Origin of the sequence: Pseudarthrobacter sp. CC4 (assembly GCF_048957775.1) — a bacterium.
GTDB lineage: Bacteria > Actinomycetota > Actinomycetes > Actinomycetales > Micrococcaceae > Arthrobacter.
Map to the genome: position 1 here is coordinate 228,781 of NZ_JARCCZ010000002.1, position 57,397 is coordinate 286,177.

51 protein-coding genes and 1 pseudogene (2 of these 52 running past the window's edge) are annotated in these 57,397 nt (G+C 65.9%); 19 read left to right on the plus strand and 33 right to left on the minus strand.

What is annotated here, in order from left to right:
* Together PV768_RS02260 and PV768_RS02265 are read right to left on the minus strand one after the other, a co-directional pair.
* Positions 1-852: the 5' portion of a glycosidase gene (locus PV768_RS02260; RefSeq protein ID WP_321215465.1), read on the minus strand. 78 nt of this gene lie to the left of the window's left edge; 852 of the gene's 930 nt are visible here — the first part of the coding sequence; the start codon lies at positions 850-852; its stop codon lies beyond the left edge, outside the window.
* 254 nt (positions 853-1,106) lie between these two features.
* Positions 1,107-2,171: an adenosine deaminase gene (locus tag PV768_RS02265; protein ID WP_321215464.1), complete on the minus strand. Its 1,065-nt coding sequence runs from the start codon at positions 2,169-2,171 to the stop codon at positions 1,107-1,109.
* 48 nt (positions 2,172-2,219) lie between these two features.
* On the opposite strand from PV768_RS02265, the gene PV768_RS02270 reads away from it, so the two are divergent.
* Together PV768_RS02270 and PV768_RS02275 are read left to right on the plus strand one after the other, a co-directional pair.
* On the plus strand, positions 2,220-4,796 hold the full coding sequence (locus PV768_RS02270) for an ABC transporter (protein ID WP_421092171.1): 2,577 nt from the start codon (positions 2,220-2,222) through the stop codon (positions 4,794-4,796).
* Positions 4,797-4,967: 171 nt separating this feature from the next.
* Positions 4,968-5,603, plus strand: a complete 636-nt coding sequence (locus tag PV768_RS02275) for a transglycosylase family protein (protein WP_157238972.1) — start codon at positions 4,968-4,970, stop codon at positions 5,601-5,603.
* Between the two features lie 183 nt (positions 5,604-5,786).
* Here PV768_RS02275 and PV768_RS02280 read toward each other — a convergent pair whose 3' ends face one another.
* Positions 5,787-6,377 carry a hypothetical protein gene (locus PV768_RS02280; protein ID WP_157238973.1) on the minus strand — a complete coding sequence of 197 codons (591 nt, stop codon included), beginning with the start codon at positions 6,375-6,377 and terminating at the stop codon, positions 5,787-5,789.
* 156 nt (positions 6,378-6,533) lie between these two features.
* Here PV768_RS02280 and PV768_RS02285 point away from each other — a divergent pair, with 156 nt between their 5' ends.
* The 4 genes from PV768_RS02285 (at position 6,534) to PV768_RS02300 (ending at position 9,601) form a co-directional block, all read left to right on the plus strand.
* Positions 6,534-7,454, plus strand: coding sequence for an MSMEG_6728 family protein (locus PV768_RS02285; RefSeq protein ID WP_157238974.1), 921 nt, complete (start codon positions 6,534-6,536; stop codon positions 7,452-7,454).
* 3 nt (positions 7,455-7,457) lie between these two features.
* Positions 7,458-8,318 carry an SDR family oxidoreductase gene (locus tag PV768_RS02290; RefSeq protein WP_321215461.1) on the plus strand — a complete coding sequence of 287 codons (861 nt, stop codon included), beginning with the start codon at positions 7,458-7,460 and terminating at the stop codon, positions 8,316-8,318.
* Positions 8,319-8,389: 71 nt separating this feature from the next.
* Positions 8,390-8,785, plus strand: a complete 396-nt coding sequence (locus PV768_RS02295; RefSeq protein ID WP_321215460.1) for a DUF1622 domain-containing protein — start codon at positions 8,390-8,392, stop codon at positions 8,783-8,785.
* A gap of 108 nt (positions 8,786-8,893) precedes the next feature.
* A complete protein-coding gene (locus PV768_RS02300; RefSeq protein WP_421092226.1) occupies positions 8,894-9,601 on the plus strand; it encodes a YqjF family protein in 708 nt (235 codons plus the stop codon).
* Here PV768_RS02300 and PV768_RS02305 read toward each other — a convergent pair.
* Both PV768_RS02305 and PV768_RS02310 read right to left on the minus strand, forming a co-directional pair.
* On the minus strand, positions 9,598-9,918 hold the full coding sequence (locus PV768_RS02305; protein WP_157238977.1) for a hypothetical protein: 321 nt from the start codon (positions 9,916-9,918) through the stop codon (positions 9,598-9,600). The genes PV768_RS02300 and PV768_RS02305 overlap by 4 nt on opposite strands.
* 115 nt (positions 9,919-10,033) lie before the next feature.
* Positions 10,034-12,445: a Tex family protein gene (locus PV768_RS02310; RefSeq protein WP_421092172.1), complete on the minus strand. Its 2,412-nt coding sequence runs from the start codon at positions 12,443-12,445 to the stop codon at positions 10,034-10,036.
* Positions 12,446-12,576: 131 nt separating this feature from the next.
* On the opposite strand from PV768_RS02310, the gene PV768_RS02315 reads away from it, so the two are divergent.
* Entirely contained in the window at positions 12,577-12,894 is a 318-nt protein-coding gene (locus PV768_RS02315) for a hypothetical protein (RefSeq protein ID WP_157238978.1), read from the plus strand.
* Between the two features lie 217 nt (positions 12,895-13,111).
* Here PV768_RS02315 and PV768_RS02320 read toward each other — a convergent pair whose 3' ends face one another.
* The 4 genes from PV768_RS02320 to PV768_RS02335 form a co-directional block, all read right to left on the minus strand.
* A complete protein-coding gene (locus PV768_RS02320; protein WP_421092173.1) occupies positions 13,112-14,182 on the minus strand; it encodes an alkene reductase in 1,071 nt (356 codons plus the stop codon).
* Positions 14,183-14,303: 121 nt separating this feature from the next.
* On the minus strand, positions 14,304-14,816 hold the full coding sequence (locus PV768_RS02325; RefSeq protein WP_421092174.1) for a hypothetical protein: 513 nt from the start codon (positions 14,814-14,816) through the stop codon (positions 14,304-14,306).
* 431 nt (positions 14,817-15,247) lie between these two features.
* Positions 15,248-15,712 (minus strand): DUF6318 family protein, encoded by a 465-nt coding sequence (locus PV768_RS02330; protein WP_421092175.1) that lies wholly within the window; start codon positions 15,710-15,712, stop codon positions 15,248-15,250.
* Between the two features lie 382 nt (positions 15,713-16,094).
* Positions 16,095-17,822, minus strand: coding sequence for a purine-cytosine permease family protein (locus PV768_RS02335; RefSeq protein WP_421092176.1), 1,728 nt, complete (start codon positions 17,820-17,822; stop codon positions 16,095-16,097).
* 214 nt (positions 17,823-18,036) lie between these two features.
* Between PV768_RS02335 and bioB the strand changes: the two genes are divergently transcribed.
* The 4 genes from bioB (at position 18,037) to PV768_RS02355 (ending at position 20,931) form a co-directional block, all read left to right on the plus strand.
* Positions 18,037-19,053 carry a biotin synthase BioB gene (bioB, locus tag PV768_RS02340; protein WP_421092177.1) on the plus strand — a complete coding sequence of 339 codons (1,017 nt, stop codon included), beginning with the start codon at positions 18,037-18,039 and terminating at the stop codon, positions 19,051-19,053.
* 313 nt (positions 19,054-19,366) lie between these two features.
* Entirely contained in the window at positions 19,367-19,801 is a 435-nt protein-coding gene (locus PV768_RS02345; protein WP_157238983.1) for a pyridoxamine 5'-phosphate oxidase family protein, read from the plus strand.
* Positions 19,802-19,820: 19 nt separating this feature from the next.
* Complete coding sequence (locus PV768_RS02350; protein WP_104996940.1) at positions 19,821-20,249, plus strand: very short patch repair endonuclease; 429 nt, start codon at positions 19,821-19,823, stop codon at positions 20,247-20,249.
* A 271-nt stretch (positions 20,250-20,520) separates the two neighbouring features.
* Positions 20,521-20,931: an Hpt domain-containing protein gene (locus tag PV768_RS02355; RefSeq protein ID WP_421092178.1), complete on the plus strand. Its 411-nt coding sequence runs from the start codon at positions 20,521-20,523 to the stop codon at positions 20,929-20,931.
* Here PV768_RS02355 and PV768_RS02360 read toward each other — a convergent pair.
* On the minus strand, positions 20,904-21,671 hold the full coding sequence (locus PV768_RS02360) for a response regulator transcription factor (RefSeq protein WP_157238985.1): 768 nt from the start codon (positions 21,669-21,671) through the stop codon (positions 20,904-20,906). The genes PV768_RS02355 and PV768_RS02360 overlap by 28 nt on opposite strands.
* A 95-nt stretch (positions 21,672-21,766) precedes the next feature.
* Between PV768_RS02360 and PV768_RS02365 the strand changes: the two genes are divergently transcribed.
* Positions 21,767-23,422 (plus strand): sensor histidine kinase, encoded by a 1,656-nt coding sequence (locus PV768_RS02365; RefSeq protein WP_421092179.1) that lies wholly within the window; start codon positions 21,767-21,769, stop codon positions 23,420-23,422.
* On the opposite strand, the gene PV768_RS02370 is transcribed toward PV768_RS02365, so the two are convergent.
* The 11 genes from PV768_RS02370 to PV768_RS02420 form a co-directional block, all read right to left on the minus strand.
* Positions 23,400-24,662, minus strand: coding sequence for a 5-methylcytosine restriction system specificity protein McrC (locus tag PV768_RS02370; protein ID WP_421092180.1), 1,263 nt, complete (start codon positions 24,660-24,662; stop codon positions 23,400-23,402). The two genes, PV768_RS02365 and PV768_RS02370, sit on opposite strands and share 23 nt — an antisense overlap.
* On the minus strand, positions 24,649-26,880 hold the full coding sequence (locus PV768_RS02375; protein WP_421092181.1) for an McrB family protein: 2,232 nt from the start codon (positions 26,878-26,880) through the stop codon (positions 24,649-24,651). Before PV768_RS02375 ends, PV768_RS02370 begins: the two co-directional genes overlap by 14 nt.
* Before the next feature lie 71 nt (positions 26,881-26,951).
* Positions 26,952-27,185 (minus strand): PLDc N-terminal domain-containing protein, encoded by a 234-nt coding sequence (locus PV768_RS02380; protein WP_157238988.1) that lies wholly within the window; start codon positions 27,183-27,185, stop codon positions 26,952-26,954.
* Positions 27,186-27,274: 89 nt separating this feature from the next.
* Complete coding sequence (locus tag PV768_RS02385; protein WP_157242675.1) at positions 27,275-27,691, minus strand: acyl-CoA thioesterase; 417 nt, start codon at positions 27,689-27,691, stop codon at positions 27,275-27,277.
* Positions 27,692-27,774: 83 nt separating this feature from the next.
* A complete protein-coding gene (locus PV768_RS02390) occupies positions 27,775-29,850 on the minus strand; it encodes an ABC transporter ATP-binding protein (RefSeq protein ID WP_421092182.1) in 2,076 nt (691 codons plus the stop codon).
* A complete protein-coding gene (locus PV768_RS02395; protein ID WP_421092183.1) occupies positions 29,847-31,580 on the minus strand; it encodes an ABC transporter ATP-binding protein in 1,734 nt (577 codons plus the stop codon). The genes PV768_RS02390 and PV768_RS02395 overlap by 4 nt, the downstream gene beginning before the upstream one ends.
* Before the next feature lie 162 nt (positions 31,581-31,742).
* Positions 31,743-33,362 (minus strand): MFS transporter, encoded by a 1,620-nt coding sequence (locus PV768_RS02400; RefSeq protein WP_421092184.1) that lies wholly within the window; start codon positions 33,360-33,362, stop codon positions 31,743-31,745.
* Between the two features lie 10 nt (positions 33,363-33,372).
* Positions 33,373-33,843 carry a MarR family winged helix-turn-helix transcriptional regulator gene (locus tag PV768_RS02405; RefSeq protein ID WP_321215445.1) on the minus strand — a complete coding sequence of 157 codons (471 nt, stop codon included), beginning with the start codon at positions 33,841-33,843 and terminating at the stop codon, positions 33,373-33,375.
* Positions 33,844-33,994: 151 nt separating this feature from the next.
* The gene (locus PV768_RS02410; protein ID WP_421092185.1) at positions 33,995-35,704 is read right to left on the minus strand and encodes a thiamine pyrophosphate-binding protein; all 1,710 of its coding nucleotides are present in this window, start codon (positions 35,702-35,704) and stop codon (positions 33,995-33,997) included.
* Positions 35,705-35,709: 5 nt separating this feature from the next.
* Entirely contained in the window at positions 35,710-36,774 is a 1,065-nt protein-coding gene (gene speB, locus PV768_RS02415; protein ID WP_321215443.1) for an agmatinase, read from the minus strand.
* Positions 36,775-36,936: 162 nt separating this feature from the next.
* Positions 36,937-37,512 carry a helix-turn-helix domain-containing protein gene (locus PV768_RS02420; RefSeq protein WP_323056447.1) on the minus strand — a complete coding sequence of 192 codons (576 nt, stop codon included), beginning with the start codon at positions 37,510-37,512 and terminating at the stop codon, positions 36,937-36,939.
* A 262-nt stretch (positions 37,513-37,774) separates the two neighbouring features.
* Between PV768_RS02420 and PV768_RS02425 the strand changes: the two are divergent.
* Positions 37,775-39,291 (plus strand): annotated as a pseudogene (locus tag PV768_RS02425) (sodium:solute symporter).
* Between the two features lie 109 nt (positions 39,292-39,400).
* Here PV768_RS02425 and PV768_RS02430 read toward each other — a convergent pair.
* Positions 39,401-39,628 carry a hypothetical protein gene (locus PV768_RS02430; protein WP_421092186.1) on the minus strand — a complete coding sequence of 76 codons (228 nt, stop codon included), beginning with the start codon at positions 39,626-39,628 and terminating at the stop codon, positions 39,401-39,403.
* Positions 39,629-39,884: 256 nt separating this feature from the next.
* Here PV768_RS02430 and PV768_RS02435 point away from each other — a divergent pair, with 256 nt between their 5' ends.
* A complete protein-coding gene (locus PV768_RS02435) occupies positions 39,885-41,057 on the plus strand; it encodes a VIT1/CCC1 transporter family protein (RefSeq protein WP_421092187.1) in 1,173 nt (390 codons plus the stop codon).
* Positions 41,058-41,099: 42 nt separating this feature from the next.
* Positions 41,100-42,029 (plus strand): matrixin family metalloprotease, encoded by a 930-nt coding sequence (locus tag PV768_RS02440; protein WP_421092188.1) that lies wholly within the window; start codon positions 41,100-41,102, stop codon positions 42,027-42,029.
* A gap of 28 nt (positions 42,030-42,057) precedes the next feature.
* On the opposite strand, the gene PV768_RS02445 is transcribed toward PV768_RS02440, so the two are convergent.
* A complete protein-coding gene (locus PV768_RS02445) occupies positions 42,058-43,215 on the minus strand; it encodes an LOG family protein (RefSeq protein ID WP_421092189.1) in 1,158 nt (385 codons plus the stop codon).
* An 87-nt stretch (positions 43,216-43,302) separates the two neighbouring features.
* A complete protein-coding gene (locus PV768_RS02450) occupies positions 43,303-44,718 on the minus strand; it encodes a sugar porter family MFS transporter (protein WP_421092190.1) in 1,416 nt (471 codons plus the stop codon).
* 294 nt (positions 44,719-45,012) lie between these two features.
* Between PV768_RS02450 and PV768_RS02455 the strand changes: the two genes are divergently transcribed.
* Genes PV768_RS02455 through PV768_RS02465 form a run of 3 tightly spaced genes read left to right on the plus strand, consistent with a single transcriptional unit; the run spans position 45,013 to position 47,725 of the window.
* Positions 45,013-45,753, plus strand: coding sequence for a GntR family transcriptional regulator (locus tag PV768_RS02455; RefSeq protein ID WP_321215437.1), 741 nt, complete (start codon positions 45,013-45,015; stop codon positions 45,751-45,753).
* 17 nt (positions 45,754-45,770) lie between these two features.
* Positions 45,771-46,664, plus strand: coding sequence for a 5-deoxy-glucuronate isomerase (iolB, locus tag PV768_RS02460; RefSeq protein WP_421092191.1), 894 nt, complete (start codon positions 45,771-45,773; stop codon positions 46,662-46,664).
* A 41-nt stretch (positions 46,665-46,705) separates the two neighbouring features.
* Positions 46,706-47,725: a LacI family DNA-binding transcriptional regulator gene (locus PV768_RS02465; RefSeq protein WP_421092192.1), complete on the plus strand. Its 1,020-nt coding sequence runs from the start codon at positions 46,706-46,708 to the stop codon at positions 47,723-47,725.
* Positions 47,726-47,756: 31 nt separating this feature from the next.
* Here PV768_RS02465 and PV768_RS02470 read toward each other — a convergent pair whose 3' ends face one another.
* The 9 genes from PV768_RS02470 to PV768_RS02510 form a co-directional block, all read right to left on the minus strand.
* Positions 47,757-48,797, minus strand: a complete 1,041-nt coding sequence (locus PV768_RS02470) for a Gfo/Idh/MocA family oxidoreductase (protein ID WP_421092193.1) — start codon at positions 48,795-48,797, stop codon at positions 47,757-47,759.
* The gene (locus tag PV768_RS02475) at positions 48,794-49,579 is read right to left on the minus strand and encodes a TIM barrel protein (RefSeq protein ID WP_321215434.1); all 786 of its coding nucleotides are present in this window, start codon (positions 49,577-49,579) and stop codon (positions 48,794-48,796) included. Before PV768_RS02475 ends, PV768_RS02470 begins: the two co-directional genes overlap by 4 nt.
* The gene (locus tag PV768_RS02480) at positions 49,579-50,670 is read right to left on the minus strand and encodes a Gfo/Idh/MocA family oxidoreductase (RefSeq protein ID WP_323056455.1); all 1,092 of its coding nucleotides are present in this window, start codon (positions 50,668-50,670) and stop codon (positions 49,579-49,581) included. Before PV768_RS02480 ends, PV768_RS02475 begins: the two co-directional genes overlap by 1 nt.
* A gap of 44 nt (positions 50,671-50,714) precedes the next feature.
* A complete protein-coding gene (locus tag PV768_RS02485; protein WP_421092194.1) occupies positions 50,715-51,743 on the minus strand; it encodes a Gfo/Idh/MocA family protein in 1,029 nt (342 codons plus the stop codon).
* Positions 51,743-52,738, minus strand: a complete 996-nt coding sequence (locus PV768_RS02490) for a Gfo/Idh/MocA family oxidoreductase (protein ID WP_421092195.1) — start codon at positions 52,736-52,738, stop codon at positions 51,743-51,745. The genes PV768_RS02485 and PV768_RS02490 overlap by 1 nt, the downstream gene beginning before the upstream one ends.
* Positions 52,739-52,826: 88 nt before the next feature.
* Positions 52,827-53,762 carry an ATP-binding cassette domain-containing protein gene (locus tag PV768_RS02495; RefSeq protein WP_421092196.1) on the minus strand — a complete coding sequence of 312 codons (936 nt, stop codon included), beginning with the start codon at positions 53,760-53,762 and terminating at the stop codon, positions 52,827-52,829.
* 12 nt (positions 53,763-53,774) lie between these two features.
* Positions 53,775-54,842: an ABC transporter permease gene (locus tag PV768_RS02500; protein ID WP_157239007.1), complete on the minus strand. Its 1,068-nt coding sequence runs from the start codon at positions 54,840-54,842 to the stop codon at positions 53,775-53,777.
* A gap of 64 nt (positions 54,843-54,906) precedes the next feature.
* Positions 54,907-55,902, minus strand: coding sequence for a substrate-binding domain-containing protein (locus PV768_RS02505; protein ID WP_321215430.1), 996 nt, complete (start codon positions 55,900-55,902; stop codon positions 54,907-54,909).
* 122 nt (positions 55,903-56,024) lie between these two features.
* Positions 56,025-57,065, minus strand: coding sequence for a LacI family DNA-binding transcriptional regulator (locus tag PV768_RS02510; RefSeq protein ID WP_421092197.1), 1,041 nt, complete (start codon positions 57,063-57,065; stop codon positions 56,025-56,027).
* Positions 57,066-57,216: 151 nt separating this feature from the next.
* Here PV768_RS02510 and PV768_RS02515 point away from each other — a divergent pair, with 151 nt between their 5' ends.
* On the plus strand, positions 57,217-57,397 hold the 5' end (the start) of the coding sequence (locus PV768_RS02515; protein ID WP_157239009.1) for a Gfo/Idh/MocA family protein. 998 nt of this gene lie beyond the right edge of the window; only the first 181 of its 1,179 coding nucleotides appear in the window; its start codon is at positions 57,217-57,219; the stop codon falls past the right edge of the window.

Here is a 57,397-nt window from a genome sequence, read left to right on the forward strand (position 1 = left end):
GGGGCCGTCGAACACGCCGAACGCGCCGTAGTTCTCATCCCAGGACCGGTTGAGGGCGATCTTGAAGGTGTAGAAGCCGGCGGGCAGTTCGGTGCTCTTCTTCCAGAGCTGGTCCAGGAAGTCGAACTCCATCTGGGCTTCGTCGTACTGCGGTGCCCAGTTCTCCGGAGCACCCAGGATGGTGTTGAAGTCGCCGGCTACAGCCACCGCTTCGGGCTGCGGGTGCGTCTCAACATCCGCGTCCTCGAACGGCTCCGCTGCCACGGGTGCAGCGGTTTCAGTTGCCTTGGCCGGCGCCTTGCGGGTGCGCACGGCCTTGACCACGGGCTCGACGGCGTCCTCGAGCACCTTGGCTGCCTTGCCCACGGCGGCGGCGGCCTTCTTTGCCGGGGTCTTCTTGGCGGGAGCCTTCTTGGCGTCGGCGGCCACGGCTGCCGGGGCTGCCGTTTCGGGGACCGCGGTGGTCCTGCGCACGAAGCCCTCGGGAGCAGTGGGAACCTGGACATCGGCCGGCACTGGAGTGCCGGCGTCGAGCGCGGTGGCAAAGGACACGGCGTCCGGGAAGGCAACCGTTGCGCGCATGCCTTCGTCAGTGATGGTCCAGCCGGAGCGGCCCTTGACCAGCCAGCCGGCCTTGACCAGCTTTGCGGTGGCCGAGGTGAGCGTCTTGTGGCCGCGGGGAATCCCGCCGCTGAGCAGTTCGGCCTCGTGCTCGTTGAACGGCACGCGTGCCGTAGCCTCCGCGAGGACTTGCCCCGCGTTCAGTGCATCGCCTGACCACACGCCTTCGGTCAGGACATCCAGCACGGTCTTGAGGCGAAGGAAGGTGTTTTCTGCGGTGGACTTGGCCATGGTTCCCCTTTATAAAAGCGATCGGTCATAGGCATCTTGCCAATTGCCGGTTAAATCGCGCGACTTGAAATGGTTAACAATGCGTGTCGTGACCGACTATTAAGCGGACATCCCAACAAATGAGGCTGAGGTCTCGGGAAACGGGCTGACTGCACAACCCTTGAGCGCTGACATGGGTGCGACATTGCACTTCCCAGACACGCCTGCGGCACCTATATTAGCCGGATTAGCCAGCGGCTGTTGCCTGGGACACGTTAGGCGCCCGCCACTTCGCCGCTGTTCAGTTCCTCCAGCAGTTCCGCCTTCCGTTCCTCGGAGGCGAAGGACGAATGGATCGAGTTCGCTGCCAGCCGGGCCTTGTCGAAGTCGGACAGCTCAAACACCGCCCCCAACTGGGCGAAGTTGTCGTCCACGTAGCCGCCAAAGTACGCGGGATCGTCCGAGTTGACGGACACGTTCAGGCCGGCCGCGAGCATTGCGGGCAGCGGGTGCTCGGCAAGGGTGTCCACGGCCCGGAGCCGGACGTTGGACAGCGGGCAGACGGTGAGCGGAATCCGCGCATCCACCAGGCGCTCCACCAGGTCCGGATCCTCCATGCAGCGGATGCCGTGGTCAATGCGTTCCACGCCCAGGATGTCCAGGGCTTCGATGATGTACGACGGCGGCCCCTCCTCGCCGGCGTGCGCCGTCAGCCGCAGGCCTGCCTCGCGTGCCTTGTCATAGAGCCGCTCGAATTTCGACGGCGGATTGCCCACCTCGGCGGAATCCAGGCCGACGGCGGCAATGGGTGCGTTCATGGCCAGCAGGCTGTCCAGCACTTCCAGTGCCGAGTCCTCGGACAGATCGCGCAGGAACGCAGCGATCAGCAGGGTGGAAATCCCGAAGTCCTCCTGCGACGTTGCCAGTACGGAAGCCACACCGTTGACGCAGGTCTGCAGGGAAATCCCGCGCGAGAGGTGGGCCTGCGGGTCCATCATGATTTCGGCGTGCCGGACTCCGGCAGCAGCAGCCCGCTCCAGGTAGGCCCGGGTCATGTCGGCGAAGTCCTGTTCGGTCTGCAGCACCGCCATGTTCGCGTAGTACAGGTCCAGGAAGGACTGCAGGTCCGTGAACTCGTACCTTTCCCGGAGTTCGTCCAGGCTTGCGTACGGCAGGGCGATGCCGTTTCTCTCTGCGAGCGCGAAGATCAGCTCGGGCTGGAGGGTTCCCTCGATGTGAAGGTGCAGCTCGGCCACCGGAAGGATCCTGGCGGGGACTTCAAGCTCTGCTGCGTCCAGTTCTGTTTCGGGCACGGCAGTGCCACCGGCAAAGTTATCCATCGGGTCAGGATAATGCCCAGCGCCGGAATCACCACTAGAGTCGAACCAATGCAGAACGCTAAGCACGCTGATGACCTGCAGTACCCGGCTCCCTCCCCTTCCGCTGACGGTTTTGTCCGGGTCCGGGGAGCCCGGGAAAACAATCTCCGGAACGTTGACGTGGACGTCCCACGCGACGCGATCGTGGCGTTCACCGGCGTCTCAGGCTCCGGCAAGTCCTCGCTGGCGTTCGGCACCATCTACGCCGAGGCCCAGCGGCGCTACTTCGAGTCCGTCGCCCCGTACGCCCGCCGCCTGATCCAGCAGGGGCACAACCCCAAGGTGGAGCTGATCAGCGGCCTGCCGCCCGCCGTCGCCCTGCAACAGCGCCGCGGCGCGCCCAGCAGCCGGTCCACGGTGGGAACCGTCACCACGCTCTCCAACTCCCTGCGCATGCTGTTCTCCCGGGCGGGCACGTACCCGGCAGGTTCCACCCAGCTGGACTCGGATGCCTTCTCCCCCAACACGGCCGCCGGCGCCTGCCGGGAATGCCACGGCCTGGGCGTCGCGCACACCGTCACCGAGTCCTCGCTGGTCCCGGACCCGTCACTCAGCATCCGCGACGGCGCCATCGCCGCCTGGCCCGGCGCCTGGCAGGGGAAAAACCTCCGGGACATCCTCACCCACCTGGGCTACGACGTCGACATCCCCTGGCGCAAGCTGCCCAGGAAACACCGCGACTGGATCCTCTTCACCGAGGAACAGCCCGTGGTGGAGGTGACTCCGCAGCGCGACCGGGTGGCCAAACCGTACAAGGGGCGGTTCTGGAGCGCCAGGAGCTACGTCCTCCATACGCTGGCCGACTCGCAGAGCGCCTCCATGCGCGACCGCGTGCTGGCCTACATGGAGTCCGGGCCGTGCCCCCGCTGTTCCGGGACGGGGCTGGTGCCGGAGGCCCTGGCCGTCACGTTTGCGGGCAGGACCATCGCGGAACTGAACGGGCTCCCCATGGTGGAGCTGGCCGAGGTTGTCCGTCCCACCGCTGGACTGGACGACGCCGGCACGGCCTCCCGCAGGCAGCTTTCCGGAGAGTCGAACGAGGTGGCGGTGGCCATCACCCGGGACCTGCTGCAGCGGATCACGGTCCTGCTGGACCTCGGGCTCGGCTACCTGGCGCTCGGCCGGGCCACCCCCACCCTGTCGCCGGGCGAGATGCAGCGGCTCAGGATCGCCACACAGCTGCGGTCGGGCCTGTTCGGTGTGATCTACGTGCTGGATGAGCCCTCCGCCGGGCTTCATCCGGCCGACGCGGAGCCGCTGCTGGAAGTGCTGGAGCAGCTGAAATCGTCCGGCAACTCGGTATTCGTGGTGGAACACAACATGGACGTGGTCCGCAGGGCCGACTGGCTGGTGGACGTGGGCCCGCGGGCCGGCGAAGGCGGCGGCGAAGTGCTGTACAGCGGACCGGTTGACGGCCTCGCCGCAATCGAGGCGTCAGTGACCAGGCCGTTCCTGTTCGACGACGGCGGCTCCGTCCCGCACGGCGGTTCCAGTTCCGGCGGGGCCAGGGAGCCGGAGGAATGGCTGGAGCTGAAGAACATCACCCGGCACAACCTGCGCGGGCTGGATGCCGAGTTCCCGCTGGGCGTGCTGACGGCAGTCACCGGGGTGTCCGGCTCCGGCAAGTCCACTCTTGTGGGCAAAGTCCTGGGCGAGGCTGTCGGCTCCGGGCTTAGGGCCCCGGTGGAGCAGGACGGGGCCGCGGAGCCCCTGGAGCTGGGAAGCGTCCTGGGCGGCCACCGCATTGACCGCCTGGTGACTGTGGACCAGAAGCCCATCGGCCGGACCCCGCGTTCCAACCTGGCCACCTACACCGGGCTTTTCGACGCCGTCCGCAAGGAATTCGCCGCCACGGAGCAGGCCAAGGCCCGCGGCTTCGGCGCCGGGAGGTTCTCCTTCAACGTGGCTGGCGGGCGCTGCGAAACCTGCCAGGGCGAGGGGTTCGTCGCCGTCGAACTGCTCTTCCTGCCCGGCAGTTACGGCCCGTGCCCGGAGTGCGCGGGGTCCCGCTACAACCCCGAAACGCTTGAGGTGCTGTACCAAGGCCTGAACGTCGCCGAGGTTCTGGCCATGACGGTGGACGCCGCCTCCGATTTCCTGGCCGGCATCCCTGCTGCCGCGAGGAGCCTCAAAAGCCTGAGGGACGTGGGCCTCGGCTATTTGCGGCTGGGGCAGCCGGCCACCGAGCTCTCCGGCGGCGAGGCGCAGCGCATCAAGCTCGCTACCGAACTGCAACGGGCACAGCGCGGCCACAGCCTCTACCTCCTCGATGAACCGACCACCGGACTGCATCCTGCCGACGTGCAGCTGCTGATGACCCAGCTCCACGGCCTGGTGGATGCCGGAAACTCGGTGGTGGTGGTCGAGCACGACATGGCAGTGGTGGCGGGGGCAGACTGGGTGATCGACCTTGGACCGTCAGGAGGGGACAAGGGCGGGCAGATCATGGCGGCCGGGACGCCTGCCGCCGTGGCGCGTTCCACCCGCAGCCGCACCGCTTCCTACCTGGCCGCCGCGCTCGGTCAGGCAACCACCAGCCAACACCCAGGAAAATCTCGATTTGATAACGCCCCGGTGATGTCCTAGCGTGAAAAGCATGCCCGCTGCTGGCGGGCCAAGGAATGCCCGGTGCTGCCTCCACCACAACTGCCCAGCAGGCAGACACCGAAAGTGACCTCTATTCGTCAGGGGCGGGCAGTGGCGCGATGATCTCCGGGGACGGAACCAGCGCAGGTGGCCTTCAGGAGCATCACCATCATGAAAAACACCAAATTCCGTACTGCCGCACGCCGCGGGGCCACTGTAGCCGCCATCTCCGCGGCAGGCCTGGCGCTCTCGGCGACGGCGGCCAACGCCACCACCAGCACCTCCACCTGGGACGCCTTGGCGCAGTGTGAGAGCGGCGGCAACTGGGCCACCAACACCGGAAACGGCTACTCCGGCGGCCTGCAGTTCAGCCCCACCACCTGGGCTGCCTACGGAGGCACCGGTTCAGCCGCGGACGCGAGCCGCGAGCAGCAGATCGCCGTAGCCGAGCAGGTCCAGGCCTCGCAGGGCTGGGGCGCCTGGCCGTCCTGCGCCGCACAGCTGGGCCTGAGCGGCGGCGCCACCGGGGCAGTCCAGGCAACGCCTGTCCAGAGCGCTCCGGTCCAGGCCGCGCAAACCGCTCCGGTCCAAAGCGCGCCCGTGGCCCAGGCGCCGGTGGCAAAGCATGCCACAACAGTGGCCCTCAGCGGCGAGACCTACACGCTGCAGGCCGGCGACACCCTGAGCATCGTGGCCCAGAAGCTTGGCGTCGAGGGCGGCTGGCAGCACCTTGCCGACGCCAACACGGACACCATTTCTGATCCCAACCTCGTATTCGAGGGGCAGGTCCTCCAGCTCCCCGCGTAGTGGCTGCATGGGCTCTGCGGCTTGTCGCCGCGGGGCCAGTCACGGCGAGGCGCCAGCCCCCAGGGGCACCCCAGACAGGTCGGCGATAGACAAATTCCGTTGACCACAAAACGACGCCGGCACGCCCCCATAAGGGACGTGCCGGCGTCGTTCTTTAATTCTTACAGGCACCGCCTGGGCAGGTCAGCTGGCGGCCGGCAGCTCCCGTACGATCCGTACCTTCCAGGCGGAGTCGTCGCTGGTGTCCAGCAGGGCGACGGTGCCGTGGGCCAGGTTGAGGGCGACGCGCTTTGCGGCGAGCAGTTCCAGGTAGAGGTGCTCGTTCATGCGCGCAGGGGTGTCGATCATGTATTTCACGGCGTCGCGCACCTTGCGGTAGTTGGCGCTGCGTTCGCGGTGCATGTGCAGCTCCAGGGCGGAGCGCTGCTTGAGCCGCGGCTCGTGGCGGTTCAGCCACGAAACAGCCGCGTGTACGGCCACCACGAGGGTGAGCGACACGGCGTAGATCCACCAGCCGCTGGAGAGCAGGAACAGCGGCAGGTTCCCGATGGCTACAATCGCGATCACCACGCGGAGGGCGGCAATCCGGCGCATGGTCCGGGCGACCGCAGCCATGCCGTCGCGGAAGCGGTGCTGCTCTTTGCGCGCTGCGGCAGGATCGATGGTGAACTCGTCGAGGACCAGGATGCCCTTTGCTTCCGGACTTAGCATCTGACCGTAGCGGGGCACGAAGGCTGGAGTGGTTCCGGTGGTTTTTTCAACTGTTGATGTCATGAGTGAGCTTCCAAAACGCTGGGGTGGTTGCGGTGATCTTAGTGCCTGGAGACCCCCGGCGTATGCATGCGTCCACGATGTGAACATCCAGGACCTCCCCATGTGGCCCGTGGCACTGCAATTGGCACATCCGCCAGGTGCCGTCAGACTGAAGAGATGCAAACCTTCCTTCCGTACCCCGATTTCCGGCAGAGCGCCGCCGCCCTGGACACCGCCAGGCTGGGCAAGCAGCGCGTCGAGGCGCTGCAGACGCTTCGATCCCTGGTGCTTCCGGGATACGGCTGGCAGACCCACCCGGCCATCCGGATGTGGATGGGCTACGTGCCGGCCCTCACCATGTACGGCCTGGCAATGGTGGATGAGTGGACCAAGCGCGGCCACCCCGACAACACCCGGGCGAACATCACCGAGTTCGCACCGCAGGCCGCCCACCCGGACTATGCGGCGAAGATTCCGATGCCGCCGTGGCTTGGGGATGCTGACTTCCACCTCAGCCACCGCTCCAAGCTGGTGCGCAAGGAACCGAAGTTCTACAGCTCAGTGTTCGCCGATGCCATCCCCGAGATGGACTACATCTGGCCGGAGCCCAAGCATGAGTTCCTGCCGCAGGAGCCCGAGGGCGACATTCTGTGGATCCTCCGTTCACCGCACCACGACGTCGACCCCCAGACGCTGAACACGGTGGCGCTTCCGCCGGTGAGCCGGAGCTCCGCGGCCGCAGCGGCGGCGGTTCTTGGCGACGATGACTACTCCCCTGTCTTCCTGGACGACGGATCCCGCCGTCCTTCCCGGCAGCCCCGGAAGGCGCCGCCCAGGCAGCTGGTCAAGAAGCCAACCCGCAAGCGCCTCGCACAGGAGGAAGCGTTCTCGACGTTGCCGGGCAAAACCCCGGTGGCCGTTCCGTTCGAGCACGGCGCGAAGTTCGCGGTCGGACAGGTGGTGGGCCGGCCCATCACGCTGGAGGACGGCCGGTTCGGCAGGAATTTCACCGTTACTGAAATCATTGACCGCACCGCCTTTGCCTACCCGGCCCTTCTCCAGGACCCGCGCGTGTTCTTCCCGGTTGAGGCGCCGTAAAGAATGACCATCCTTTTAGCCGGCTGCGGTGACCTGGGGACCGAAGCCGGGCTGCGGTTCCACGCCCTTGGCCACCGCGTTGTGGGCTGGCGCCGTTCCCCCGCCAAACTGCCGGCCGCCATCGAAGGTGTTGCGGCGGACCTGAGCGCACCCGGCCTGCCGCGCGTCCCGGCGGACACCACCGCCGTCGTCATAGCGGTAGCTGCCGACTCGCCAACAGAAGAGGCCTACCGGGCCGCCTATGTGGACGGTCTCACCCATGTGCTTGATGCCCTGGAACGCGACGGCGTGAGGCCGCAGCGGGTGCTCTTCGTTTCCTCCACGGCGGTTTACGGCGATGCCGGGGGCGGCTGGGTGGATGAAAATACGTCTCCCCGCCCCGGCGGGTTTTCCGGCCGCGTCCTGCTGGAAGCGGAGCAGCTGCTGCAGGCAGCATTCAGCGAAACGGCTACCACGGCGACGTCCCTCCGGCTGGGCGGCATTTACGGACCTGGCCGCACCCGCCTGATCGACCAAGTCCGGGGCGGCACCGCCGTGGTTCCGGAAGATAGCAGGTACACCAACCGCATCCATCGCGACGACGCTGCTGCCGCCATCGTCCACCTGGCCACCGTGCCTCCAGAACCGGCCCCAGTCTACGTCGGCGTGGACAACGACCCCGCCGATCTGGGGACGGTGCTGCGCTTCCTCGCCGCGGAGCTGGGGCTTGCGGAGCCGCCAGTGGGTGATGCCGGGCCCGCACGAGGCGGCAACAAGCGCTGCCGCAACGACCTGCTGCGCAGCACGGGGTTCGAATTCGCGTTCCCCTCTTTCCGGGAGGGCTACCGGGACATCCTCGCCGGCAACGGGGTACGCCACCCATAGATTGCGGCCGCACACCGGCGCCAGCGCTTAGGCTGGCAGCTTGGCCTCGGGCGCATAGGAAGGCATACACCATGGATTTTCGGCACATCATTGAAACGGTCGGCGAATTTGTCGATTTTGCGGGGGTGGCCGTGATGGTGGTCGGGGCGCTCATCTCCATCCCCCTCGCGCTTCGCGGCCACCAGCCCCGCAGACTGCCCGCCGGCGCCGAAAAGCTGACTCTGTACCGCTCTTACCGGCAGCTGCTGGGCAGGTCCATCCTCCTGGGCCTTGAACTGCTGGTGGCCGCCGACATCATCCGCACGGTCGCCGTCACCCCAACCTTCGAAAGTGTCGGCGTTCTCGCCGTCATCGTTCTGATCCGGACGTTCCTCAGTTTCTCGCTGGAGCTGGAAATCACCGGGCGCTGGCCGTGGCAGAAGGAGTCCCGGGAGGCCCGCTATCCTGCGGGCGCCGCCGCCGAATAAGCGCCAGCGTGAACGGCCGGCAGCCTCCGGTAGGCTTCGCACGTGGACACCCATCCAACCGCCGCCGGCCTCTGGCCCACCCCGCCTGAGCTTCCACTGCCCCGCATCATGGACCAGCGGTGGGCCGACGCCATCTTCCTTCACTGGCGCCTCCCGGAAAGCGTAGCTGCCCGATTCATGCCCCCTGGAGTGCAGCCGGACGTCTTCGACGGCAGTTCGTGGGTGGGGCTTATCGGTTTCCGCATGAAGAACGCCGGATTTGGACGCGGCCCACGGATCCCGTATCTGGGCAGCTTCAATGAAGTCAATGTGCGCCTCTACTCGCGGGAACCCGACGGAACCCGGGGCGTGGTCTTCCTGAGCTTGGACGCGGACCGGCTGCCAGTGGTTTTGGCGGCCCGGGCAGCGGGAATTCCCTACGTGTGGTCGCGGATCCGGTATTCGCAGGCGGAGCCGGACTCGCCGGGCAATGACGCCCCCGGCTTTTCTGTCAGGCGCTTCGGGCAAGGGGCACGGAGCAGTTTCGCCGTCGTACCCCAGCCCGGGGCCGCCGTCGACGACCCGTTATCGGTCTTTCTGACGGCAAGGTTTGGCATGCACGGCGTATTCGGGGGACGGAGCATCTACATTCCCAACACCCACGAGCCATGGCCGCTGTGCTCTGCCACGCTGCACCATGTGAAGGATGAACTGATTGCTTCAGCGGGTATCAGGGTGAGCGGGCCGCCTGAATCTGTCCTGTTTTCGCCTGGCGTGCGGACCCAGTTCGGACGGCCAAGGCTGGTGGGGCGCCCCGGCCAGCCTGCGGGCACTTAGGCGTCCTGCCAGCCCCGGCCTTCGCTGAACGTGGCAACGAGCGTTCCAACTCCGGCCTGCAGGGAATTGGACGGGTCAAAGTAGAGGGAACCTTCAGAAGCCCGGCTGTGCAGGATCAGCTGCTCAGCCTCAAGCTTCGCTTCGGGAACGGTGGCAGCGACGATGCCGGTCCTGGCCGGGAGTTCCGGGGCGTGCACCACCTCCGCATCGGTCTCCGACAACGGAATAGTGGTCCCGGGGTTGATCTCATCATAGGGAAACTCAAACTCGGCTTCGTCGGGCGCGGCGGGAATCGTGTACTCCAGGAAATAAGTCATGAAGCAACCTTTGCAGAAACCCCCTGCCGCCGAAAGTCGGCCGAGGCCGAGCCGCTCCGGACGTGTCTTCCCACGTCAACCGACCGCTGCCCTCGCCTGACCGTCAGGGAAGCGGCTACTTGTCCAGGCCGGCCTTCCGCAACGCCTCAGCCATGGCCGTGTTGACAGGGGCTTCCTTCCTAACAGGCGCCGGGGCCGCGGACGAGCGGGCCGGCGATGGCATATTCCGTGCGGGATTTCCGCCCTTCTCCCTGCCGCGTCCCTGGGTTCGTGAACTGTTGCCGGCGCGCCCCGAGCCCGCCCCTCCAACGGAGGGTTCGTCGTCGAGCCTCAGGGTCAGCGAAATCCGCTTCCGGTCAGGATCCGCCTCCAGCACCTTCACCCGCACCACCTGGCCGGACTTAACCACTTCCCGCGGATCGGAAACAAAGCGGTTGGCCATCGCCGAGACGTGGACCAGGCCATCCTGGTGGACGCCCACATCCACGAACGCGCCGAACGCAGCAACATTGGTCACCGTTCCTTCCAGCACCATTCCGGGCTTGAGGTCTGAGATCTTCTCGATTCCCTCGGAGAATGTCGCGGCCGCAAACGCGGGACGCGGGTCCCGGCCGGGCTTGTCCAGCTCGGACAGAATGTCCTGCACCGTGGGCAGGCCGAACGTATCGTCCACGAAGTCGCGCGGGTCCAGGGAGGAGGCCGGCGCGGAACCGGCGGCAGCCCGGATCTTACGCGCCACCGCGTAGGACTCCGGATGCACACTGGATGCGTCCAGCGGCTCCGCTCCCCCGGTGATCCGGAGGAAGCCGGCGCACTGCTCGAACGCCTTGGCACCGAGCCGCGGCACCTTTTTCAGGTCCGTGCGCTTGGCGAAGGGGCCGTGCTCGTTCCGGTAGGCCACAATGTTTTCGCTCAGCAAGGGCCCGACGCCGGCCACGCGGCTGAGCAGCGCGGGCGAGGCGGTGTTGACGTCCACGCCGACGGCGTTCACGCAGTCCTCCACCACGGCGTCCAGGCTGCGGTCCAGTTTCGAGGCCGTCACGTCATGCTGGTACTGGCCCACACCGATGGACTTCGGGTCGATTTTCACCAGCTCGGCGAGCGGGTCCTGGAGACGGCGGGCAATGGAGACCGCTCCGCGAAGGGACACGTCCATCCCCGGCAGTTCAGCAGCGGCCAGGGCCGAGGCCGAATAGACGGACGCACCCGCTTCGGACACCACCAGCTTCTGCGGCTTCCGGTCCACTTCCGGCAGCCGCTTGATCAGCTCGGCCGCGAGTTTGTCCGTTTCCCGCGACGCCGTGCCGTTGCCAATGGCGATGAGTTCGACGGCGTGCTGCCGCGCCAGCCGCACCAGGGTTGCCAATGCTTCGTCCCACTTCCGGGCGGGCGCATGCGGGTAGACGGTGTCGGTGGCCACCACCTTGCCGGTGCCGTCCACCACAGCCACTTTGACGCCGGTGCGCAGTCCCGGGTCCAGCCCGAGCGTGGCCCGGTTCCCCGCCGGGGCGGCCAGCAGCACGTCGCGCAGGTTGGCAGCGAAGACCCGGACGGCCTCATCCTCGGCGGCAGCGAACATTTTGCCGCGGAGATCCGCGGTCAGCCGGGACAGCACCCGGGACCGCCACGCCACCTGCGCAGTCTGGACCAGCCACGCGTCGGCGGGACGGCCACGGTCGGTGACCCCGAGGCACCTGGCCACCGCGGCCTCGTACCGCGAGCGCGCGGCGGCCAGGCCGTCGTCGTCCGCTGGATCTGCCTCGGCAAGGTCCAGCTCAAGGACGCCGTCCTTCTCGCCGCGGAGCAATGCAAGGACGCGGTGGGAAGGCATCCCGGCGGGCGCCTGGGCGAACTCGAAGTAGTCGGCGAACTTCTGGCCCTCGACTTCCTTCCCCTTCTTCACGCGGGACACCATGCGGCCCTGCGTCCACAGCCGCTCGCGCAGGGTGGCCGCGAGGTCAGGGTCCTGGGCCACCCTCTCAACAAGGATCGCGCCTGCCCCGGCGAGGGCCGCAGCCGCGTCGGCGATGGCGTGCTCGGAGTTGAGGTACTTGGCGGCCTCGCGTTTCGGGTCCAGGTCCGGCCGCTTGAGCAGGGCATCCGCCAGGGGCTCCAGGCCGGCTTCCCGCGCAATCTGTGCCTTCGTCCGCCGCTTGGACTTGAACGGCAGGTAAATGTCTTCCAGCCGGGACTTCGTGTCCGCGGCGAGTATGGCCTTCGCCAGCTCGGGAGTCAGCTGGCCCTGCGCTTCGATCGCGTCGAGCACCGAACGACGGCGGTCGGCAAGTTCGCGGAGGTAGCGGAGCCGTTCGTCGAGCTCGCGGAGCTGGGTATCGTCGAGCGTCCCCGTGGCCTCCTTGCGGTAGCGGGCGATGAACGGCACTGTGGATCCGCCGTCGAGCAGTTCAACAGCAGCCTTCACCTGCCAGGCCTTGACACCCAGCTCTGCGGCTATCTGCGAGTAGATGGCATCGTCCGGTTTCGTGGACGGGGAGGGAGCGGACGGGGCCTGCGGCAGTTGAGTCACCAGAACATCTTGCCTTACGGGCTTGCCCGGCTCCACTGCCGATTCAGCAGCAGGCTTACCGGCACGGCCCGCAAAGGTATTCCGCTACCGCCCGCAAAGTGCTGTAGTGGAGGTGCCGTCACAAGCGCCCAATGCTCGAGGAAGAGGCCACCATGCGGGAACTGCTTATCGTCTTTCAGGAGGGGTTCGAGGAGGCCAACATCACCGTGACGGTCAACGGCAAACAAGCACGGCGGGACCTCGGTGTGTCCACCAACCCGATTCTGGGCATTGCCAACGAGGTGTCCGTGGAGCTGCCGGCGAAGGGCGCGCAGGTGGGCGTGGAGGTGACCAACCGGGGGCTTAAGGCGATCACAAAGGTCACCGGCAAGCCTAAAAGCGTGCTGGTTTCGATCGAGGACGGCCGGCTGGTGATGAGGGAAGGAACCGGCCGGGAGGCCGTGCTCTAGCGGCATGCGCTTGCCGAAAATCAGGCCTAGCAAAAGTCCATTCGATGGAGTAGCATCTGATCACCGCCGGCATCCCTGAGGGCCCGGCGGGCCAAATTAACAGTGTGATCCGGAGGCCGTCGGATGGCCTTCGGCGCCAGCTGCCGGGACAGCACACCGCGCAGCCAGCAACGGCGGCACCCAAAGCCGGGTGCCGCCGTCGTCGTTAAGCCTTGTTCTAGTTCTGGTAGGCGGGGTAGTCCGTGTATCCCTGAGCACCGTCGGCGTAGAACGTGGACGGGTCCGGCTCGTTCAGCGGGAGGCTTTCCTTCCAGCGGCGGGCAAGGTCCGGGTTGGCGATGGCGGGGCGGCCCACCACCACGGCGTCGGCGAGACCGTCTGCCACCAGGGACGCGGCCTCATCCCGGGTGGTGATCACGCCGAATCCGGTGTTCACCAGGAAGGTCCCGCCGAAGCGGGCACGGAGATCCTGGACCAGTTCCCCGGACGGCTCGTGGTGCAGGATGCTCAGGTATGCAAGGTTGAGCGGTGCGATGCTGTCCACGAGCACCTCATACGTGGCACGAACGTCGGCGGCATCAGTTTCAGCGATGCCCTGCACGTTGTGCTCGGGGGAGATGCGGATGCCCACGCGGTTGGCGCCAACGGCGGCCACCACGGCGTTCACGGTTTCGATGACGAACCGGGCACGGTTCTCGGGCGAGCCGCCGTAGCTGTCGTCGCGAACATTGGAGTTGGGCGCCAGGAATTCGTGCAGCAGGTAGCCGTTGGCCGAGTGCAGTTCGATTCCGTCGAAGCCGGCCTCGATGGCGTTGAGCGACGCGTTCACGAACTCCTGGATCACCATGGGCAGCTCATCCGTGGTGAGCGCATGCGGCACCGGGTAGGGCTGCTTGCCAAGGGGCGTGCGGACTTCGCCTTCGATAGCGACGGCACTGGGAGCCACCAGCGCGAGCCCGCCGGTGATGTCCGGGTGCGAGACGCGGCCGCCGTGCATGATCTGTGCGAACATGCGGCCTCCTTCGGCGTGAACGGCGTCGGTGACCTTCTTCCAGCCGGCAACCTGTTCTTCGGTGACGATGCCCGGCTGGCCGGCGTAGGATCGGCCGGCGGGCGTGGGGAACGTTCCTTCGCTGACGATGAGGCCAAGGGACGCGCGCTGGCGGTAATGCTCGACGACGAGCGGGCCGGGGACGCCTTCCTCACCTGCGCGGAGCCGCGTCAGGGGCGCCATGACCAGCCGGTTGGGGAGTTCAAGTTCGCCGAGGGTGAGAGGGGAAAACAGCATGCGCAGTTCCTTTCGAAGGCTGAAGACGTACTGTCCTTGCCAACCGGGAACCACCTGCGGCTATTCCGGTTGCGATGGGAATCACAGCAGGTTCGCGGGCAACGCTTGCCTTGCTGACCCCCTACCGCGGCGCGCCCGGGCAGCCCTGGCCCTGGGGATTGGCGTTGCAGTCGTCGGCGTAGTTTCGGGTGAGCGAGCGCCACACGCTGATGGTCTGGGCAGGAGCGTTGAACTGGCCCTGGCCGGGAATCGGCAGGGGCGGCCCGGCGTTGACCGAGTACGTTCCCTGGAAGGTGGTGGTCAGCACTACCTGGAAGTCCCCCGTGGCTCCGTAGGCGTGGCTCGTCCGGGTCTTCTCACCCCAGCGGTCCTGCGGCAATGGTCCGCCCATTGACGGCTGGGGACCGAACACGGTGCCGTCCCCGTAGTTCCATGTGTACTGGACCGGGGTGGCGACAATGTGCACCTGCTGCCCGAACATGGTGACGTCAAATTGCTGTTCAGCTGCCTCCGCGTAGAAGTTGGTTTCGGCACCCCTCAGCGTGTGGGGACTCGGTTGGGCCACCACGGTCCCGGCGTTGACCGGAAGGCTTTGGAACTGCCGTTGGATGTCCGCAGCGATCCTGGGCAGCAAGTCCTCGGGTCTGGCGTCGAATAGGCACGTAGGGCCGGAGTGATGAGCCCAAACAGCGCCGGGTACACCTCGGGGCCGGGAGAGCCAGGTGACGGGAATGCCTTCCTTACCCCCGGGACCGTTTTTGCACTCAAGCTGCCTCGCGAGACAGGGCGTGTCGAAGTCTCCCCCACCGAGGTGGCATTGGAGTTCGTACTTGTACTCGTTGGGGTCCGTGTTGACACTGCCGGGTTCAGCACGACGAAATTCGCCAGTATCAGGATCAGTTATCCAAGTATCCGCCCCCATTTGAAGCCCAGTGTCTACAAAGCCTCCACCGATCCGTGGCTTTGGATCCGACCCGTCTTCCGCGTGGGCAGTCAACAAAGACGTCGTCAGAAGCAACACACAGCAGGCGAGAATTGTGAGGATCTTGCCTATGTAACCCATGGCTAACGGATCAACCCTAGGTCGTTGACCACCCATCCTTCATCGGCGTACTTCATTACTGCGACGCTTCCCGCATTCGTTGCGGGGGTCTTTTCTTGATATGGGCTCCCGTCTTGGTTGTGGATGACCAGTTCCTTCTGTAGTACTTGAAGGACCACCTGCGTAGAGCCGTCAGTGGCAGGCTTCGCGGTTGCCACCGGAATTTCTATTTGACCGCCAGAAATCCACTTGTTTTCAGCCCAAGCAGCGTCGATGTCATCCACGAGGCCCTGGCAGAATGCGCACTCAGGTTTAGAAAACTTGGATAACGCGCGAGTGTCACCCGTCTCATATGCGTAGCCCAGAATTGAGAACCAATACTTCGCAAACGCCTCAGCGCCCTCCTTCGTCTCCGTCTTTGCCACCTCGGGCAGCACGGGGACGGGGACGTTTTGGGCCGGCCCGGATGCATCAGCCGGCTTGTACACGGCGGTGGGGGTCGGGGCCGGGGTGGCCGAAGGGCTGGACGTCGGCGAGCCCGTCGGCGCGGAGGACAACGCGCCGGGGTCTGCGGGGGCGCCACCCGCGCAGCCGGCGAGTGTCAGCCCCGCTGCAACGATGAACGCGGCGGCACTGGACCGGGCTCGCCAGGACGTAGGGACGTTCGGTGATGTCATGGGCCGCTAATCCCCCAGTAGTTTCAAGACGGCTTGCTCCGGACAATGACTTAAGGGTAGCCCAGGTCACAATTCAGCGATCAAACTTATCCACAGCTGCCCCGCCACGAGTTTTACCACCACCAACGGCCCGGGGAAAAGTCATAAAGAAAGCCGGCACATAGGTACCGGCTTTCCCTATTGCAGCGAATAGCTACTTCTTTGGCGGCAGCACCAGCTCCCCTGTCTTGTCCGTGGACAACGCGAGCGAAGAAACATACTGCGGGCCGCCGTCGGCAGCGTCTTTCGCGGAACGGACCATGTCAGGGCGCTCGAACTCGATGCCGGTCACGTGGCACAGGAGCCTGGCGTCGCTCGGGTTCCCGTCGGCGTCGAACATCGGCAGGTCGATGCCGTCGTCGGTGCGGCGCAGGTAGTACCGTCCGCGGGTGGCCAGCGCCAGCACCGGCGGAAGGACCAGGGCAAGGCCTACCGCAAAGATCGGCGAAAACGGCTGGATCGCGGCGCCAAAGGCACCAAAGAACACCGCAATCGAAATTCCGGCGGAGGCGAGCATCGACACAAAGCCCACCGGATTCACGGCGTACAGCATGCCCCGCCGGAATTCGGGGACCTTGGGGGAAATCTTCAGCAGGTACTTGTTGATCGCGATGTCGGACGCCACCGTGACCACCCAGGCCATGGCGCAGTTGGCGTAAAAGCCCAGGATGGTGTTGAGGAAGTCGAACATGTTGGCTTCCATCAGGACCAGGGCAATGGCCAAGTTGACCACCACGAACACCATGCGGCCGGGGTACGTCTTGGTAATGCGGGTGAAGCTGTTGGTCCACGCCAGGGAGCCCGAATACGCGTTGGTGACATTGATCTTGATCTGGGAGATGACCACCAGCACCACGGCGAGCGTCATGGCCAGCCAGGCCGGCATCATCTCCCGGTAGACGCCCAGGAACTGGTGCACCGGCTCGTTGGCAGTCGCAGAGGCTGCGGGATCCAGCGTGGCGATGAGGTAGATGGCAATGAACAGGCCAACAATCTGCTTGACCGCCCCGAAAATCACCCAGCCCGGCCCCGCCAGGATCACGGCGCGCCACCACGCCCCCTTGTTTGCTTCAGTGCGCGGCGGCATGAATCGCAGGTAGTCGATCTGCTCGGCAATCTGCGCCATCAGGGACAGGCAGACGCCGGCAGCCAGCATGACGGACGCAAGGTTCGGACCGCCGTCGCCCGATTCCCCTGTGTAGGCGAAGAAGGTGTTGATGCTCTCCGGGTGCGAGACCAGCAGGTACCCCACCGGCACCACCATGAGGAGCAGCCACAGCGGGGTGGTCCACACCTGCAGCTTGGCCAGGGTGTTCATCCCGTAGATCACCAACGGAATAATGATCACGGTGGATGCCGCGTACCCCAGCCACTGGGGAATCCCCAGTCCCACCTCCAGGCCCTGGGCCATGATGGAGCCTTCGAGGGCGAAGAAGATGAAGGTGAACGTCGCGAAGATGACGTTGGTGACCACAGACCCGTAATAGCCGAAGCCCGAACCGCGGGTAATGAGGTCCAGGTCGATGTTGTAGCGTGCCGCGTAATAGGCCAGCGGGAAGCCCGTGGCGAAGATGATCACGGCGGCCACCAGGATGCCGAAAATGGCGTTGACGGTGCCGTACGCGATGCCGATGTTCGCGCCGATGGAGAAATCCGCCAGGTAGGCAATGCCGCCCAGCGCACTGGTGGCCACCACGCCGGCACTCCACTTCCGGTAGGAGCGCGGCGCGAACCGGAGCGTGTAGTCCTCGAGGCTTTCCTTGGTGGCGTTCAGCGCCGCAGCGTTGGCCGCCGGGCTGGCTGCCGGAGCGCTTCCGACGACGGCGGCGCCGGGCTGTGCCGGCGGTTCCAGCAGTTGCGTTGTTTCTTTGTCGTTGCTCATGATGTGCTTCGCTTTCGTTGCTAAAGGGCCTGATGCGACGCTATCCAGCAAGATCGACAGGCCGGTCACCGGATTGTTTCGGCAGCGTTAAGCATTTGACCGTGCCTGTTAACAACCTTGGCCGCCCCGCATTGTTGCCGTGCCACAAAAACGTGGAGCAGCCACCGAATTACCGTCGTCTAGGAGGCCCCGCCCAAAACAAAGGACTGCAATGATGACTCACCCATTCCACGTGGAATACCCCATCCTCGAGACCGCCCGGCGGCAGGTCCTGGAGGGCGGAACCGGCCTCTCGGAAGCGCAGCTGGTGGAGGTTCTTCGGCTTCCCGACCACGCAGTCCCGGCCGCACTGGAGCTTGCCCACCAGGTCCGTCTCCGGCACTGCGGAGAGGCGGTGGAGGTGGAAGGCATCATCTCGATCAAGACCGGCGGCTGCCCGGAGGACTGCCACTTCTGCAGCCAGTCCGGACTCTTCGACAGCCCGGTCCGCGGCGTCTGGCTGGACATCCCTGAGCTGGTCAAAGCGGCCAAGGAAACCGCGGCCACCGGGGCCACCGAGTTCTGCATCGTGGCAGCTGTCCGGGGGCCGGACATCAAGCTCATGAACCAGATCAAGTTCGCCATCGACCGCATCAACGAGGAAGTGGACATCAACATCGCCTGCTCCCTCGGCATGCTCACCCAGCGCCAGGTGGACCAGCTGGCCGGCTGGGGCGTGCACCGCTACAACCACAACCTTGAAACAGCACGCAGCTACTTCCCCCAGGTGGTCACCACCCACAGCTACGAGGAGCGGCTGGAGACGTGCGCCATGGTCAAGGACGCCGGAATGGAGCTGTGCTGCGGAGCGCTGATCGGCATGGGCGAAACACTTGAGCAGCGGGCCGAGCTGGCGGCCCAGCTGGCCGCGTTGGAGCCGCATGAGGTCCCCCTGAACTTCCTTAATCCCAGGCCCGGAACCCCTTTGGAAAACCAGCAGATCATGGACGGCAAGGACGCCCTCCGGGCCATCGCCGCTTTCCGCCTGGCCATGCCCCGCACGGTCCTGCGGTACGCCGGCGGCCGCGAGCTGACCCTCGGCGACCTGGGCACCCGCGAGGGACTCCTGGGCGGTATCAACGCGGTCATCGTCGGCAACTACCTGACCACCCTGGGCCGCCCCGCAGCCGCCGACCTCAACCTCCTGGTGGACCTCAACATGCCCATCAAGGAACTCCAGAAGACCCTATGAGCACCCGGAACGATCCTGCCGCCGCGAAGTTCTGCGCCCTCTGCGGCGGGCCCCGCAGGAAGGCAATGTCCGACGGCGGCGGCACCCCGCCGTCGGACGCCCGCCCGGGCCGCGCCCTCCACCAGGTGTGTGCCGCGCGGCTGCAGCTGGAACCGCCACGCTACTGCCCGGAGTGCGGGCGCCGCCTGAAAGTTCAGGTCTCGCCCCTTGCCTGGCGGGCAACCTGCTCCCGGCACGGAACGGCCACCTCATCACAAGGAGTAAATTCATCAAACCTCTGGAATATTTCTACATAACGTAGAAGAATGGCTGCATGATGTTTGAACATGCAGATGGACAACCCGTGCTGGAACTCGACGACGAGCAGTCCTGGCGGCTGTTGGAGGGAACCAAGCACGGACGGCTCGTGGTATCGGTTGCCGGTGAACCGGACATCTTCCCGGTCAACTACGTCACCTCCGCCCGGAAGCTTTACCTGAGGACGGCGCCGGGCAACAAACTTGCCCAGCTCACCATTAACTCCTCTGTCCTCTTCGAAACGGACGGCATCCTCTCCGAGGAGGCATGGTCCGTGGTGCTGCGCGGAAAGGCACGCGTGCTGAGCAACTCCGCGGAACTGGCGGCGGTGGAGGAACTGGGCCTGAAAACCTGGGTTCCCACGCTGAAGGACTTCTACGTGGAAATTGAACCCACGTCCGTCAGCGGCCGCCACTTCCAGTTCGGCGAACAGCCCGAACGGGAAATCTAGGAGCTCCTGGACTCAAAGCATGGCGGACAAGCTCACCCCTGAGCAACGCAGCTGGAACATGTCCCGGATCCGGGGCAAGAACACCAAGCCCGAGCTGCTGGTGCGCAGGCTCCTCCATGCCAAGGGCTACCGGTACCGGCTGCACGGCAGGTCCGGGAGCACCCGCCTGCCCGGAAACCCGGACCTGGTCTTCGCCGGCCGCCGCAAAGTCATCTTCATCAACGGCTGTTTCTGGCACTTCCATGAATGCCGGGCCGGTCAGCATGCGCCGAAGGCCAACGCGGAATTCTGGGCCGCCAAACGCACCAGGACCCGCGACCGGGATGCCAGCCAGCGCCGCCTGCTCGAGGAGGCCGGCTGGGACGTCCTAACGGTGTGGGAGTGCGAGCTCAAAGACAGTTCGGCCCTCGAGGCGGAGCTGGTGCAGTTCCTGGAAACCCGCCGCTGACCCCTCACCAGGCACCGTTGCCAGCGCCCTCCGCGCTTAGCTCCGACGCGCCAGCAGGGCAGCCCTGAAGCCGGTCCGGCCGGGCCGGAAAGGTAGGACATCAGGTCCGTGTTCCAGGCCGCTTCGGAACAACTGCAGTCCCATCAAGAAACGCACAATTCTCTTCGGGAAAACCTGCCCCGCCAAGGCAACAGACCTAACCTGATGTGACATCCGAGCCCCACTTAGACGCCACCTCCAGGAATGGACCGCACCCGCCGAAAGGACCGCCATGAGCGCCGCCGATGATGCCCCCCGGCCCTTGGTGGACCAGTCCGTTCTCGACCGGCTCCGCGAAGAACTCGAAGAGGATGAGGGATACTGCAGGGTCTTTGTGGGGAACTTTATCGAGTTCCTGCCGCAACGCATTGGGCGGCTCCGCCTTGCCCTGACCACCGGCGACCTGGAAGGTTCAGTGGACGCGGTCCTAAGCCTGAAGACCGCCAGCCAGATGGTGGGTGCGGAGCGGCTGGCCTGCCTGGCCATGGAACTGGAGGGCGAAATCCGTACCGAGGCCGGCAAGGCTGACGTGGCCGTCCTCCTGCCCCGGCTGGCCGTCGCCTTCCTGCGGCCGATCAACCATTGCAGCCGGCAGACGACGCACCGCCTTCAGGCTCAGTGCGCTTCCGGCGCGAGCCGGTAGCCAACTCCCCGGACGGTTTGCAGCCACCGCGGTTTCTGGGGCGAGTCGCCCAGCTTCTTCCGCAGGTTCCCCATGTGCACCTCGACGGACCGTTCGTCGGCCTCGCTGATGTAACTGCCGACGTCGTAATCCTCGTCCCGCAGCCGCCGCACCAGGTCCGATTTGGTCCGCACGGTCCGCCCCGCTTCCAGGAGCGCGTGCAGGAGTTCGAATTCCGTGCGGGTCAGGTTCATTTCCTTGCCGTCAACAACCACGGTCCGGGACGAGTAGCTGAGCTCCAGCCCGTTGTGGCTGAAGTTGCCGCGCTCGGGATGGGCTCCCGCATCGGCCGGGTTGTCCCCGGCCAGCGCGTCGGCAGGGTCCGGGACGGAACGGGGACGGCGCATCATCGCTGCGATGCGTGCACGCAGCTCCCTCGGCCGGAACGGTTTGGTGAGGTAATCGTCGGCCCCGGACTCCAGTCCGATCAGGGTGTCCAGTTCCTCGGTGCGGGCCGTGAGCATCACGATGTAGGCATCGGAGAATTCACGGATCTGCCGGGAAACCTCGAAGCCGTCGATGTCAGGCAACCCAAGGTCCAGGGTGATGACGTCCGGGCTGAGGTTCTTGGCGATCAGGACGCCTTCTGCCCCGCTGCTGGCAACGCTCACCTCGAAACCGGCTTGTGACAGCACCGTGCGTACCAGTTCCCGGATGTCGTGGTCATCCTCGATGACCAGTCCCACTCGTGCATCACTCATAGCGCCCCCTCAGCAGCCGACGTCAGAAGTATAGCTGGCTGCCGATATCCTGCTGGTATGGCTCCACTCACCCCGCTCCCCTACGTGTGCACGCCATGACCGCCCCGGTGGCGTGGGCTTCGGGTAAGTTGAGGTTCTTCCGGCGGCCCTTTCACGAGTACAGCCTGACCCAGCGGGTGGGGCTGAGCCAGATGCCGCTGTTCATCACCACATTGTTGACGGTGTTCCTGGTGTGGGCCTTCTTCCCGGGCACCATGGACAATCCGCTCTTTGCCGCCTTCGTGATCTCCCAGCTGGCCATCATGGGCCTTTGCTACGTGGTTCCCTGGGAGCGGCTGCCCTACACGAGCTTCCTGGCCATTCCGCTGCTGGACTTTGTTTCCATCGGGGTGGGCCGGCAGGGCGGGCAGGAAAGCCTGGCGGGCATCAGCCTGCTGGCCGTTTTCCCGGTGATTTGGCTGTGCGCGTCCGGATACCATCCCCGGGCCGCGCTGTGGCTGTCCTTCCTGGGGCCGCTGGCCATCATCTGGGTTCCGCTGCTGCTGAAGGGGGACTTTACGCCCCAGGACCTGGCCCGCTCTTTGCTGCTTCCTGTGATAGCGCTCGGAATCGGCGCGTCCGTGAGCGTCCTGACCCTCAGCATGATGCGGCAGCAGGAGGAACTTGAGGAAAAGGACGCCCAGCTGCAGGCCAACCTTCGGACCAGCCAGCGCCAGGAGGCATTGCTGAATGCCGTCCTGGAAACTGTCCACCTGGGCGTCCTCGCGGTGGATGCGGACGGGCACGATGTCCTGATGAACAGGAAGCAGCGGGCAAACCACGAACTGGCCCGGCCCAAGGACATAGCCGACCCGAACGAGTCCCAGCTGCTGGTGTTCGGGGCTGACCGGAAAACGCTGGTTCCCGTGGAGGAACGTCCGGTGCGCCGCGCCGTCCTGGGCGAGACCTTTACGGATTACCTGGTGTGGCTGGGTTCGGGCAGCGACCAGCGCGCCGTCGTGACCACCGCACGGGCCATGAAGGACGACGACGGCGCTTTCGCCGGCTCGGTGATCGCGTTCAGCGACGTGACGGACCTGGTGAACGCCCTGACGGCGAAGGACGAGTTCGTCGCCAGCGTCTCCCACGAGTTCCGGACGCCGCTGACCTCCATCCTGGGCTACGTGGAACTCCTGCTGGCTGACGAACCGGCGAAGGCGCAGCGGGAGATGCTCGAGGTCATCCGCCGGAACTCCGAGCGGCTCCTGACCCTGGTCTCGGACCTGCTGTCCAGCCGCAACGGGCAGCTGATCGTCACGCCGGAGGCCGTGAATGTCGCCGAGCTGGTGCGGTCCAGCGTCTCCTCGGCCACGCCCCGGGCGGCAGCGGCGGGAGTGGTGCTGCAGGCGCAGACCCCCGAGCGCCTTGACGCCCATGTGGACGGCGCCCGGATCTCCCAGGTCCTGGACAACCTGGTGTCCAACGCCATCAAGTACTCCCCGGACGGCGGCAGCGTGCTGGTCTCCCTGGAGCAGGAGGACGGGCACCTGGCCTGCCGGATCACCGACACCGGCATGGGCATGAGCCCCGAGGACGCCTCCGAGGTTTTCGCCAAGTTCTTCCGCTCCAGCACGGTCCGCCGGACGGCCATCCCCGGCGTCGGCCTCGGCCTCCCGATCAGCAAGGCGATCATCGAGGCCCATGGCGGAACCATCGGTGTGGACAGCACCCTCGGCGAGGGGACCACCTTTACGTTCCGGGTTCCGGTGTAACCTGTTCGGCACCTGTTGAAACCCGGACCACCTCGCCCCAGGACTGGCGCGCGAGTTCCCGGACGGACGCGAGGATTTCCGACGGCGGCCTGGACAGGTCCAGCGGGAATTCCACGATGTCGATGTCCGTATTGAGGATGCGGCGGAGCTTCATTTCCCCCGCCCCGGCGTACACCAGCCATGCGGTGGGCACCGCCAGCGCGGTGCAGTGGGCCAGCATCTGGTAGTGGTCCGCCGTCAGGGAAGCACCCGTATCCGAAGCCGCGGTGTACTTGGCGTTGTACACCACCACCGGCCGGCCGCCGAGCAGGTGGACGGCGTCCGGGCGCACCGACAGCCGGTCAGCGTCATGCACCGCCTCGCTCAGGAGCGCATTGAAGCGGAGCCGGAGCTCGCCCGGGTAGGCGGACATCGCTTCCCGCAGCGCCGTGCCCACAAAATCCTCAAACACCTGGGCCATGTCCACCACGAACGAGGCCGTCTGCTGCTTGCCCTCCCCGGCTTCCGCGGAGGCGTTGCGCAGGATCAGCTCCGCCAGGCGCAGGACCGCGTGGTAGCGAACGTTCATCCTGGTGGCTTTCCACCGGGGCAGCGGTGCTCCTGCCGGGAGGCACGTAACGGCGTCGAGCTTTCCCTTGAGCTGGCGCAGCCGGCTCAGCACCTCGGGGCGGACGCGCGGCACCTGGCCCATCCGTTCCAGCGCGGCGCGCAGGATCCGGTTCTCGGCAATGTCCTCGGTGAACTCGTCGTAGGACACCTCCAGGGGCACCAGCATGCCGGGCCGCCGGGAAATCTGGTCCGAAATCCTGATCCGTCCCTTGACCGTCCGGAGCGATTCATCCACGGTGAGATAACCCTGCAGGACGCCGCGGCCCAGGGCACGTTCGGCCAGCTGCGCGAGCGACTCCGCCAGCGCGCTCCACAGCTCCCGGTCCTCCACGGCTGAGACCGAATCGGGGCGGAAGCCCTGCTCGCCGGCGTAGCTGAGCAGGAACAGGAGCCGGCTGAGCCCCAGCCGGTCCTTGGGACGCACCTCGAGCTGCACCGTGGCCGTGCGCACCGAACCCACCTTGCCCACCGGCTCGATCCGGTACAGCCCAAGGCCCATGGGTGATGCCTTGGCCAGGCCGCTGGAATTCAGGAAGGACGCGCTGGCCGGGTCCAGCCGCTCCACGATGCCGCGGGACAGTTCATCCAGCACCAGGTGGCGGACAGACGTGCCGGGGTCAGCGGTCCGCAAGGCGTCCCAGCAGCTGGTCCAGCCCGAAGCGCTCCTCGAGCTGCGCCCGGGTCAGCTGGCCGTGGTAGTGCTCCTCCAGCAGCGGCATGAGCTCGTACTTCCAGATCCGGCGGAGCCCGGCGGGGGTCTGGGCGGCGGGCTTCATGAAGTAGGACGGGCCAATCATCAGGTCCCGGTCCCACTCGTCAATCGCACTGTTCAGGGCATCCAGCAGCAGCGCCGGCGTGAGGTCGAGCTGCCGGGCCTGGAGGAACCGCAGCAGGGAGCCCTTCACAGGCTCGGTCTGCGGGTGCAGCTCGATGAAGGAGAACCGGCGGCGGATGGCGGCGTCCATCATGGCAATGGAACGGTCCGCCGTGTTCATGGTGCCGATGATGTAGAGGTTGTCCGGCAGCGTGAACGGCTCGTTGGGGCTGTACTGGAGGTAAATCCGGTCGTCCCGGTATTCCAGCAGGAAGTACAGTTCGCCGAACACCTTGGCCAGGTTGGCGCGGTTCATCTCGTCGATGATCAGGAAGTACGGCTTGTTTTCGTTGCCGGGCTTCGCCGCTTCCTCCGCGAGCCGGCGCAGCGGCCCTGCCACCAGCTTGAAGGAGACCTGGCCTTCGTCGGTCTTGTCCGGCCGGTATCCCTCGAAGAAGTCCTCATACGCGTAGGAGGGGTGGAACTGGACCAGTTTGACCCGCTCGTCCGTGGTGTCGTCCGCCAGTTCGGCGGCGAGGTGCTTGGCCAGGTAGGTCTTGCCGGTCCCCGGCGGCCCATACAGGACCAGCTGGCGGTTCTCCTCCAGCAGCTCGGCGATCTCCTGGAGCGGCTCGAGCTCCATGTGCAGCGAATCGGCGAACTCGCGGGTCAGCGGGCGAAAGCCCTCCTGGACGGGAGGCACGACGGCGGCAGCTTCAGCATCGCCGTCGGGCTCTGTTTCCGCTTCTGCCGGCAGCAGCGCCTGCAGAGCCTGCACCACCTTGGTAACGTCCACGACGATTCCGGCGGTGGCCAGCTGCCGCTGGACGTGCCGCGGCAGGCTGGTGGTGGTGTGTCCCTCGTCGAACCAGCGGACCTTGCGGCGCAGGCGCCGGTTGTCGTCGTTGTGTTCGGGCTCCCCGAGCACCACCCCCAGGCTCACGGCGCCGGCGTGCTGGTACAGCACCAGGTCCCCCGGCTTCATGACCGTCAGGAAGGCAAAGACAGCAGTCTTGGTGTCCTCCCGCTCCACGTAGCCGAGGTGCTTGTAGTCCTCGTCCACGGCGTGCTGGACCAGCCCTGCGGTAACGCCGGGGTCCAGCAGGCGGAGATGTTCGACGTCGAGGGTCGCCTTCTCCTCGCCCTGCCAGGCTGTGAGGAGCTCGGTGTTGTCGCTGTGCGTGCGCAGCAGCCAGGCCCGCCGGCCGGGGTCGCCCACCTTGCGCCACTGGCTGACGAGCTGGCGGGAGTACCAGTCGATGCGCTGGCCGGCCTGCTCGTCAAGGTGAAGGCGGATGCGGTGGATGTCAGCGGTGACGTCCTCTTCGGCGTCCCCCTTCGCGCCGCCCACCAGGGAGGCGAAGGCGTCCCGGATCTCATGCCGCTCCACGTCCGCCACCACGGGCTCGAAGTAGCTGGGACAGGTGAGGAACTCGATGCTACGGCGGATGGCGGGCTGGTCGCCCGGTGTGGCGGCCGCCAGCCGGTGGAACTCGAGCGGGTCCTGCAAGGCTGCCGCGATGGACGCCGTGGGCTGCTGGTCCACGTGCTGCACAAACCGGCACAACCATTTCAGGTGGTCCCAGATGGTCCAGTTGAACTCCGCCGTCCGGTCCCTGATGACACCGTGGTCCGTCATGCCCTCGTAAAGCTCCTCCGGAAGCTCCAGCGGGGGCTCCAGCCAGGAGGCGGCCTCGGCCACGCGGGCGCGCTTGACCTTCAGTGACTTCACCTCATGGGCCAGCGGGAGGGACTGCAGGAACAACAGTTCGACGGCCAGTTGCTTCGCTTCCCGCGAGGCACCCTCCAGGTTCTGCCGGAGGTTGGTCATCATGGGGGCCTTGGGGTCCGGCGTCCCGCGTTCCAGCCGTTCCAGAAGCTCAGCGGCCGCATCGGCCGTCCAGGTCAGGGTGCGGCCATCAAGGGCAGACGGTTTCCCCAGCAGCCCCGGACCCAAAACGAACCAGGCTGCGTCCTCAATCTCCTTTGATATGCCGAGGGCGCGGGTCATGGCAGCAGTGGAGGCGGGGGTCATGGATTCAAATTTACAGGGTCAAGCTGGACGGGCGCTCAACGGACTGTGAACGGCCGTCTCGGCTTGGCACCCTACATGGCCTGGACGGGCTTCTTCCGGCCGAAAATGAAGTAGCCCATGGGACCGATGAAGTTGATGAAGGACGCCGCCCGCCAGGCCGCCTTGGGACCGTTGATCAGTGCAGCAGGGCGCTTGGAGATGTCCCGCTGCGCTGCCACCAGAAGTGACACCTGAGCGATGCCCACCAAAATGGTGCCGGCCTTGGCTGACGGAGGCATTTCCTTCCAGGTCTTTTTCTGTGCCATGTTCTCTGCTCCTTGGTTGGGGTTTCAGTTTCCGGTGCGGGCAGCCGCTGCGCAATGGGTGGCGGTACCCTGCGCGCCCGCAGTCCGGCTCAGGCCGTGAACGGAGCCAGCCGTTCCTTCTGTTCCGGGGTGAGCCGCTGGACCCGGCCTGTGGCCTCGTCCACGAACGCCAGGTGGCTGCTCGCCTTCACGCAGTCCTCCCTGGTGACCGGGTCCTGGACCAGGTAGTGGATATCGAAGCTGGCCCCCTTGACGGCCCCGATCCACACCAGGACCACGGCCGGAACGTTGCGGTATTCAAGGGTCCTGACGTACCGGATCTTGTGGTCCACCACCAGGGCCATGGTTCCGTCCGGGACATCGTTGAACAGTGAGACGTGAGGTTCGATGCCGGGCAGCCCCGCGCCCCGGGGCGGGCCGAAGGCCGCGATCCGGGCTTCCTCCAGCATCCGGACGATCTGGACGTTGTTGATGTGCCCGTACGCGTCCATGTCACCCCAGCGCATGGGCACCAGCACCTCGATCCGGCGGCCGCCCGCGGATTCTGGCTGCGCCGGGGTGGCCTGCTGCGCGGGCGCCTCCTGCGTGCTCAACTGTGCACCGCCGTCGAATCGTCCACGGGAACTTCCTCCGCGTCCGCTCCGGCGAACTGGGACCTGTACAAGCGGTAGTACGCGCCCTGCGCGGCGAGGAGGGCCTTGTGGTTGCCCTGTTCCACGATCTTGCCGTTTTCCATGACCAGGATGGTATCGGCATCGCGGATCGTGGAGAGCCGGTGTGCAATGACGAAACTGGTGCGGTCCGTGCGCAGGGCCGCCATCGCCTTTTGCACCAGCAGCTCGGTGCGGGTGTCAACGGAGCTCGTGGCTTCGTCGAGGATCAGCAGTGAGGGGTTCGCGACGAAGGCGCGGGCAATGGTGATCAGCTGCTTCTCGCCGGCGCTGACATTGTTGCCTTCCTCGTCGATCACGGTGTTGTAGCCCTCGGGCAGGGCCCGCACGAAGCGGTCCACGAAGGTTGCCTTGGCGGCCGCCATTACCTGCTCCTCGGTGGCCTCAAGGTTTCCGTAGCGGATGTTGTCGTAGATGGAGCCGCCGAACAGCCAGGCATCCTGCAGCACCATGCCCACCTTGGACCGGAGCTCGGAGCGGCTGAGGTGGGTGATGTCCACGCCGTCCAGCATGATGGACCCGGCATTGAGCTCGTAGAACCGCATCACCAGGTTCACCAGGGTTGTCTTTCCCGCCCCGGTGGGCCCGACGATGGCCACGGTGTTTCCCGGCTCGGCAGTAAAGGACAGGTTCTCGATGAGTTCCTTGTCCTCGGTGTAGCTGAAGGTGACGTTCTTGAAGTCGACGTGGCCGTCGGTCCTGGCCGGCAGGTGCTCGGTGGCGGTCTCCGTGTCCTGCTCGTCTGCGTCCAGGAACTCGAAGGCCCGCTCTGCGGACGCCACCCCGGACTGCAGCATGTTGGCCATGCCGGCCATCTGGCCCAGCGGCTGCGTGAACTCCCGCGAGTACTGGATGAACGCGGTGGCATCGCCCAGGGACATGGACCCCGAAGCAACCCGGAGGCCGCCCACGACCGCGATGCCCACATAACTGAGGTAGGAAACAAACTGCATCACGGGGAAGATGATGCCGGACACGAACTGCGCCCCGAAGCTGGCCTTGTACAGGGCCTCGTTGCGTTCCTCGAACCGTTCCAGCATGTCCGCGTCCCGGCCGAAGACCCGCACCAGGTCGTGGCCGGAGAATGATTCCTCGATCTGCCCGTTGAGGGCTCCTGTGTTCTTCCACTGGGCTGCGAAGAGCTTCTGGCTGCGCACCCCGATGATGCCTGCCGCGACGCCGGAAAGCGGCAGCGCAACCAGGGCGATCACGGCCAACTGCCAGGACACGATGAACATCATGATCACGATGCCCGCCACCGTCAGCAGCGAGTTGACCAGCTGGGCGAAGGCCTGCTGGAGCGCCTGCTGGATGTTGTCGACGTCGTTCGTCACCCGGGAGAGCACGTCGCCGCGCTGGCGGGTATCGAAGTAGTTCAGCGGCAGCCGGTTCAGCTTCTTCTCCGTATCATCGCGGAGCCGCCGGATTACCTTCATCACGATGCGGTTGAGCACATAGCCCTGCAGCCAAAGGAAGATGTTGGCCACGAAGTACATCAGCAGGACCACCGCGATGAGCAGGGTGAGCTTGTCGAAGTCGATGCCGGCGCCGGGCACCAGTTCCATCCGGGACACCATGTCCGCGAAGTTGTCCTGGCCCTGCCGGCGCAGCCCGTCCACAAACTGTTCCTTGCTGACGCCCGGCGGAAGCTGCTTGCCTACCACGCCGGCGAAGATCACGTCCATGGCCTGGCCCAGGATCTTGGGGGCGATGACGTTGAGGACCACGGCGATTACCACCATGCCCACCACCACGTAGATCCCCAGGGCTTCCGGTTTCAGCAGCCCCATCAACCGCTTGGCGGACGGCCAGAAGTGCTCGGCCTTCTTGGCGGGGATCCCGCCGAACATGTCCCCGTCCGATTCGGAGGGAGTGTACTCCTCGTCAACGAAGTCGTCGTCCTCGACGGGTTCGGCCGCCTGCCCGGCGTCGAGCTCGTCCTGGGCTGGCGCTGTTCCCCTACTGTCCGTGGAGTCCTTCTTGGGGGCGCTCATGCCATTTCCTCCACGCTCAGCTGGGATTCAACGATTTCCTGGTAGGTGGGCGAGGTTTCCAGGAGTTCCTCATGCGTCCCACGGTCAACGATCCGCCCGTTGTCCAGCACCAGGATCTGGTCGGCCTCGGTAATGGTGGAGATCCGCTGGGCCACGATGATTACCGTGGCATCCGAGGTGGTGCGTTTGAGGGCGGCACGGAGCCGGGCGTCCGTGGCAACATCCAGGGCGGAGAAGGAATCGTCGAAGAGGTACACCCGGGGTTTGGTGACGAGTGCCCTGGCGATGCACAGGCGCTGGCGCTGGCCGCCGGAGACGTTGGTGCCGCCCTGGGCGATGCGCGAGCCGAGCCCGTTCTTCTTGGCGCGGACAAACTCATCGCCCTGCGCCACGCCCAGGGCCTCCCACAGTTCCTGGTCCGTGGCGTCGGTCTTTCCGAACCGCAGGTTGTGCCCGATGGTGCCGGAGAAGAGGTAGGGCCGCTGGGGCACCAGGGCAACGCGCTTGGTGATCTCCGCCCGGTCCATTCTGTCGACGGGAACACCGTCCAGCAGCACCTCCCCTTCCACAGGGTCGTAGAGCCGCGGCAGGAGGGACAGGAGCGAGGTTTTGCCGGCCCCGGTGGAACCGATAATGGCGAGGGTCTGCCCGGGACGCGCCGTGAAGCTGATGTTGCTCAGCACAGGCGATTCAGCGCCCGGGTAGGCGAAGGTGACGTTCCGGTACTCGACGACGCCGCTCAGCATGGCGGGCGCCTCCGGACGTTCCGGATCGTGGATGGAGGGTTCGACGTCGAGCACTTCACCGATGCGGTCCGCGCATACGGAGGCGCGCGGAATCATCATCGCCATGAAGGTGCCCATCATGACGGCCATCAGGATCTGGAGCAGGTACTGCAGGAAGGCGGTGAGGGCGCCCACCTGCATCTCGCCGGAGTCCACCCGCTGCCCGCCGAACCACAGCACGGCGGCGGTGGACAGGTGCAGGATCATGCTGATGGCGGGGAACATCAGGACAAACAGGGAACCGATCTTCAGCGAGACGTCCGTCAGTTCCTTATTGGCCTCGCCGAAGCGCCCGGTTTCATAGGGTTCGCGCACAAAGGCCCGGACAACCCGGATGCCAATGATCTGTTCCCGCAGCACGGCGTTGATGCGGTCGATCTTCTTCTGCATGGACCGGAACAGCGGAATGAGCCGGACCACCAGGTAGCCCACCACCACGGTCAGGAGGGGCACCGAAACCCACACCAGCCAGGACAGGTTGAGGTCCTCGCGCAGCGCCATGATGATGCCGCCCACGCACATGATGGGGGTGGCCACCATGAAGTTCAGTCCCATCAGGACGAGCATCTGGACCTGCTGGACATCGTTGGTCCCGCGGGTGATGAGCGTGGGGGCACCAAAGGCGTTGACGTCCCTGGCCGAGAAACTGGTGACCTTGCGGAACACGCCGCGCCGGAGGTCGCGGCCCATGGCCATGGCGACTTTGGACCCAAAGTAGACACCGGCGATGGCGGTGCCCACCTGGACGAAGGCCACCAGCAGCATCACGGCGCCGGTGCGCCAGATGAAGTCCGTGTCCCCGCGGGAAACCCCTTCGTCAATGATCTGGGCGTTCAGGCTGGGCAGGTACAGCGCCGCCATGGTGGACGCCAGCTGAAACACAATGACGGCCACAATGTACGGCATGTACGGCCTGGAAAACCGTCGTATCAGGGTCAGGAGCATGCCCACGGGTCCTTAGGATGGGTTCGAAGAATGGTTCGGAAAAGCACGAGGCTTAAGTAGTAGCAGCCGGGGCTGACATCCTTGGCTTTCCCACTCTACGAAACTCCTCCCCGCGGTGAAACAGGCCCCGCAAAAGATCATCCGTGGGGAGTACTGCCTGCATTACCTGCCCGCCGGGGCGGGCTCCGCCGTCGTGCTTTCCTGCTCCCGCGCCTGCTCCGGCGCCGGCTGGATGTCCACGGTCCGCCGCAGCGGCTTTTCCTTGATGAACAGCACGGACACCAGGGCGACGACGGCCACGGCGGCTGAAATCAGGAACACTTCCGCGGTGGCGTCACCGTAGGCGGCCCGCATGATGTCACGGACGGGTTCCGGCATGTGCGCCAGGTCCATGCTGGAGCCCGCTGCGCCGCCCTGGACGGGGATGCCGGCCGCCGCCAGTCCCCGGGTGGCCAGTTCGCTGACCCTGTTGGCCAGGATGGCGCCCAGGACGGAGACGCCAATGGCACCGCCCACGGACCGGAAGAACGCCACGGAGGCGCTGGCCGTTCCAATGTCCGCAGCGCGGACCGTGTTCTGCACTGCCAGCACGAGGTTTTGCATCAGCATGCCCAGGCCAAGGCCCAGCACCGCGGTGAAGATTCCGGCGTGCCAGAGCTCCGTGGTGTGGTCCATGGTGCCTGCCAGCCCCAGCCCGCCGATCAGGAAGACGGATCCCGCGATCAGGTAGCCCTTCCACTTTCCGGTGCGGCTGATCAGGAGTCCGGAAGCCACTGAACCCGCCAGGTTGCCCGCGATCATGGGCAAGGTAAGGAGTCCGGCCTCCGTGGGGGTGGCGCCGCGGGCCACTTGGAAGTACTGCCCCAGGAAGGTTGAGGAGCCGAACATCGCGATACCCACGGCTACGGAGGCGAGGATGGCAAGGGCCGTGGTGCGTTCGGAGATGATCTTGAGCGGGATGATCGGCTGCTCCACCTTGGATTCCACCAGGACCAGCAGCGCCAGCAGGAGGATTCCGCCGCCGACCATGAGGGCGGACTCCCAGGAGATCCAGTCGTAGTACGCGGGGTTGCCGGCGAAGGAGACCCAGATCAGCAGCAGGCTTACCCCGGAGGTGAGCAGGACGGAACCGAGCCAGTCGATCTTGGCGGGCCGGCGGACGTGGCTGATCTTGAGGGTGACCTGCAGGAGGATCAGGGCGACGACGGCGAGCGGCACGCACACGAAGAAGGTCCAGCGCCAGCCCAGCGGGCTGTCCACGATGAAACCGCCCAGCAACGGTCCCCCGGCGGTGCCCACTGCCATGACCGCGCCCATGTAACCGGAGTATTTCCCGCGGTTCCGCGGCGGGATCATGGTGCCGATGATGGCCTGGGCCAATGCCGTCAGGCCGCCCATGGCTACGCCCTGGATGACCCGCGCACCCAGCAGCAGCGGGATGGTTTCGGAGAGGCCTGCCATGACGGAACCTGCAACGAAGATGATGATGCTGAGCTGGACCAGGAGCTTCTTGTTGAAGAGGTCAGCCAGCTTGCCCCAGATGGGCGTGGTGGCGGCGTTGGCCAGCAGCGCTGCGGTGATCACCCAGGCGAAGTCGGTCTGGGTTCCGTGCAGGTCGGACATGATGGTCGGCAGGGCGTTGGCCACGATCGTGCTGCTGAGAATCGCCGTGAAGAAGGCGGCCAGGAGGCCGGTGAGCGCTTCCATGATCTGGCGGTGGGACATTTCGGGCGGTGCGGCGGGTGCACTCAACATGGTGACCCGGGCGGCTGTGGTTGCCATAGGTTTGCTCCTAGGGGGTGGTGATGGTGCCGGCCGCCGTTGCCCGGGCTGATTTCTTGAGTGATTCGGTGAGTTTGTGCAGGGTTTTCGCCGTGTTGCCGGCGTCCTCCTCGCTCCAGTCCCGCAGGTAGTCCTGCAGGGCTGCCGTCCGCTGCTCCTCGATGCTCCGGAGCCTGTCCGCTCCCAGGGGCGTGAGGGCAACCAACTGTGCCCGTCCGTCGTCGGGGTCCTGCCTGCGGACCACCAGGCCGTGCTCCTCCAGGTCCGCGATGTGGCGGCTGAGGACCGGCGCGCTGACTCCCAGCCGCTCGGCCAGGCTCGTGGCGCGCGACTCCCCCTCCCCCACGAACCGGAGGACGCCCTGGAGTGCGACTCCGGTCTCCTGCCCGCGGACTGCGGCAGTGGCGATGCAACGCACCGCGCGCTGGAGATCGAAGATCTGGTAGACGAGATCGGCCGCCGTATCCGGTGCAACTGCCATTGCTACAGACACTCCTTACTTGTTTGCCTGAAGCAACTATATACCCATTTGGTTGCTTCAGGAAACTAAAGGGCGGATAGTGGGAAAACGAAGGGCCCCGGCTCCTTGCGGAGGCCGGGACCCTTTTTCTGCGTATTCGGTTGAGTGGGCCCTATGCGGGGAGATGGGTTGGGGCGAACATCTTCAGGAGCGTTTCCACCACGACGACGTTGGGCCCGTCACCGGCGAAGCCCGCCTTGAGCGCCTCCCCCACGTCCTCCGGCGCCACTTTTGTGGCCGGCACGCCGAAGGCTTCGGCGAGTTTGACAAAGTCCGGGCGGGCCAGCTCGGTGGCGGTTGCCTTGCCGAAGGCGCCCACCATGTATTCGCGCAGGATGCCGTAGCCGCCGTCGTCCACGATCAGCCAGGTGACCGGCACGTTGTGCTGCTTCGCCGTGGCCAGTTCCGCGATGGAGTACATGGACGAGCCGTCGCCGGAGACGGCGAGCACCCGGCCCGGCTTGCCAACTGTTTCCAGCCCCACGGCGGCGCCGATCGCCGCCGGGAAGCCGTAGCCCAGGCCGCCGGCGCCTTGGGCGGAGTGGAACTGGCCCTCCCGGGCGTCCCAGCAGCTCCAGCCCCAGTAGGCGGCGATGGTCATGTCCCAGAAGGTCTGCATGTCCGCCGGGACTGCATCCCGGATGTCGGCCATGAACTTCAGCTCCTTGGCAAGGTCCTGGGATTCCAGGCGCGCCCGGACTTTCGCCAGGGATTCCTTGACCAGGTCCTCCGGAGAGGTGCCGTGCCAGTTGGGCCTGGCATGCGCAGGCTCCACCTCCAGCGCCTCGTCCAGGGCAGCCAGTGCCTGTCCCGCGTCCGCGCGGATGCCCAGCCCGGGCCGGTTGGACTCCAGGACCCGGGGTTCGGCGTCGATCTGGATGATCCTGCCGCGCGGCTCGAAAGTGAAGTAGTTGGACGTGACCTCGCCCAGCGAGGAGCCGATCACCACCAGCACGTCGGCGTCCTCAAGCAGATCGGTCATGTAGCGGTCCTCGATCCAGGACTGCAGCGAGAGCTCGTGGTTCCAGGGGAATGCGCCGTTGCCGCCCGGGGTGCAGATCACGGGGGCACGCAGTTTCTCCGCAATGGAGAGCAGCGACTTCTCAGCCCGGCCCCGGCGGGTACCGCCGCCGGCAATGACGGCCGGGCGCTCGGCGGCCTGCAGCCATTTCACCGCTTCGCGGACCAACTCCACCCGCGGCGGATTGTCCGCCGCTTCGGCGAGCGCGTCCTCCACCGGCGGCACCATGATCGGATCGAGCAGGACGTTCTGCGGAATCTCGAGCCACACCGGCCCCTGGGGCGAGGAAATTGCCTCGGTCCAGGCGTCCTGGATGGCCGACGGGATGCCGGACGCGTGCTGGATCAGCCGCTGGCTCTTCGTCACGTTCGCGGCCGAGGCCTTCTGGTCATCGAGCTGGTGCAGCATGCCCTTGCGCCGGGCGCCCAGGCCTTCCAGCGGAATCTGGCTCGCCACCACCACCATCGGCACCCCTGTGGCATAGGCCTCCTGCAGCCCGGCCAGCGACGTCAGCGCGCCCGGGCCGGTGGAGAGGAACAGGACGCCCACTTCACCGGTGGCCCGCGAGTACCCGTCCGCAGCGAAGGCGCTGTTGTTCTCCACCCGAGAGGAAACGAACTGCAGGTTGCCCCGGCCCATCGCATCAAACAGTCCCAGCGCATGCTGCCCGGGGATGCCAAACACCGTTTTCGCGCCCAGGGCTTCCAGTGTCTCGACGACGAGGTCCCCGCCGTTGCGGGCACCCGTAACCGGACCCTTCGCTGCCGGCACCGCCGCCTTGCCCGGATCGTGCTCGACCATCCCCGCTACTCCTTGCCCGCCGGTGCGAAGCCTGCCGGCCGGCGGACCTCCTGGCCGAGCGCCTGGGCGGCGTAGCCCGTCGCTGAGCCGAAACGGTCGCCTTCCACGGCGTTGTCTGCCATCAGCGTGACAAGCTCGTAGGCAACGTGGCTGGCGGCGACGCCGGTGATCTCGGCGTGGTCGTAGGCCGGGGCCACCTCCACGACGTCGGCGCCCACCAGGTTCATTCCGCGGAAGCCGCGGATGATTTCCAGCAGCTCCCTGCTGGTGATTCCGCCGGCTTCGGGCGTGCCGGTGCCGGGAGCATGGGCAGGGTCCAGGACGTCGATGTCCACCGAGATGTACAACGGGCGGTTGCCGATCCGGTCCCGGACCTTGGCCACGGTTTCCAGGACGCCCTGGTAGTAGACGTCCGCGGAGGTGACGATGCCGAACCCGAACCGGTGGTCGTCGTCGAGATCCTTCTTGCCGTACAGCGGGCCGCGGGTGCCGATGTGGCTGATGGCTTCCGTGTCCAGGATGCCCTCCTCGACGGCCCGGCGGAACGGGGTGCCGTGGGTGTATTCGGCGCCGAAGTAGGTGTCCCAGGTGTCCAGGTGCGCGTCGAAGTGCAGCATCGCCACCGGTCCCCCGGCCCGCTCAGCCGCCGCGCGGAGAAGCGGCAGGGCAATCGTATGGTCACCGCCGAGGGTCACCAGCCTGCTGCCTCCGGCCGTGAGGTCCAAAGCGTTCTGCTGGATGGTCTCGATGGCTTCATTGATGTTGAACGGGTTGACCGCCATGTCCCCGGCGTCGGCAACCTGGATGTTCTCGAAGGGGCTCACGTCCCACGCCGGGTTGTACGGGCGGAGCAGGCGGCTGGCTTCCCGGACGTGATTGGCGCCGAAGCGGGCTCCCGGACGGTAGGACACGCCCGAATCGAACGGCACGCCCACCACGGTGACGTCGGCCTTGGCCACCTGGTCCAGCCGCGGCAGCCGCGCATAGGTGGCAGCACCCGCATAGCGAGGGATGCGGGATGAATCAATGGGGCCTAGGTTGCCGTTGGCTTCGATGCGCAGCTCTTCCACTGGAGGCCTCTCCTTCGAGGAGTTGAGGGACTGTTGTGACTGCCATCATACACCCGGGTTTTCCTATGTGCACCGCATGTTTACAGAGCCTCACCCGTCTGAGTAGCGCTAAGTGTCGTTTTGAACGCTCAAAACGACACTTAGCGCTACCTAGTTGTGGGGTTAACGGCTGGCGGCGGGAACGAGGACCCAGAGCACCTCAACCTGCTTGTCCGTGGGGTTGATCCAGGTGTGCGGCTCACGGCCCGGGAAGGTGACCGTGTCTCCGGGGCCGAGGTCGTATTCCTCGTTGGTGAGGATCAGGCGGATCCTCCCCTTGATCACATGGAGAACGTCAACGTCGCAGTCCACGGCATAGAGCTCGGACTCACCGCGCCCGTGCGGTTCAATGCAGGCCTGGATGATCTGGATGCGCCGCTCCGAGCGGGCGGTGAGGAGCCGCTCCACGATGCCTTCGCCGCCGAGGGAAATCCTTGGCCCTTCGTTGCGTTTGGTCAGGTGTGTTTCCGGGGCCGCGAACAGGTCGCCGATCGAAATCGACAGCACCTGGCAAAGTGTCACGAGCGAGGCGACGGACGGTGACGTCAGGTCCCGCTCAACCCGGCTGAGGAATCCCTTGGTCAGGCCCGTAGCGTCGGCCACCTGCTCTATGGTGAGCCGCTGGGACTGCCGGGCCGCACGGATCCTGGAACCGATGGCTACCGGAACGTTGCTCGGCTCAACTGGCAGTGCCTTCATCTACGAACCTTTCATGGCCGGCCGTCCGGCTCCGCTCTGGAGCAATCCTAATGGCCAGCCCTGCCTGTGACGCGCCCCTTGCGTGCGCGCCGCGGCGACGCCAAACCTCCCTTGACTGTTACCACCATCACAGCCTAACTTGAGACAACCATTGTTGCCTATAGGGCAATAGCCCGGAACCTCCCCCCATCTCCGCAGCAGCTGCCCGGCTCCCCGGTGCCCGGACTGCAGCCCCGCTGCCAACACGCTCCAAGGAGCCAACATGGACCTACGTGTCATCAACATCGCCATCGTGGTGGTGTACCTTCTCGCGATGCTGGCCTTCGGCTGGTGGGGCAAGTCCCGCACCAGGAACAACAGCGACTTCCTGGTTGCCGGCCGCCGCCTCGGCCCCTTCCTCTATACAGGCACCATGGCCGCCGTCGTCCTGGGCGGGGCCTCAACGGTGGGCGGTTAGGCCTCGGCTACAAGTTCGGCATCTCCGGCATGTGGCTGGTAGTGGCTATCGGCGCCGGCGTCCTGCTGCTGAGCCTGCTCTTCGCCGGGACCATCCAGAAGTTGAAGATCTACACTGTCTCCCAGATGCTCACCCTGCGCTACGGCAGCAGGGCCACCGAAGCCTCGGGCATCGTGATGCTCGCTTACACGCTGATGCTGTGCGCCACATCCACCGGCGCCTATGCCACCATTTTCGTGGTGCTCTTCGACTGGGACCGGGCTATGGCCATCGCCGTCGGCGGCGCCATCGTGCTGGTCTATTCCACAATCGGCGGCATGTGGTCCATCACCCTGGCGGACCAGGTGCAGTTCATCATCAAGACCGTAGGCATCTTCTTCCTGATGTTGCCGTTCACCCTGAATGCTGCGGGCGGCTTTGAAGGCATCCGCAGCCGTGTGGATGAAAGCTTCTTCCAGATCGACGGCATCGGCGTCCAGACCATCATCACTTACTTCGTCGTCTACACTCTGGGCCTGCTGATCGGCCAGGACATCTGGCAGCGGGTCTTCACGGCGAAGACCCCCACGGTGGCCCGGTGGGGCGGCGCCACTGCAGGCATCTACTGCATCCTCTATGGTGTTGCCGGGGCCCTGATCGGCATGGCCGCCAGCGTGGCCCTCTCCGACATTGAGATCGCCGCAAAGGACGATGTCTATGCCGAGGTGGCACAGACCCTGCTGCCGGTAGGCATCGGCGGACTTGTCCTGGCGGCAGCCGTGGCCGCAATGATGTCAACGGCTTCCGGCGCCCTCATTGCCGCCGCAACCGTGGCCCGCGCAGATGTCCTGCCTTTCGTCGCCAGCTGGTTCGGCAAGACCATCAACACCGAAGACACGGACAACCCGGAGCACGACGTCAAAGCGAACCGCACGTGGGTCCTCGCCCTTGGCATCGTGGCCATCGTCATCGCCATCATCACCAAGGACGTGGTGGCAGCCCTGACCATCGCCTACGACATCCTGGTGGGCGGCCTCCTCGTGGCAATCCTGGGCGGCCTGGTCTGGAAGCGCGGCACTGGCCTGGCCGCCGCGGCCTCCATGGCAGTAGGGTCCGTGGTGACCCTGGGCACCATGATCATCCTTGAAGTCAACGCCAAGGCGCCGCTTGACGGCATCTACGCCAACGAGCCCATCTACTACGGCCTCCTGGCCTCAGCGGTGGTCTACATTGCGGTGTCCCTGCTGACCCAGCCCACGGACCCCCAGGTCATGCGCAACTGGCAGCGCCGGGTGGCCGGGCAGGACAGCGAAGAGGCGCCGGTTCCCACCGCCGTCCGCTAGGTCCCGCGGGCCGGCGGCCAGGCCCGCTCCGGGGCGCCGGCACCAGGCAAACGACGACGGCGGCACCTCCTGTCGCGTTCCAGCGAAGGAGGTGCCGCCGTCGTCAGTCCTACTCGGCTTCGCGGACCTCGTCGGGGTCCTCCAGGGGGACCACCCGGTCCTCTGCGTCGATCACGACAGGAGGCACCTGGACCACAGGTTCCTCCTCGTCCAGGAGATCGTCCTCGGTGTCCCAGCCGTCCTCATCTACCGGTGCATCCTCGGCGTAGTCGTAGGCGGGATCCGCCTCCACGGCATCAAGGTGCGGCATGTCCGGGTGCTGTCCGGTGGTGCCCATGATTGAACCTCCGTTTGTTCGCCTGACGTGCTCTTTCAGTGAGGGCGCGGGCCGCGCCACACTTTCATCACAGCACCGCCCGGCATACGGGTCAATAGCGCATGAAACCGGCTGGCGGGACCCGCGGAAGCGGCGCCGAATTTAAGGCGGACCGAAATGTCCGAGGGAGGATTACCTGCCAAAAATCCGCGGATTTTCGCAGTAAGCTGGCACTGCAATGGGGCCGAGCCATGCCCCATCCAGCCCAGGAGTGTCCGTGTCTCCGCACGCCCAGAACAACCGAAACGCCGCGCCCCGGCCGTCGTCCCTCCCGGCCGCACCGGAAGGATCCGGGCCGAACCGGCAGTCCCGGCCGTCGCCGTCGGACATTAAACGATGGCGGCAATACCTCGCGGACGAGCGCGCCGAGGCCGCAGTTTACCGGGACCTGGCGCAGAGCCGCCAGGGTGAAGAACGTGAAATCCTCCTGGCCCTGGCCGAGGCCGAAGGCCGCCATGAAGCACACTGGCTGGGCCTGCTCGGGGACCGCGCGGGCAAGCCCCGGCGTGCATCCCTCCGCAGCCGGCTGCTGGGCTTCCTGGCCCGGCACTTCGGCTCTGTGTTCGTGCTGGCGCTGGCCCAGCGCGCCGAAGGCCGCTCCCCCTACGCCAAGGACCCCAACGCCACGGATGCCATGGCGGCCGATGAGCAGATCCACGAGGAAGTGGTCCGCGGACTGGCAACACGGGGGCGCAACCGCCTGGCCGGAACTTTCCGGGCAGCGGTGTTCGGCGCCAATGACGGCCTGGTCAGCAACCTGTCCCTGGTGATGGGCATGGCCGCTTCCGGCGTGGCCAGCAGCGTGGTGCTGCTGAGCGGCATTGCCGGCCTCCTGGCCGGCGCCATGTCCATGGGCGCCGGTGAGTTCATTTCCGTCCGTTCCCAGCGTGAACTGCTGGCGGCAACCCGGCCCACGCAGGTCACGCTGGTAGCCGCTCCCAAACTGGACCTCGAGCACAACGAACTGCTCCTGGTGTACCTGGCCAGGGGCATGACCCAGGAAGCCGCGGAACACCGGGTGGCCGAGCGCACCGGCCTGCTGCCCTGTGACTGCGATCCCAGCTTGTCGCTGCAGCCGGAACTGCCCGACGTCGATGACCAGCATGAGGCGGTGGGCACCGCGTGGGGCGCGGCCCTGTCCAGCTTCTGCTTCTTCGCGTCCGGCGCCATCGTACCCATCCTGCCGTTTGTGGCCGGACTGACAGGTGTGCCGGCGCTGGTGGTTGCGGGCGTCCTGGTGGGCGTGGCCCTGCTGGTCACCGGCGCCACCGTTGGGCTGCTGTCCGGCACATCACCCCTGACGCGCGGGCTGCGCCAGCTTGCCATTGGGCTGGGCGCCGCGGCAGTCACCTACCTGTTGGGGCTGGTCTTCGGCACCGTGGTGGGTTAGCGGTGGCATGCTAATGGGCGCAGCCTAGTGGAGGACCGCCGCGTGGGATCCCGCCATGCGCGGGCCAGGGTCCGCCGAGGCGCACGCGGGATAGCCAGGCTCCTGGTCATCGCCGCACTGTCCGCAGCGGCAGTTTTTGGTGTGGCCCTGGCAGTCAGCGATCCGCGCTTCAAGGAACTGCTGGATGTCCGCATCGGCCCGGGAACCGGCCAACCAGGCGGACAGTCCGGGGAGTCCAGCGGCCAGCAGGACACCCACCCCACGGGACATGCCGGCCAGGCACCCGCGGCTGAGGGCCGGACGAAGACGCCGCCTCCGGGATTCGAGGAGTCGGACGCCCCGCTGGCCGCCGCCAGCCCGCCGCGGCCGGGCAGCGATTCCTACCGCTTCCTCGCAGTCAACGGGGACGGCAGCCCCGTGGGGTATTCCCCCTGCAGGCCGCTGCACTATGTGGTCAATGACGAGCTGGCACCGGCCGGCGCGCAGCAGCTCATCATGGAGGCCATTACCACCATCTCGGCCGCCACCGGCATCCAGTTCATCTATGACGGAACCACCCGGGAACAGCCATCCCCGCAACGGCCGCCCTACCAGCCGGAGGCCTACGGCGAGCGCTGGGCACCGCTGCTCATCGCCTGGACAACCCCGGACGCGGCCCCGCAGCTGAAGGGCAAGGTGATCGGCACCGGAGGCAGCACCCACTTCAGTTACGACGACGGCCCCAAGGCCTTTGTGACCGGCGGCCTGGACCTGGACTCACCGCAGATCGCCAATGAGCTCCTTAACCCGGACGGCCACCTCTATGCCAGGGCCGTGATCCTCCACGAGCTCAGCCATGTCATGGGACTTGACCATGTGGAGGACCCCACGCAACTGATGTACCCGGAAATCGGCACCCCCGAGGGGTTGTCCGCCGGAGACCTCAACGGGCTCTTTGAGCTGGGCAAGGCCCAGTGCCGCAAGGACCTCTGACCAGCCCGACCCGGATGCCGGCCGGGCCTCAGGCGGGCTGCCCGGGCCCCAGCTGGCTTCGCAGCACCTCCACCGCATCCTGCACCGAGTCCACCAGGAAGATGTGGTCTTCCATCACCCGGCCGGCAGCCAGGCTGCGGAGCATGGGCCATGCGGGGTACTGGTGCTCCCAGTGGTGCCTGCCCACCAGCACCATGGGCGTGACCTTTTCCCGCGCGCCGTAGTAGTTCTCGCAGGCGTCCTGGAAGATTTCCTGCACCGTGCCCGCGGCCCCGGGAAGGAAGACGATGCCTCCCTTGCACAGCTCCAGCAGGATGGCTTCCCTGATGGCGTTGGCAAAGTATTTGGCGATGTGCGTGGCGAAATAATTGGGCGGCTCGTGCCCGTAGAACCACGTGGGGATGCCGAGCGACGGCGTTCCGCCGGGAAAGCGTTCGACGACGGCGGCGGCGGCACGAGCCCACGCGGACACCGAGGGACGGAACCCCGGGACGGAGGCGAGCGTGTCCAGCGCCGCCTGCACCTCGGCGTCGGACGCCTCGCTGAGGTACGCTCCCATGTTCGCCGCCTCCATGGCCCCCGGCCCTCCGCCTGTGGCAACGACGCGACCGTCCCGTGCCAGCAGCCGGCCCAGCAGGGTGGCCTGGGCAAAACCGGTGCTGCCACGCTGCGCGGCGTGTCCGCCCATCACCCCCACCATGGCGCGGTCCTGCCAGGGCCCCGTCCTGGCCAGCTCGTCCAGGGCGTCGCCGATGGCATGGTCATGAAGCGCCGAAGCAAGGGTGGCGTCCAGCCGGTGCCGGTGGCCATCATGGATGCTCCATTGATAGATCCGGGCATCCGGCAGCTGCTCATACGGGGAGTGCGGCAGCCCGGAGTAAAGCTCCTGGGGCGTATAGAGGGTGGCCCGGTAGGGGTTGAACGGTACCGCCTCAAGCCGTGGAAAGATCAGCGCACCCCGTTGCCGGAGCAGGTCCTCCGTGCCGTCATCGAACGTGCAGCCGAGGAAGATGGCACCCTCCACGTGCATGCCTTCCAGCGCTGCGGTCCTCCCCCGAAGGTCCAGGGACTGTGCATGCCAGCCGTGCATGTCCAGGGCCCCTGCGCTGACCAGTCGGTCGAAGCTTTCCAGGTCCTGGACTTCGAGGTTGTGCGGGTGGGGGCCCAGGTTTCCGGAGAGGTTCACGGTCTAAACCTAAAGCAATACGGGGTCAGATTCCGCCTCTCCGGAGCACCGGAATGGGCTGAATCTGACCCCGCGCTGGTGAAGGTGCTAGGCGGGAACCCGGACGGGTTCGCCGTGGCGGAAGTGCGCTTCGAGATCCTCGAGGGAATGGCCCTTTGTCTCCGGGACGAACTTGCTGACGAACATCAGGGATGCGAGGTTCACCAGGACGAACAGGCCGAAGGTTCCGGTGGAACCAAGCGCCTCGACCACGATCGGGAACAGGAAGGAGATGGCGGCGTTGACCGTCCACAGCGCGAACACCGCGATTCCCATGGCGAAGCCGCGGATGGCCAGCGGGAACATTTCCGAGAGGAGCAGCCACACGCAGGTGCCGATGAAGCACTGCACAAACGCTACGAACAGCATCATGGCGGCGAGGATGGTGTAGCTGGCGAGGTCCGACTGGGGCAGGAGGAAAACCACAGCGAGCAGGGCCTGGGAGCCCACCACCCCGGAGAAGCCGACGATCAGCATTTTCCGCCGGCCAATAAAACCGAGCAGCCAGATTCCAAGGATGGTCATCAGCACCGAGGTTACGCCGACGCCGATGGTGGCCACCAGGGATGCGCTGACGCCGAGCCCGCTCTTTTCGAGGATGGTGGGGGCGTAGTAGTTCACGGTGTTGATGCCCGTGGCCTGCTGCACCACGGCGAGGCCAATGCCGATCCAGAGAAGGCGGCGCATCCAGGGGTTGTCCCGCAGGTCCCGCCAGGCGTGGCCGCGTTCGTCCTTGGCCGTCTTTGCAGCCTCGGCAATTTCCTGGAACTCGCTGGCGGCCTCTTCAGGGCTTCGGCTGAGGTTGAGGACGCGGCGGCTGTCCTCGAGGCGGCCGCGGATGGCGTACCAGCGGGGCGACTCGGGCAGCATCAGCATTCCGGCGAGCAGCGCTAGGGCGGGAAGGGACGCGATGCCCAGCATGGTGCGCCAGACTTCGGTGTCGTGGATCAGGGCATCGAGCAGGGCGTTGATGGCGAACGCCAGCATCTGTCCGGTGACGATCATGAGTTCGTTGATGGTGACCATGCGGCCGCGCAGGTGGGCCGGTGCCATTTCGGCCAGGTACAGCGGGCAGGTGACGGCCGCCGCGCCGACCCCCAGGCCCAGCAGGATGCGCGCCGCGATCATGAACGGCACGTTGGGGGCGATGGCACAGCCAATGGCGCCGAACAGGAACAGCAGGGCGCAGACCACCAGGGAACCCCTGCGGCCAAGCTTGTCCGCCATGCGGCCGCCGGTGAGCGCACCCACCGCGGCGCCGGGGAACAGCAGGGCGCTGACCACCGTGGCTTCCTCGACGGCGGTCATGTTCAGGGAGTCGTTCATGTACAGCAGGGCGCCGGAGATGACGCCGGTGTCGTAGCCGAAGAGCAGGCCGCCCAGGGTGGAGATGACAGTGAGCCGGGCGAGATAGCCGCGGCGCCGGTCGCCGGGCGCGGTCAGCGATTGTTTCTGCAACAGCATTGTTGCCTCTCAGATTCTCTCGGGGAACTGCGGTAGCGGTCAGGGATGTGATGCGTCCCACCTACGTTAGAGCGCTCTAACAATTCATGTCAACACAAAGTCCTAATGTCAGTACATGATGCTTTCTAACGCGCTTCCGCTACTGCATGGCCAATCCCTTGACCCTCGGACAGCGCCTGCTAGGATCGGAGGAGGAAAAAGTATGTCCTATCAAGCGAACATATAGTGGCAAAGCGGCCCTCCATGCCCCGCCCGGGCGAAGGCGCCCCGCAACAGGAACGTAAGGGAAGTACCGTGGCGAACAACCTGGGTCTCAGCATCGACCGCTCCTCCCCCGTCCCGCTCTACCACCAGGTGGTGCAGGGCATAGAAGCGGCCATCTTCAGCGGGGTCCTGGAACCCGGCAGCCGGCTCGACAACGAGATCGACCTGGCGGCACAGCTGAACCTTTCCCGTCCCACGATGCGCAAGGCCATGGACGAACTTGTCCGGTCCGGCCTGCTGGTGCGCAAACGCGGCGTGGGAACCCAGGTGGTTTCCAGCCAGGTGCGCCGTCCGCTCGAGCTCTCCAGCCTCTACGACGACCTCACCAATAACGGCAAGAAGCCAACCACGGACGTCCTGAGCTTCTCCCATGTGGAGGCGGACGACGCCACCTTGGCCACGCTGCAGCTCCCTGCCGGTTCGAAGGTCTACCACTTCACCAGGCTGCGCAAGGTGGGGGGCAAACCGCTGGCGCTCATGGAGAACTGGGTCCGTGATGACATCACCGACATGGATGAAGCCATGCTGGCCGGGGAAGGCCTGTACGCCATCCTGCGCCGCGGCGGCGTGAACTTCCGCCTCGCCAACCAGCGCATCGGCGCCGTGGTGGCCAACGACTACCAGGCCTCCCTCCTGGACACTGCGCCCGGATCCGCGCTGGTCACCATGGAGCGTACTGCCACGGATGACACCGGCCGGCGCGTGGAAACCGGCCACCACGTGTACCGGGGTGATTCCTACAGCTTTGAAATGACACTCGTACAGCGCTAACGCAAGGAGCCAACTCCATGACCAACTGGGTCTACCCCCTGGGCACCGCCGCCGACGGCAAATGGGACGTCTCGATCGGGACCTCCGATTCCTCCCTTGCCGTGGACGGCTGGGCACACACCGGACTGAAGGTGGGCACCCTCGCCGCCGGGGCCGACGTCGTCCTTCCCGCCGCCGCTGAGGAGCGCATTGTGGTGCCCCTTAGTGGATCCTTTACCGTCACGGTGGACGGCATCGAGTACCAGCTGGAAGGCCGTGCCTCGGTGTTCCACGGCCCCAGCGACGTTCTCTACTCCGGCACGGGGCGGGGGGTCACCATCAGCTCGGCCGACGGCGGCCGGGTGGCAGTTGCCACCGCACCCGCCAAGGACCCGTACCCCACCCGCCTGGTGACTGCCGCCGAGACCCCGGTGGAACTGCGCGGGGCGGGCAACTGCTCCCGCCAGGTCCACAACTTCGGCACGCCCGCCGCCCTGGAAGCGGACCGGTTCATCGTCTGCGAGGTCCTTACTCCCGCCGGAAACTGGTCCTCGTACCCGCCTCACAAGCATGACGAGGAAAAGGACGGCGAGACGCACCTGGAGGAGATCTACTACTTCGAGACGCGGGTCGCCGCCGGCTCGGCTGCCCCGGCCGACGCCGATGCCATCGGCTACCAGCGCGTCTACGCCTCCGATGAGCGCCCCATCGACGTGTCCGCCGAGGTCCGCACCGGCGACGTTGTCCTGGTTCCTTACGGCTGGCACGGTCCGGCGATGGCTGCACCGGGCTACGACCTGTACTACCTGAACGTGATGGCCGGACCGGGACCGGTGCGGGAATGGCTTATCAGCGACGATCCCCACCACGGCTGGGTGCGCCAGACGTGGGACGGGCAGGACATCGACCCCCGGCTGCCGTTCGGAGCGTAGTGCGCAGGGGCGCAGGACTGCCAATGGCATAGTGGAGACTTGTGAAGCAGACTTCCCCCGCCCGCTCCGTGACCATGGAGGACGTGGCACGTGAGGCAGGGGTGAGCCGCGCGCTCGTCTCCCTGGTGATGCGCGATTCCCCCAAAGTCTCGGCCGCCAAGCGGACGGCGGTGCTGGAAAGCGCCGCCGCCCTGGGCTACTCCCCCAACCGGCTTGCCAGCCGCCTCGCGAGCCACCGCACCAACACCCTGGGCGTCCTCTTCCTTGACCTGCACAACTCGGTCTTCGCAGACATTTACGACGGCATTGCCGAGGGCCTCGCCGGCAGCGGCAACCAGGTGATGGTCGCCGTCGGCTCCGCTGATCCCGGCACCGAACTGGAAGCCGTGAGGAACTTCGTGGACCTCCGCGTGGACGGGGTCATCCTGGCCGGCTACACCGGCTTGGCCGGTGAACTGGAGGCCGCCCTGCGCGGGACGGCCGCCGTCGTCATCACCAGGGAATTAAAGGTCGACGGCGTCGATTCAGTCCTGACGGATGACTTCCGCTCCGGAGCGCTCGCCGTGGAGCATCTGCACGGGCTGGGGCACCGGCGGATCGCCCACGTGGATATCTCCGACTGGCTGCCGTACACCGACCGCCGCGAAGGCTACCTGCACGCGATGAAGCAGTTCGGCCTTGAGCCGATGCTGGTGCACAGCGACATGACCGAGCGCGGCGGGCGCAACGTCATGGAACGCTTCCTGGCTTCCGGCGCCGTGCTGCCCACCGCGATCTTTGCCCACAACGACCTCACGGCCATCGGCATCATGGGGGCCCTGGCTACGCACGGGCTGAGGGTCCCGGACGATGTGGCGATCGTGGGCTGCGACAACATCGAACTGGCCGCCTCGCCCCTCATTGGACTGACGTCCATCGACCAGCACGCCGGGGAACTCGGCCGGGTGGCGGCGCAGGTCATGCTCGACCGGCTTGCTGGTTCCGCCGGCCCTGCCGTCACGCGCAAGCTCGAACCGGCCCTGGTGGTCCGGAGCTCCTCAAATCCCGGCGCGGGACCCTAGCCACCCACGGCAAGGTCCCGCACCAGGAGTTTCAGCGCACGCCCGCCGTGGCTTGTTCCACCCTCACCGGGACACCGCTGGCCAGCGATTCCTGGGCGGCGTCCGCCACCCGGGAGGCGGCCACGGCGTCGTCCGGCGTGCAGGGGTTGTCCCGCTGGCCAAGGACAAGCTCAACGAACGCGGCCATTTCGGACCGGTAGGCCTGGTCAAAGCGCTCGGCGAAGGTCCTGTGCGGCTCACCGGACGGGAACCCCACGCCGGGCTCGGCCGACGCCATGGCGGTTTTTTCATCCAGGCCCACCGTCAGCGATCCCATGGAACCCTGGATTTCCAGGCGGACGTCGTGGCCGGCCCCGTTGTAACGCGTCGCTGAGACAGTGCCCACGGTGCCGTCGTCGAACGTCACGAGCGCGAGCGCTGTGTCCACGTCCCCCACAGCGCCGATGGCCGGGTCCCCGTTGTTGGAGCCCTTCGCGTACACCTCAACGATCTCCCGGCCCGTCAGCCAGCGGAGGATGTCAAAATCGTGGACGGAGCAGTCGCGGAACAGGCCGCCTGAGGTGGCCAGGAACTCCACAGGAGGCGGTGCCATGTCACAGGTGACGGCCCGCAGCGAGTGGATCCAGCCCAGTTCACCGGCCTGGTAGGCCCGCCTGGCTTCCAGGTAGCCGGCATCAAGGCGGCGCTGGTGGCCGATCTGGACCACACCGTGCTTGCTGCGGATGTAATCCAGCACGGGCAGGGCATCCGCCACATTCATTGCCACCGGCTTCTCGCAAAATACCGGGATGCCCGCGTCCACGCCCGCCTTGATCAGCCCGGGATGGGTGGCGGTGCCTGTAGCCACCACCAGGCCATTTACGCCGGAGGCAAGGAGGGCTTCGACGGACGGAAGAAACTCGGCGCCCAGGCCGGCTGCCACCGTCCGCGCGTGCTCTTCGGCCACGTCGGTGAGCCGGAGCCTGACGTTGATGCCCTTGGGGTTCAGCACCCCGTTGAGGCCCGCGATGTTGCCGGCGTGCATCACGCCGATCCGGCCCACGCCTACCAGGCCAAGGGTTACATCCTTCATTGTTTTTCCTCTGCATAGACGGTAAAGGCGGTCCGGAAGGCGTCGAGGGCTGCGGCGCTGCCGTCCCTGGCCCACGCCTCCATGCCCACTGTGCCGTGGTAGCCGGCATCGGCGAGGGCCCGGGCAACGGCTGCGTAGTTGATTTCTCCGGTTCCGGGCTCGCAGCGGCCGGGCACATCCGCAACCTGGACTTCACCGATGTGCGGCAGGGCGGATCTCACGAGTTCGATGAGGTTCCCCTCCCCCAGCTGCGCGTGGTACAGGTCCAGCATCAGTTTGGCGTTCGGGTGCCCGGCAGCCTCCACCAGTGCGAGGGTGTCCTTGGCCCGCGCCAGCGGGATGCCGGGGTGGTCAAGGATGGTATTCAGGTTCTCCAGGCAGAACGTCACACCGTGTTTTTCGCCCAGGGCGCCAAGCCGCTGCAGGGTTCTGGCGCCCGTGGCCCACATGCGGCCGGTGGAGCGGTATACCGGGCGGGCGGCGCGGCCTTCCACCAGTTCAGCCGGGTGCACCACCATGCGGCTGACGCCCAGTTCGAGGGCGGTGGGGATCAGCGATTCAGCCGTCCGCACCACCTCATCGGCCGTGTCCGGGTCCACCAGGCTGCCCGATACGTAGCCCGTCATGGAGGAGAAGACCGCCCCGGTAGCCTTCAGCGCCTGGATGTCCTTTCCGCGCGAGTCCCAGAGCTCGACGTCGAATCCCGCCTCGTGGATCCTGCGCACCCGTTCCACAAACGGCAGGTCCAGGAAGACCATCTCGGCGCATACTGCCAGGCGCATCAGACGGCTGCCTTCCCGGCGACGGTAACAGGGGCGCCGCTCTTGACGGACTCGATGCAGGCCAGCGCCATTGCCAGGGCGCGGCGGGCGTCGGCAGCGCCCGGCGTCAGGGTGAAACCGGACGACGGCGATGGCACGCCGCCGTCGCGCCCGGCACGGACCGCCTCGGCGAAGTCCGCCAGTTCGTCCGTGTAGGCCTGGCGGAAGAGTTCGACGTTGAGCCGCGGGGTGTCCGCGGACAGCCCCTCTGCGGTGTAGCGGCGGGCGGCCGTCTCCGTGGCCCGGCCGGCCTGGACCATGCCCTTGGAGCCGAAGACTTCGCCGCGGATGTCGTACCCGTACAGCGCACTGAAGTTCGCCTCGGCCACCGCCAACGCACCGTTGCTGTACCTGATCGTCACCACCGCTGTATCCAGGAACCCCTGGTCACGGAGCGAGGGTTCCACGAGCGCATCGGCCACCGCGTAAACCTCCACGGGTTCGGCCCCTTCGTTGAACCAGTTGAGGGTGTCGAAGTCGTGGATGAGGGTTTCGAGGAAGATGGTCCAGGCCGGGACCCTGGCGGCATGGGGGATGCTTCCGTTCCCCGGATCACGGGTCAGCGAGCGCAGGAGTTGCGGGGTCCCGGCAATGCCCGCGGCGAGGTCCTTCTTTGCTGCCTGGAAATCTTCGGCGTAACGGCGGTTGAATCCGATCTGGAAGTGCACGCCGGCAGCGTCCACGGCTGCCAAGGCGGCGTCGAGTTCCGCCAGCCCCTGGCCGCCCGGCTTCTCGCAGAAAACGTGCTTCCCGGCGGCGGCCGCCTGGGTGATAAGTGCCGAGTGGAACCGTGCCGGGCTGGCGATGATCACGGCGTCAACCTCCGGATCCGCGAAGATGTCGTCGGCGCTGGCCGTGACCTTGGTGGTGCCCAGTTCCAGGGCAAGGCTCCGGGCGGACTCGATGTTGGGGTCGGCAATGGCCGCCAGGACCGCGCCGGGGACGCGGCGCGCAACGCTGTCGGCATGGAATGCGCCCATCCAGCCGGAGCCGATGAGCCCTATCCGTACCGGTACCGGGACTGCCGTGGGGTTCTGGGTGATGTAAGCCAAGGGCTCATCCTTTCGGGTGTGTGAAGAGACGGTTAAGCGGGGGGTCATTCGCCCGGAAAGCTAATGCCGAGCCGGCGCCGGATTTCGTCGGCGGCTTCCATGGTCCGGATGGAGGCCGCGAGCGGACGCTGGGGGCTTTCTGCCTGTCCGGCCGCGATGTAACGGGCCACTGCTGCGGCTTCGAAATGCAGGCCCTCGAAGTGCCCGCCCGCCGGCTCGCTGTAGCGCCGCCGCGTCCCGTCGGGGAAACGCAGCTCGAAACCGCCGGGCATGTTGAATGGTCCGTCCATGGTCAGTGTTGCCTGGGAGCCGACAATGGTGGCAGCCGTGGGGGTGAAATTATGCAGCTGCGTGTTCATGACTGCCTGGCTGCCGCCCGGGAAGTGCATGATCGCCGAAAGCTGCGCGTTAACCCCGGACTCGTGCTGCTGGCCAATGACATGCATCTGCTCCGGGGAGCCCAGGATTTCGGTGATAAGCGCCAAGGGATAGGTCCCGAGGTCCAGCAGCGGACCCCCGGCCAGCGCTGGATCAAAGATGCGGTGGCTGCGGTCGAAGTACTCGCCGTATTCCGCCAGCACAGTGGTCACGGCCCCCAGCGTCCCGGCTTCGAGGATCTGCCAGATGACGTCGAATTTTGGCAGGAAGAAACTCCACATCGCCTCGGCGGCGAAAACGCCGGCGGACCCGGCCCGCGCGGCGATGTCCCGTGCCTGGTCCGCATTGAGCCCTATGGGTTTTTCGATCAGGACGTGTTTGCCTGCTTCGAGCGCGAGCAGGGCTGCGCTGTGGTGGAAATTGTGCGGTGTGGCGACATAAACAATGTCGATATCGGGAGCCGCTGCGAGCTCCTCGTAACTTCCGTACGCGGCCGGCACGCCAAACTTCCCGGCAAACTCTTTGGAGCGGGCCACGGAGCGGGAGCCGACGGCGGCAATCACCTGGCGGGAATGCGCCTGCACTGACTCCGTGAACCGCTCTGCAATCCACCCGGGCCCCATGATTCCCCACCGCAGGGAGGGTGCGTCCTTCGAATCCGGGACGCGTGATGCCGGCATGACGGGAACGGCCATCAGTAGATTACTTTCGTGAAGGCTCCGTCACTGTGCAGCGACCGGATCATGGCCTGGGCAACCTGCGATGCCCGCAGGCCGTCTTCTCCGGTGGCGAGCGGTGCGGGCTCGCCCCTTTCGAGGGCGGAAATCCAGGCCTGGAGCTGCAGCCGGTAGGCGTCGGCGAAACGCGGGCGCCAGTCAGCAGGGATTTCGGCCGTGCGGTGGCCCTCGCGCTGGACCACCAGGGCTGCGGGTTCGGGCAGGGCAGCGGTGCCACCCTCGGAAACAACTTCGCACCTGGTGGTATAGCCGTATTGCGCGTTCAGGAACAGTTCCAGGGTCGCCAGGGTTCCGTCGGCCGTCCGGAGGAGCATCACGGCAGGGTCCTGCAGTTCTCCGGGACTGTGCCGCGAGCTGCGCCCCGCCTGCCATGCAACTTCGGTGATGGGCGAGTCCAGCAGCCAGGGGATGATATCGAACTCGTGGATGGCCGAATTGGTGATGGCCGTTTCCGAGCTGGTGCCGGGGCCCGAGGCTACCGTGCGGCTGGTGCAGTGGACAATCAGGGGTTCGCCGTGGCTCCGAAGCCGCGTGGATTCGCGGAGGGCGGCGTAGCCGGGATCGAAGCGCCTCATAAAGCCCATGGACAGCAGCCTGGCACCGGTCGCCGCGACGATGTCCGCCTCAGCTTCCACCACGTCAAGGCTCTCCAGGAGCGTCGGGGCCAGCGGCTTTTCACAAAGCACGGGCGTCATCGCTTCGAAGCATTCCAGCACCAGTCCGGCGTGGGTGGAGTCGTGCGAAGCGACAACGACGGCGTCCACCTCGCTGGAGTTGATCAGCTCCGAGGGGTCCGTCGTGGTCCGGGCCGACGGCGGCGCAGCAGCAGCTGCGCGTCCGGCGTCGAGGTCTGCCACGAAGGTGACTTCCGCACCGTTGACGGTGGCGGAAAGGTTCCTGATATGGTCTGCGCCCATAATGCCGGCGCCAATGACGCCCACCCGGATCGGCATGCTGTTTCCTGTCTAATGTTCAGTGCGCACACGAATGGCAGAGCGAGGGGGCCCATCGGGCATTTGCCGTCGGGCCCCCGGCGGGGTGCTACACGTGCCGCGGGCTGCTTTCCTTGGCAGATTCCGCGATTTCAGCGACGTCGGCGACTTCGGCCTGGACTTCCTTGACGATGTCGCCGTGGCCGCCGAGCTGTTCGAGCTCGTGGGCAAGTTCGGCAAGTTCCGCGCCGCCAGCCATTTGGGCCGTGAGCTCGTCCAGCGTGATGTCCTTTTTGTCGTAGTAGCCGATGGATTTGCCCCGCTTGAGCAGGAGGAACCGGTCGCCCACGGGGAAGGCGTGGTGCGGGTTGTGGGTGATGAAGATGACCCCGAGGCCCCGGTCCCTCGCCTGGAGGATGTAGCGCAAAACTACGCCCGACTGCTTGACGCCCAGGGCCGCCGTCGGCTCGTCCAGGATCAGGACCTTGGCTCCGAAGTACACTGCCCGGGCAATGGCCACACACTGGCGCTCGCCGCCCGAAAGCTGGCCGATGGGCTGCTCCACATCGCGCAGGTCGATGCCCATGTCGGCGAGCTCTTTCTTGGTGATGTCCTTCATTTTCTGGACATCGAGGCTCTTGAACGGGCCGAACCCGGTGGTGAGCTCCGAGCCGAGGAAGAAGTTCCGCCAGATGGGCATCAGGGAAACCACCGCGAGGTCCTGGTAGACCGTCGCGATGCCGACATCGAGGGCATCGCGGGGGGAACTGAATTTCCGTTCGTCACCCATGACGTACAGTGAGCCTTCGTCGTGCTGGTGCAGGCCCGCGATGATCTTGATCAGCGTGGACTTACCGGCGCCGTTGTCTCCCAGAACGCACGTGACGCGGCCGTTGTCCACGGCCATGGTGACGTCACGAAGGGCAATGATGTTGCCGTAGTGCTTGCCTACACCTTCCAGGGAGAGCAAATGAACCGGGGTGTGCGTCAGCGGATCCTTTTCGTTCTTGAGCAGGGTCTGCTGGTCGATTGCTTTGGCGTTCATTTTCTTCGCCCCTTACTTCAGTTCCGCGCGGCGCTTGACGATGAGGTTGACGATGGTAGCCAGCAGAAGCATCAGGCCGAGGAAGAACTTGAACCAGTCCGGGTTCCACTGCGCGTAGACAATGCCTTTGTTGGCCATGCCAAAGATGAAGGCACCGATCGCACCTCCCACGGCTGAACCGTAGCCGCCGGTGAGGAGGCAGCCGCCGATCACGGCGGCGATGATGTAGAGGAATTCGTTGCCCACGCCCTCGCCCGACTGCACGGCGTCGAAGGCGAACAGGTTGTGCATTCCGAGGATCCAACCGCAGAACCCGACCGCCATGAACAGCCCGATCTTGGTCTTCGTCACGGGCACGCCCACGGCGCGTGCGGAGTCGGCGTTGCCGCCCACTGCGAAGATCCAGTTGCCCACCTTGGTGCGCAGCAGTACCCAGGATGCGATGGCAACCAGGATGATCCAGAAGAACACGGTGATTTTGACTTCAACGCCACCGATGCTGATCGACGAGGCGAACACGGCACGGGCCGATTCGAAGCCGTCCAGCTTGGAAATGGACGGCGAGGACACGCTGCCGCCAATAAGCCTGGTCAATGCCAGGTTCAGGCCGGTAAGCATCAGGAACGTCGCGAGGGTGACGATGAAGCTGGGAAGCTTGGTCTTGATCAGGATCCAGCCGTTGATGAACCCGATGGCCAGCGAGACTGCGAGCGCCAAGGCAACGCCTACCCACGCGTTCATGGAGAAATTCCAGCTGAAAAGGGATGCGGTCAGCGCTGATGAGATCACGGCCACGCCGGTGGAAAGGTCAAATTCGCCGCCTATCATCAGCAGCGACACACCGACGGCCATGATCCCGATGGTGGAGCTGCCGTAAAGAATGGTTGCCAGGGCGTTGGGCTGGGTGAAGGTCGAAGAAACCAGCGCGAAGAAAACGAACAGGACCACTGCTCCTACGAGAGCGCCAACTTCAGGGCGGCCCAGGAGCTTCTGGAACGGGTTCCGTTGTCCGACTCGCTCATCGCCGCGCGGCCCGGCTGCTGCGGCTGGTGCCGGAGGCAGGGTTGCTGTATTTGCCATTGGAAGAACTCCTTGTTGGTCAGGCCGTGCGGCGGATACCCTCCGCACGGCCTGAGTCCTGGATCTAGCGGACGCCCTGCTGGGCGAATTTGAGGACGTCTGAAGCGTTCGACTTATCGACAATGGTCGGGCCGGTCAGGACAGGCTGTCCACCGCCGAGCTTGAAGCCGCCGCGCTTTGCCTGCCACAGGGAATCAATCGACATGTAGCCCTGGAGCCACGGCTGCTGGTCCACGGTGAAGATCACGGCACCATCCACGATCTTCTGCGCGAGATCTGCGTTCAGGTCGAAGCTGGCAACCTTCGAAGAGCTGCCGGCATCCGCGACGGACTTGAGCAGCGTCAGGGTGATCGGTGCGCCCAGGCCAATGATGACGTCGGCATCCTTGGCGGCCTGGAGCTTCGCGGTGGCGGTGGACTGGACTGCGGTCATGTCTTTGCCGTCGACGTACAGTATCTCCGCTCCCGGAACTTTGGCCTTGACGCCTGCGCAGCGTGCTTCCAGACCAACGTGGCCCTGCTGCTGAATTACGCATACGGGGTGCTTGAAGCCCTCGGCGGCCAACCGGGTCCCCACGGCCTCGCCGGCGAGTTTCTCGTTGGACCCGAAGTGGGTAAATGCGCCGAGCTGTGACGAGATGCTCTCGCCTGCATTGAGGCTCACCACCGGGATGCCGGCATCAGTGGCCTTCTTCAGGACGTCCTTCAGGGCATCCGGGGTGGCGAGGGTGACGGCGATGCCATCGACCTTCTGGTCGATTGCCTGCTGGACGAGCTGCGCCTGGCGACCGGCTTCAGGATCGCTGGTGTAGAGGAGCTCAACGTTGTCTTTAGCCGATGCTTCCTCCGCCCCCTTGCGGACGATGTCCCAGAAGGTGTCGCCTGCTGCTGCATGGGTGATCAGGGCCACCTTGATGCGGGCGGTGGTTGCCACCTGCCCCGAGGAGCCGGAGTTTGCAGTGTCTGCCGACTTGCCTCCGCCGCTGGAGCAAGCGCTCAGTGCCAGCATCGGAACGACGGCCGCCACGAGGGTCGCCTTCCGCCAGGAAAACTTCTTCACGATATATCTCCTTTGATAAGGGTTGCGGCCCTGCCTCTCTGCAGGAACTCGAGGCCCTCTACAGAGATCATGGGTGATCGGGATCACCCATGTCAAGACTTTGTCCTGACATTAGTATGTTTTTACTTCAAAGAAGATGGTTGGGCGCTTGGGGACGGCGCAGTGGCTGTAGTCGAGCGGACCATCAGGGCAGGATCGATCAGGGTCCGCTGAGGTACGGCGGCAGGATCCTCAAGCCTGGCCAGCAGACGGCGCGCGACCTCGATACCCACAAGATCACTGCGATTATCCACGGAGGTGATGTCCAGGTACCGCGACTTGGCCAGTTGTGAGTTGTCGTATCCGATGACGGAAATCTCATGCGGGACCGACAGTCCGCGGACCCTGATGGCCCCGAGGGCGCCCACTGCCATGGTGTCGTTTGCTGCAAAAATGGCAGTCGTGTCCGGATGGTGCTCCAGCAGCCAGCGTGCCGATTCGTAACCGTCCTCTTCAGACGTGCCCCCCGCCTCCCCGACGACGCAAACCTCGACACCAGCCTCCCGGAGATGCCCAGTAAAGCCGGCCCTTCGGTGGGCAGCGGCACCACCGGACCCGGACAGGTGCCCGATCCTGGTGTGTCCGAGGTCCAACAGGTGGGCGGCGGCCATGGCGCCCCCGGCGTCGTCATCATTCGTTACCAGGTCCATGCCTTCAGGCACCCCGTTTCGCCAGCCTGCCACGATAGTGGGCACCCCCGCACCGGTCAGCATGGACAAAGTGGGCTCGGCAGCAATGACCAGGCCATCAACGTGCATGGCCAGCAGTCCGTCCACAGCCTCGCTGATACGGTTTGCGCCAGGGCGGGAATCGGCCAGCATCACCTGGTAGCCACCCTCCGTCAGCACGGATTCCATACCCCGCAGCAGATCGACAAACCAAAGGTTCCGGTAGTCATCTATGACAAGTCCTATGCTCTTTGTCCGGCTGCTGGCTAGCGTCGTGGCTGCCCGGCTGGGACGGTAGCCAAGTTCCGAGATCGCCGCCTGCACTGCATTGCGGCGCTTCTCGCTAACGCGCACCGGGTTCTGCAGCACCAGCGAAACCAGCGATGGCGAGACTCCTGCATGCTTGGCCACGTCATAGATGGTGGGGCGCCGGTTCGTGAGGCGATCATGCGTCATGGAAATGCCTTTCTTCTCTCGGTTGAGAATATCCCGGCGAACGATTGACAGGACATATGGACATGGATACGCTCAAGGTCAGCGTAAAAATTGTAGCGCTACAAAATGCCGCTGGCGATTCCGCTGCGGCTGAATTTCAAAGGAGAAATCAATGGCTGAAAGCCTCGGTGTAGCAGTCATCGGCGCAGGCATGGCAGGCAAGGCGCACGCTGCCGCGTACCGGACGGCATCCGCCCTGTACAGCCCGACGCTTCCTCCGGTGCGCCTGGTTTCCATCGGCGACGTCAATGCTGAATTCGGCTCCCTGGCCGCCCGCCGATTCGGGTACGAGC

Bases quoted from the DNA above. Each gene is read 5' to 3' on its own strand.
- PV768_RS02265 (WP_321215464.1), bottom strand. From the start codon at position 2,171: ATGGATAACTTTGCCGGTGGCACTGCCGTGCCCGAAACAGAACTGGAC.
- PV768_RS02270 (WP_421092171.1), top strand. From the start codon at position 2,220: ATGCAGAACGCTAAGCACGCTGATGACCTGCAGTACCCGGCTCCCTCC.
- PV768_RS02275 (WP_157238972.1), top strand. From the start codon at position 4,968: ATGAAAAACACCAAATTCCGTACTGCCGCACGCCGCGGGGCCACTGTA.
- PV768_RS02280 (WP_157238973.1), bottom strand. From the start codon at position 6,377: ATGACATCAACAGTTGAAAAAACCACCGGAACCACTCCAGCCTTCGTG.
- PV768_RS02285 (WP_157238974.1), top strand. From the start codon at position 6,534: ATGCAAACCTTCCTTCCGTACCCCGATTTCCGGCAGAGCGCCGCCGCC.
- PV768_RS02290 (WP_321215461.1), top strand. From the start codon at position 7,458: ATGACCATCCTTTTAGCCGGCTGCGGTGACCTGGGGACCGAAGCCGGG.
- PV768_RS02295 (WP_321215460.1), top strand. From the start codon at position 8,390: ATGGATTTTCGGCACATCATTGAAACGGTCGGCGAATTTGTCGATTTT.
- PV768_RS02300 (WP_421092226.1), top strand. From the start codon at position 8,894: ATGGACCAGCGGTGGGCCGACGCCATCTTCCTTCACTGGCGCCTCCCG.
- PV768_RS02305 (WP_157238977.1), bottom strand. From the start codon at position 9,918: ATGACTTATTTCCTGGAGTACACGATTCCCGCCGCGCCCGACGAAGCC.
- PV768_RS02315 (WP_157238978.1), top strand. From the start codon at position 12,577: ATGCTCGAGGAAGAGGCCACCATGCGGGAACTGCTTATCGTCTTTCAG.
- PV768_RS02320 (WP_421092173.1), bottom strand. From the start codon at position 14,182: ATGCTGTTTTCCCCTCTCACCCTCGGCGAACTTGAACTCCCCAACCGG.
- PV768_RS02335 (WP_421092176.1), bottom strand. From the start codon at position 17,822: ATGAGCAACGACAAAGAAACAACGCAACTGCTGGAACCGCCGGCACAG.
- bioB (WP_421092177.1), top strand. From the start codon at position 18,037: ATGACTCACCCATTCCACGTGGAATACCCCATCCTCGAGACCGCCCGG.
- PV768_RS02345 (WP_157238983.1), top strand. From the start codon at position 19,367: ATGATGTTTGAACATGCAGATGGACAACCCGTGCTGGAACTCGACGAC.
- PV768_RS02350 (WP_104996940.1), top strand. From the start codon at position 19,821: ATGGCGGACAAGCTCACCCCTGAGCAACGCAGCTGGAACATGTCCCGG.
- PV768_RS02355 (WP_421092178.1), top strand. From the start codon at position 20,521: ATGAGCGCCGCCGATGATGCCCCCCGGCCCTTGGTGGACCAGTCCGTT.
- PV768_RS02360 (WP_157238985.1), bottom strand. From the start codon at position 21,671: ATGAGTGATGCACGAGTGGGACTGGTCATCGAGGATGACCACGACATC.
- PV768_RS02365 (WP_421092179.1), top strand. From the start codon at position 21,767: ATGACCGCCCCGGTGGCGTGGGCTTCGGGTAAGTTGAGGTTCTTCCGG.
- PV768_RS02375 (WP_421092181.1), bottom strand. From the start codon at position 26,880: ATGACCCCCGCCTCCACTGCTGCCATGACCCGCGCCCTCGGCATATCA.
- PV768_RS02380 (WP_157238988.1), bottom strand. From the start codon at position 27,185: ATGGCACAGAAAAAGACCTGGAAGGAAATGCCTCCGTCAGCCAAGGCC.
- PV768_RS02385 (WP_157242675.1), bottom strand. From the start codon at position 27,691: ATGCGCTGGGGTGACATGGACGCGTACGGGCACATCAACAACGTCCAG.
- PV768_RS02390 (WP_421092182.1), bottom strand. From the start codon at position 29,850: ATGAGCGCCCCCAAGAAGGACTCCACGGACAGTAGGGGAACAGCGCCA.
- PV768_RS02395 (WP_421092183.1), bottom strand. From the start codon at position 31,580: ATGCTCCTGACCCTGATACGACGGTTTTCCAGGCCGTACATGCCGTAC.
- PV768_RS02400 (WP_421092184.1), bottom strand. From the start codon at position 33,362: ATGGCAACCACAGCCGCCCGGGTCACCATGTTGAGTGCACCCGCCGCA.
- PV768_RS02405 (WP_321215445.1), bottom strand. From the start codon at position 33,843: ATGGCAGTTGCACCGGATACGGCGGCCGATCTCGTCTACCAGATCTTC.
- PV768_RS02410 (WP_421092185.1), bottom strand. From the start codon at position 35,704: ATGGTCGAGCACGATCCGGGCAAGGCGGCGGTGCCGGCAGCGAAGGGT.
- PV768_RS02420 (WP_323056447.1), bottom strand. From the start codon at position 37,512: ATGAAGGCACTGCCAGTTGAGCCGAGCAACGTTCCGGTAGCCATCGGT.
- PV768_RS02430 (WP_421092186.1), bottom strand. From the start codon at position 39,628: ATGGGCACCACCGGACAGCACCCGGACATGCCGCACCTTGATGCCGTG.
- PV768_RS02450 (WP_421092190.1), bottom strand. From the start codon at position 44,718: ATGCTGTTGCAGAAACAATCGCTGACCGCGCCCGGCGACCGGCGCCGC.
- iolB (WP_421092191.1), top strand. From the start codon at position 45,771: ATGACCAACTGGGTCTACCCCCTGGGCACCGCCGCCGACGGCAAATGG.
- PV768_RS02470 (WP_421092193.1), bottom strand. From the start codon at position 48,797: ATGAAGGATGTAACCCTTGGCCTGGTAGGCGTGGGCCGGATCGGCGTG.
- PV768_RS02475 (WP_321215434.1), bottom strand. From the start codon at position 49,579: ATGCGCCTGGCAGTATGCGCCGAGATGGTCTTCCTGGACCTGCCGTTT.
- PV768_RS02485 (WP_421092194.1), bottom strand. From the start codon at position 51,743: ATGGCCGTTCCCGTCATGCCGGCATCACGCGTCCCGGATTCGAAGGAC.
- PV768_RS02490 (WP_421092195.1), bottom strand. From the start codon at position 52,738: ATGCCGATCCGGGTGGGCGTCATTGGCGCCGGCATTATGGGCGCAGAC.
- PV768_RS02495 (WP_421092196.1), bottom strand. From the start codon at position 53,762: ATGAACGCCAAAGCAATCGACCAGCAGACCCTGCTCAAGAACGAAAAG.
- PV768_RS02500 (WP_157239007.1), bottom strand. From the start codon at position 54,842: ATGGCAAATACAGCAACCCTGCCTCCGGCACCAGCCGCAGCAGCCGGG.
- PV768_RS02510 (WP_421092197.1), bottom strand. From the start codon at position 57,065: ATGACGCATGATCGCCTCACGAACCGGCGCCCCACCATCTATGACGTG.